52 protein-coding genes (1 of these 52 running past the window's edge) are annotated in these 57,671 nt (G+C 34.2%); 21 read left to right on the top strand and 31 right to left on the bottom strand.

Annotated features, from left to right (window positions below; all coding sequences use genetic code 11):
- Nucleotides 1-362: 362 nt before the first annotated feature.
- From HOG88_RS05075 to raiA, 5 genes are all read left to right on the top strand, one after another.
- On the top strand, nucleotides 363-4,523 hold the full coding sequence (locus tag HOG88_RS05075; RefSeq protein ID WP_295003874.1) for a PKD domain-containing protein: 4,161 nt from the start codon (nucleotides 363-365) through the stop codon (nucleotides 4,521-4,523).
- Nucleotides 4,517-5,152: a type II secretion system protein gene (locus tag HOG88_RS05080; protein WP_295003876.1), complete on the top strand. Its 636-nt coding sequence runs from the start codon at nucleotides 4,517-4,519 to the stop codon at nucleotides 5,150-5,152. Before HOG88_RS05075 ends, HOG88_RS05080 begins: the two co-directional genes overlap by 7 nt.
- On the top strand, nucleotides 5,152-6,054 hold the full coding sequence (locus HOG88_RS05085; RefSeq protein ID WP_295003878.1) for a protein containing prepilin-type N- cleavage/methylation domain protein: 903 nt from the start codon (nucleotides 5,152-5,154) through the stop codon (nucleotides 6,052-6,054). The genes HOG88_RS05080 and HOG88_RS05085 overlap by 1 nt, the downstream gene beginning before the upstream one ends.
- The gene (locus HOG88_RS05090) at nucleotides 6,030-6,497 is read left to right on the top strand and encodes a hypothetical protein (RefSeq protein WP_295003880.1); all 468 of its coding nucleotides are present in this window, start codon (nucleotides 6,030-6,032) and stop codon (nucleotides 6,495-6,497) included. Before HOG88_RS05085 ends, HOG88_RS05090 begins: the two co-directional genes overlap by 25 nt.
- Nucleotides 6,498-6,562: 65 nt before the next feature.
- Nucleotides 6,563-7,096, top strand: a complete 534-nt coding sequence (gene raiA, locus HOG88_RS05095; RefSeq protein WP_295003881.1) for a ribosome-associated translation inhibitor RaiA — start codon at nucleotides 6,563-6,565, stop codon at nucleotides 7,094-7,096.
- Nucleotides 7,097-7,105: 9 nt separating this feature from the next.
- Here the strand turns inward: raiA and recG are convergent, their stop codons facing one another.
- Both recG and glyQ read right to left on the bottom strand, forming a co-directional pair.
- Nucleotides 7,106-8,899, bottom strand: coding sequence for an ATP-dependent DNA helicase RecG (gene recG, locus HOG88_RS05100; protein WP_295003882.1), 1,794 nt, complete (start codon nucleotides 8,897-8,899; stop codon nucleotides 7,106-7,108).
- Nucleotides 8,900-8,981: 82 nt separating this feature from the next.
- Nucleotides 8,982-9,866, bottom strand: coding sequence for a glycine--tRNA ligase subunit alpha (gene glyQ / locus HOG88_RS05105; protein WP_295003884.1), 885 nt, complete (start codon nucleotides 9,864-9,866; stop codon nucleotides 8,982-8,984).
- A 104-nt stretch (nucleotides 9,867-9,970) separates the two neighbouring features.
- Between glyQ and HOG88_RS05110 the strand changes: the two genes are divergently transcribed.
- Together HOG88_RS05110 and HOG88_RS05115 are read left to right on the top strand one after the other, a co-directional pair.
- On the top strand, nucleotides 9,971-11,341 hold the full coding sequence (locus HOG88_RS05110) for a M6 family metalloprotease domain-containing protein (RefSeq protein ID WP_295003886.1): 1,371 nt from the start codon (nucleotides 9,971-9,973) through the stop codon (nucleotides 11,339-11,341).
- 9 nt (nucleotides 11,342-11,350) lie between these two features.
- A complete protein-coding gene (locus HOG88_RS05115) occupies nucleotides 11,351-11,713 on the top strand; it encodes a hypothetical protein (RefSeq protein ID WP_295003888.1) in 363 nt (120 codons plus the stop codon).
- A 4-nt stretch (nucleotides 11,714-11,717) separates the two neighbouring features.
- On the opposite strand, the gene HOG88_RS05120 is transcribed toward HOG88_RS05115, so the two are convergent.
- From HOG88_RS05120 to HOG88_RS05145, 6 genes are read right to left on the bottom strand one after another with little or no spacing between them, the layout of a single operon-like run.
- Nucleotides 11,718-12,545, bottom strand: a complete 828-nt coding sequence (locus tag HOG88_RS05120; RefSeq protein WP_295003890.1) for a hypothetical protein — start codon at nucleotides 12,543-12,545, stop codon at nucleotides 11,718-11,720.
- A complete protein-coding gene (locus HOG88_RS05125; RefSeq protein ID WP_295003892.1) occupies nucleotides 12,542-13,408 on the bottom strand; it encodes a DUF89 domain-containing protein in 867 nt (288 codons plus the stop codon). Before HOG88_RS05125 ends, HOG88_RS05120 begins: the two co-directional genes overlap by 4 nt.
- The gene (locus tag HOG88_RS05130) at nucleotides 13,405-13,881 is read right to left on the bottom strand and encodes a DUF3972 domain-containing protein (RefSeq protein WP_295003894.1); all 477 of its coding nucleotides are present in this window, start codon (nucleotides 13,879-13,881) and stop codon (nucleotides 13,405-13,407) included. The genes HOG88_RS05125 and HOG88_RS05130 overlap by 4 nt, the downstream gene beginning before the upstream one ends.
- 26 nt (nucleotides 13,882-13,907) lie before the next feature.
- Nucleotides 13,908-14,405: a 5-(carboxyamino)imidazole ribonucleotide mutase gene (gene purE, locus HOG88_RS05135; protein WP_295003896.1), complete on the bottom strand. Its 498-nt coding sequence runs from the start codon at nucleotides 14,403-14,405 to the stop codon at nucleotides 13,908-13,910.
- 30 nt (nucleotides 14,406-14,435) lie between these two features.
- On the bottom strand, nucleotides 14,436-15,728 hold the full coding sequence (locus HOG88_RS05140) for a peptidase U32 family protein (RefSeq protein WP_295003898.1): 1,293 nt from the start codon (nucleotides 15,726-15,728) through the stop codon (nucleotides 14,436-14,438).
- Nucleotides 15,728-16,417 (bottom strand): chemotaxis protein, encoded by a 690-nt coding sequence (locus HOG88_RS05145; RefSeq protein WP_295003900.1) that lies wholly within the window; start codon nucleotides 16,415-16,417, stop codon nucleotides 15,728-15,730. The genes HOG88_RS05140 and HOG88_RS05145 overlap by 1 nt, the downstream gene beginning before the upstream one ends.
- An 86-nt stretch (nucleotides 16,418-16,503) precedes the next feature.
- Between HOG88_RS05145 and HOG88_RS05150 the strand changes: the two genes are divergently transcribed.
- From HOG88_RS05150 to dapB, 7 genes are all read left to right on the top strand, one after another.
- Nucleotides 16,504-17,283 carry a histidinol-phosphatase gene (locus HOG88_RS05150; protein WP_295003902.1) on the top strand — a complete coding sequence of 260 codons (780 nt, stop codon included), beginning with the start codon at nucleotides 16,504-16,506 and terminating at the stop codon, nucleotides 17,281-17,283.
- Nucleotides 17,284-17,382: 99 nt separating this feature from the next.
- Nucleotides 17,383-17,703 (top strand): thioredoxin, encoded by a 321-nt coding sequence (gene trxA / locus HOG88_RS05155; protein WP_295003904.1) that lies wholly within the window; start codon nucleotides 17,383-17,385, stop codon nucleotides 17,701-17,703.
- Nucleotides 17,704-17,712: 9 nt separating this feature from the next.
- Nucleotides 17,713-18,204, top strand: a complete 492-nt coding sequence (locus HOG88_RS05160; RefSeq protein WP_295003906.1) for a hypothetical protein — start codon at nucleotides 17,713-17,715, stop codon at nucleotides 18,202-18,204.
- Between the two features lie 25 nt (nucleotides 18,205-18,229).
- On the top strand, nucleotides 18,230-19,168 hold the full coding sequence (gene trxB / locus HOG88_RS05165; protein ID WP_295004002.1) for a thioredoxin-disulfide reductase: 939 nt from the start codon (nucleotides 18,230-18,232) through the stop codon (nucleotides 19,166-19,168).
- A gap of 31 nt (nucleotides 19,169-19,199) precedes the next feature.
- Nucleotides 19,200-20,066, top strand: coding sequence for a sulfurtransferase (locus tag HOG88_RS05170; RefSeq protein ID WP_295003908.1), 867 nt, complete (start codon nucleotides 19,200-19,202; stop codon nucleotides 20,064-20,066).
- A gap of 311 nt (nucleotides 20,067-20,377) precedes the next feature.
- Complete coding sequence (locus tag HOG88_RS05175; protein WP_295003910.1) at nucleotides 20,378-22,516, top strand: cyclic nucleotide-binding domain-containing protein; 2,139 nt, start codon at nucleotides 20,378-20,380, stop codon at nucleotides 22,514-22,516.
- 57 nt (nucleotides 22,517-22,573) lie between these two features.
- Nucleotides 22,574-23,344 carry a 4-hydroxy-tetrahydrodipicolinate reductase gene (gene dapB / locus HOG88_RS05180; protein WP_295003912.1) on the top strand — a complete coding sequence of 257 codons (771 nt, stop codon included), beginning with the start codon at nucleotides 22,574-22,576 and terminating at the stop codon, nucleotides 23,342-23,344.
- Nucleotides 23,345-23,411: 67 nt separating this feature from the next.
- Here dapB and HOG88_RS05185 read toward each other — a convergent pair whose 3' ends face one another.
- The 18 genes from HOG88_RS05185 to HOG88_RS05270 all read right to left on the bottom strand — a co-directional run bounded on the left by HOG88_RS05185 (nucleotide 23,412) and on the right by HOG88_RS05270 (nucleotide 43,729).
- On the bottom strand, nucleotides 23,412-24,428 hold the full coding sequence (locus HOG88_RS05185) for an NAD(P)-binding domain-containing protein (RefSeq protein ID WP_295003914.1): 1,017 nt from the start codon (nucleotides 24,426-24,428) through the stop codon (nucleotides 23,412-23,414).
- Nucleotides 24,429-24,664: 236 nt separating this feature from the next.
- On the bottom strand, nucleotides 24,665-27,019 hold the full coding sequence (locus HOG88_RS05190) for a flagellar protein (RefSeq protein ID WP_295003916.1): 2,355 nt from the start codon (nucleotides 27,017-27,019) through the stop codon (nucleotides 24,665-24,667).
- A gap of 25 nt (nucleotides 27,020-27,044) precedes the next feature.
- On the bottom strand, nucleotides 27,045-28,553 hold the full coding sequence (gene nuoN, locus HOG88_RS05195; RefSeq protein ID WP_295003918.1) for an NADH-quinone oxidoreductase subunit NuoN: 1,509 nt from the start codon (nucleotides 28,551-28,553) through the stop codon (nucleotides 27,045-27,047).
- Entirely contained in the window at nucleotides 28,553-30,103 is a 1,551-nt protein-coding gene (locus tag HOG88_RS05200) for an NADH-quinone oxidoreductase subunit M (protein ID WP_295003920.1), read from the bottom strand. The genes nuoN and HOG88_RS05200 overlap by 1 nt, the downstream gene beginning before the upstream one ends.
- A 3-nt stretch (nucleotides 30,104-30,106) precedes the next feature.
- Nucleotides 30,107-32,032 carry an NADH-quinone oxidoreductase subunit L gene (gene nuoL / locus HOG88_RS05205; protein ID WP_295003922.1) on the bottom strand — a complete coding sequence of 642 codons (1,926 nt, stop codon included), beginning with the start codon at nucleotides 32,030-32,032 and terminating at the stop codon, nucleotides 30,107-30,109.
- 7 nt (nucleotides 32,033-32,039) lie between these two features.
- The gene (gene nuoK / locus HOG88_RS05210; protein WP_295003924.1) at nucleotides 32,040-32,348 is read right to left on the bottom strand and encodes an NADH-quinone oxidoreductase subunit NuoK; all 309 of its coding nucleotides are present in this window, start codon (nucleotides 32,346-32,348) and stop codon (nucleotides 32,040-32,042) included.
- The gene (locus HOG88_RS05215; RefSeq protein WP_295003926.1) at nucleotides 32,345-32,920 is read right to left on the bottom strand and encodes an NADH-quinone oxidoreductase subunit J; all 576 of its coding nucleotides are present in this window, start codon (nucleotides 32,918-32,920) and stop codon (nucleotides 32,345-32,347) included. Before HOG88_RS05215 ends, nuoK begins: the two co-directional genes overlap by 4 nt.
- 12 nt (nucleotides 32,921-32,932) lie before the next feature.
- The gene (gene nuoI / locus HOG88_RS05220; protein ID WP_295003928.1) at nucleotides 32,933-33,550 is read right to left on the bottom strand and encodes an NADH-quinone oxidoreductase subunit NuoI; all 618 of its coding nucleotides are present in this window, start codon (nucleotides 33,548-33,550) and stop codon (nucleotides 32,933-32,935) included.
- 12 nt (nucleotides 33,551-33,562) lie between these two features.
- The gene (gene nuoH / locus HOG88_RS05225) at nucleotides 33,563-34,552 is read right to left on the bottom strand and encodes an NADH-quinone oxidoreductase subunit NuoH (protein ID WP_295003930.1); all 990 of its coding nucleotides are present in this window, start codon (nucleotides 34,550-34,552) and stop codon (nucleotides 33,563-33,565) included.
- Between the two features lie 3 nt (nucleotides 34,553-34,555).
- On the bottom strand, nucleotides 34,556-37,054 hold the full coding sequence (locus HOG88_RS05230; RefSeq protein WP_295003932.1) for an NADH-quinone oxidoreductase subunit G: 2,499 nt from the start codon (nucleotides 37,052-37,054) through the stop codon (nucleotides 34,556-34,558).
- Nucleotides 37,055-37,068: 14 nt separating this feature from the next.
- Nucleotides 37,069-37,293, bottom strand: coding sequence for an NADH-ubiquinone oxidoreductase subunit E family protein (locus HOG88_RS05235; RefSeq protein ID WP_295003934.1), 225 nt, complete (start codon nucleotides 37,291-37,293; stop codon nucleotides 37,069-37,071).
- A gap of 102 nt (nucleotides 37,294-37,395) precedes the next feature.
- Nucleotides 37,396-38,637, bottom strand: a complete 1,242-nt coding sequence (gene nuoD, locus HOG88_RS05240; RefSeq protein ID WP_295003936.1) for an NADH dehydrogenase (quinone) subunit D — start codon at nucleotides 38,635-38,637, stop codon at nucleotides 37,396-37,398.
- A gap of 12 nt (nucleotides 38,638-38,649) precedes the next feature.
- The gene (locus HOG88_RS05245) at nucleotides 38,650-39,456 is read right to left on the bottom strand and encodes an NADH-quinone oxidoreductase subunit C (protein WP_295003938.1); all 807 of its coding nucleotides are present in this window, start codon (nucleotides 39,454-39,456) and stop codon (nucleotides 38,650-38,652) included.
- A gap of 1 nt (nucleotide 39,457) precedes the next feature.
- The gene (locus HOG88_RS05250) at nucleotides 39,458-39,967 is read right to left on the bottom strand and encodes an NADH-quinone oxidoreductase subunit B family protein (RefSeq protein ID WP_295003940.1); all 510 of its coding nucleotides are present in this window, start codon (nucleotides 39,965-39,967) and stop codon (nucleotides 39,458-39,460) included.
- Nucleotides 39,949-40,338, bottom strand: coding sequence for an NAD(P)H-quinone oxidoreductase subunit 3 (locus HOG88_RS05255; RefSeq protein WP_295003942.1), 390 nt, complete (start codon nucleotides 40,336-40,338; stop codon nucleotides 39,949-39,951). Before HOG88_RS05255 ends, HOG88_RS05250 begins: the two co-directional genes overlap by 19 nt.
- 275 nt (nucleotides 40,339-40,613) lie before the next feature.
- Nucleotides 40,614-42,350, bottom strand: coding sequence for an ATP-binding protein (locus HOG88_RS05260; RefSeq protein ID WP_295003944.1), 1,737 nt, complete (start codon nucleotides 42,348-42,350; stop codon nucleotides 40,614-40,616).
- 24 nt (nucleotides 42,351-42,374) lie between these two features.
- Nucleotides 42,375-43,262, bottom strand: a complete 888-nt coding sequence (nfo, locus tag HOG88_RS05265) for a deoxyribonuclease IV (RefSeq protein WP_295003946.1) — start codon at nucleotides 43,260-43,262, stop codon at nucleotides 42,375-42,377.
- On the bottom strand, nucleotides 43,259-43,729 hold the full coding sequence (locus tag HOG88_RS05270; RefSeq protein ID WP_295003948.1) for a hypothetical protein: 471 nt from the start codon (nucleotides 43,727-43,729) through the stop codon (nucleotides 43,259-43,261). The genes nfo and HOG88_RS05270 overlap by 4 nt, the downstream gene beginning before the upstream one ends.
- Before the next feature lie 116 nt (nucleotides 43,730-43,845).
- Between HOG88_RS05270 and rsmG the strand changes: the two genes are divergently transcribed.
- From rsmG to HOG88_RS05285, 3 genes are read left to right on the top strand one after another with little or no spacing between them, the layout of a single operon-like run.
- Nucleotides 43,846-44,427, top strand: a complete 582-nt coding sequence (gene rsmG / locus HOG88_RS05275) for a 16S rRNA (guanine(527)-N(7))-methyltransferase RsmG (RefSeq protein ID WP_295003950.1) — start codon at nucleotides 43,846-43,848, stop codon at nucleotides 44,425-44,427.
- Nucleotides 44,424-44,648, top strand: a complete 225-nt coding sequence (locus tag HOG88_RS05280; RefSeq protein ID WP_295003952.1) for a PP0621 family protein — start codon at nucleotides 44,424-44,426, stop codon at nucleotides 44,646-44,648. Before rsmG ends, HOG88_RS05280 begins: the two co-directional genes overlap by 4 nt.
- Before the next feature lies 1 nt (nucleotide 44,649).
- Nucleotides 44,650-45,042, top strand: coding sequence for a hypothetical protein (locus HOG88_RS05285; protein ID WP_295003954.1), 393 nt, complete (start codon nucleotides 44,650-44,652; stop codon nucleotides 45,040-45,042).
- Here the strand turns inward: HOG88_RS05285 and HOG88_RS05290 are convergent.
- Both HOG88_RS05290 and HOG88_RS05295 read right to left on the bottom strand, forming a co-directional pair.
- Complete coding sequence (locus HOG88_RS05290) at nucleotides 45,039-46,031, bottom strand: alanine racemase (protein ID WP_295003956.1); 993 nt, start codon at nucleotides 46,029-46,031, stop codon at nucleotides 45,039-45,041. The genes HOG88_RS05285 and HOG88_RS05290 overlap by 4 nt on opposite strands.
- The gene (locus tag HOG88_RS05295; RefSeq protein ID WP_295003958.1) at nucleotides 46,031-46,180 is read right to left on the bottom strand and encodes a hypothetical protein; all 150 of its coding nucleotides are present in this window, start codon (nucleotides 46,178-46,180) and stop codon (nucleotides 46,031-46,033) included. Before HOG88_RS05295 ends, HOG88_RS05290 begins: the two co-directional genes overlap by 1 nt.
- Nucleotides 46,181-46,271: 91 nt before the next feature.
- Here HOG88_RS05295 and HOG88_RS05300 point away from each other — a divergent pair, with 91 nt between their 5' ends.
- Nucleotides 46,272-48,293: a TonB-dependent receptor gene (locus tag HOG88_RS05300; protein ID WP_295003960.1), complete on the top strand. Its 2,022-nt coding sequence runs from the start codon at nucleotides 46,272-46,274 to the stop codon at nucleotides 48,291-48,293.
- A gap of 198 nt (nucleotides 48,294-48,491) precedes the next feature.
- Nucleotides 48,492-49,553 (top strand): flavodoxin-dependent (E)-4-hydroxy-3-methylbut-2-enyl-diphosphate synthase, encoded by a 1,062-nt coding sequence (gene ispG, locus HOG88_RS05305; RefSeq protein WP_295003962.1) that lies wholly within the window; start codon nucleotides 48,492-48,494, stop codon nucleotides 49,551-49,553.
- Between the two features lie 18 nt (nucleotides 49,554-49,571).
- Here ispG and HOG88_RS05310 read toward each other — a convergent pair whose 3' ends face one another.
- Nucleotides 49,572-52,775 carry a DEAD/DEAH box helicase gene (locus HOG88_RS05310; RefSeq protein WP_295003964.1) on the bottom strand — a complete coding sequence of 1,068 codons (3,204 nt, stop codon included), beginning with the start codon at nucleotides 52,773-52,775 and terminating at the stop codon, nucleotides 49,572-49,574.
- Nucleotides 52,776-53,027: 252 nt separating this feature from the next.
- On the opposite strand from HOG88_RS05310, the gene HOG88_RS05315 reads away from it, so the two are divergent.
- Nucleotides 53,028-54,473 carry a replicative DNA helicase gene (locus HOG88_RS05315; protein WP_295003966.1) on the top strand — a complete coding sequence of 482 codons (1,446 nt, stop codon included), beginning with the start codon at nucleotides 53,028-53,030 and terminating at the stop codon, nucleotides 54,471-54,473.
- Between the two features lie 12 nt (nucleotides 54,474-54,485).
- On the top strand, nucleotides 54,486-55,763 hold the full coding sequence (locus HOG88_RS05320; protein WP_295003968.1) for a ComEC/Rec2 family competence protein: 1,278 nt from the start codon (nucleotides 54,486-54,488) through the stop codon (nucleotides 55,761-55,763).
- 1 nt (nucleotide 55,764) lies between these two features.
- On the opposite strand, the gene HOG88_RS05325 is transcribed toward HOG88_RS05320, so the two are convergent.
- Together HOG88_RS05325 and HOG88_RS05330 are read right to left on the bottom strand one after the other, a co-directional pair.
- Nucleotides 55,765-57,150: an FAD-linked oxidase C-terminal domain-containing protein gene (locus HOG88_RS05325; RefSeq protein ID WP_295003970.1), complete on the bottom strand. Its 1,386-nt coding sequence runs from the start codon at nucleotides 57,148-57,150 to the stop codon at nucleotides 55,765-55,767.
- Nucleotides 57,147-57,671: the 3' portion of a plasminogen-binding N-terminal domain-containing protein gene (locus tag HOG88_RS05330; protein WP_295003972.1), read on the bottom strand. 210 nt of this gene lie beyond the right edge of the window; 525 of the gene's 735 nt are visible here — the last part of the coding sequence; its start codon lies off the right edge, out of view — the gene reads right to left on this strand; its stop codon occupies nucleotides 57,147-57,149. The genes HOG88_RS05325 and HOG88_RS05330 overlap by 4 nt, the downstream gene beginning before the upstream one ends.

The following is a 57,671-nucleotide window of genomic DNA, read 5'->3' on the forward strand; positions in this document are numbered from 1 at the left end:
AATTCTCCCACAAGTCCTAAATATTTTGACCAGTATACTAAAAAAAGAATAATATTCAAGTTTATATTAATAAAAAGCATTGATAAGTGCCTGACACCTTATTTTGGCATAATTCTCCCACAAGTCCTAAATATTTTGACCAGTATACTAAAAAAAGAATAATATTCAAGTTTATATTAATAAAAAGCATTGATAAGTGCCTGACACCTTATTTTCCTTATTTGTTTTTATATATTTTAAAAATGTATTTACTTTCAGTACATATAAAGCTTAGAAATTAGATAATGTAATCTTATATATGTAAATTGCCGCTGAGTCCAATTTTTGGTGCAGTGATTTTACACTAAACCAAGGGGTCAGTTATGAAATTATTTATAAAACACTTACTTTTACTTATTTTACTAAGTACACAGTCCTTCGGGTTTTCCAATAATCCACCTGTTGCAAATGCAGGTCCTGATATTACAACAACTACCAATACTTACATAGTTATTTCTGGTAGTGCAACAGATGGAGACGGAGATAGTCTTACATACAAATGGGAGAATTCAAGTGGTCAAGTATTAGCCACTTCAAAATCCTTTGTTTATCCCACTAACAATACAGGAACTTATACACTAACATTTATTGCTACCGATCCAGAAGGTGATTATGACACTGATAAAATGTCAATTACCATAAATTTACCCTATGGAGGAACAGCCGACGGTGTATGTTATGACTCGCCCACTACTTCAGATAGAAAAACTACTACTCCTATAAATTCTATAGATAATACACTAGAAAACGTAATTGTCTATTTTGACACTTCCAGTCTAATTTCAATTTTTGGAGGAGGTCCCATAGATGACTGTTCAGTCGATAATGGTGCGAAAAGTGTTAATTGTGAAGAAGATAGCAGTGGAAACAGTATCGGTCCCGTTAGTATGTTTAACAATGAGGGCTGGACATTTAGTTTAGGAGATGTTTCAGAAAATCAAGACCGTTCCATTAGTACATATGACGATCGTTTTGGTTTTGGTTTTTTTGACTTCATTAACAGTTTTTTTAGTATAACTGGTGCGATTCAAGCCACTTACGAAAAAAATGGCTACCTCTATAAAGGTGAAATAAAAGCATGTGCACCACCGCCTAGCAAAGAAGTTGAAGTGACTACTAATTTACGAGATTTTACAATTAGAAATCCTTTAGAGACACGTAACATTAAAGGGAATATACAAGTAATAGGAAATACCGTCTTGTGTGTCAAAAAGAATGGTAGTTGCTATAACTATAAAGGGAATTCCAGTAATGCTAATCTTAACTTACAGTATATTGATACAGATGGAGATCAATATACATATAACTCCTCACAAGCAAAGTTAGAACTTCCAGCAGAGTCAACAATTGTATGGGCTGGTTTTTACTCTCAAGGTTATTTAAAAGGCTTAAACAAAAGTCAAAGTATTAGTAAGGCAAATGAACCTACACGACTAAGTCATCCAGTATTTGGAACACTTTCACTAACACCGGACAATCTTGACCTGTACCCTAATGACAACAATGGATATACTTATAGTACCTTTACTGATGTTCCAGCTCTTGTTGGACTAACGGAGACAGACTTAAATGGCTGGATAACAGGGGCAAACATAAAGTCATATATTGGAACTGACCGCAGTGGTTTAGGTAACTTTGGAGCATGGACATTTGTTGTTATTTATGAAAATGAAAGTGAAACACTTAAAAATATTTCTATTTTTGATGGTTACCGCCGTGTTGCTAAAAATAGAGGTTTCAGTAGTGTAGAAATTCCTATCACTGACTTCTTAACACCTAGTAATGGAGATGTAAAATCTACGATTTCAGTTTTTGCTGGAGAGGGAGATAAAAATATTGGAGGAGATAAATTTTATGTTGATAACATTTCACTTAATGGAAATAATGCATTTAACTCAGCAACGAGTGGTTTCGATGCTAATCCTGACTACATAAACAACCAAGGTATAGATATACAAAACTATAATATTGGTACTGATGGCGATCAAACGCATCCACAAATCATTCAAAATGATCAAACTTCAGCAGTTATTAAACTTACTTCTTCGCAAGATACATATTTTCCAAGTATGGTAGGCTTTACAACAGAGCTTTATATTCCTCGTGTTTGTTACTATATAGACACTATTGTTGGTGCTAGAGGAAATAAAATATTTGATGATGGGGAATTTATAGAAGACATAGAATCTAACACAGAGTACACTTTTAACTTCTGGATTTCAAATATGAAGAAAGAAGAAACTGACACTGAATTAGAAGCAGCAAAATTTGTACAGATATACTTAAATATGCAAGACTTTGACTACACTTCAAACTCTTCAAGCATTTACAATCTTGGTACAAGTGGTTATCAAGATATGTCAGATAGTTACAACTTTGACAACAACTATTCAAAAGCAGCCAATGACTTAGGTGAATATATATCTAATAACTCTACCTGGAGGGTTGGTTACGGGGCAAACACACAACAAGGTGGAATACTAAATGTTGCATCTGGGTTTAATGATACTCCAAATATAGTAAAAGTGAAAATAAATGGTCAAATAACAACTAGCATTGATGCCCAAACACTTGACTTGCTTGACTATTTAGAAGTAAGTGCTTCATTTAAAACTGACACAATCACAATTGATCCCAATAATGCTCTGCGTATCGAACAATGTCAAGACTTAAACACTAGTGCTACTCTAGGACAAAATGGCTTATACAATGCAGTTCAAACAAACTTTACATACAGTAAAGACCCTATAAATGATGGTACAGTTGTTGATCCTAAGAACTACTTAAAAACTCAAGTTGTAAACAAACCTTTTACTCTCGCCATATTATCTCTTGATCGTAGCGATGAAGAAACATTAGTATATTCCACTAAAGATGTAAATGTATCGATTATAGCTACTCCTTCATGGACAGGAGATACCAATACAGATGCACAATTATGCCATAATGCAGTGCCATTAGACACAGAACAAGTTGTTCTTTTAAATGGTCTTCAACAGATAAATGCAACATTCAACTCTCAAGTTGCGACAAAAAATGCAAGTATAAAGATAAAGTATAGTGAATCATCTTCAGCCTGTTCACGTGATGTTTTTGCAATACGTCCTGATAGATTTATCCTCACTGCCCCAGCAGGACAAGATATAGAGTTATTGACATCTGCGAGAAATTATAATCTATCACTCGATGCTGTACAATTCAACACTACTACACCAGTAACTACTTATAATGTTCCCAATGTCAACAACACAGTATTTGATATAAATCAATCTCTGCGCAAACCAGATGGATCTATTGATAATAGTATGAATGGAACAGTCTCATTTTTAGCAACCCAATTTAACATCATTAATGGTAGTGCTCTAAATGCAGTTGGTTTGAATTTTGATGATGTTGGAAATGTCATCATTCAACTTGTAGATAAGACATGGGCTCAAATAGATATAGCTAATAATGACACAACTGCAGATTGTAGTCCTACGGGAGCTTATGTTTGTGGTGACATAAACGCTACTTTTATTCCAGCTAACTTTTTGTTAAACGCTGTTACTTTGCATAACAATAATAACGGTAACTTTACCTATATCTCAAACGATTTAAGTATGTCAGCACATATTCAACTCACAGCAACAGCAGTAAATGATAATGGCAATCCCACAAGAAACTTTACACAAAACGATTGGGAAAATCCTGTTGATATCACAATGAATCTCGCTGCCGTTGCAGGAATGACTTCGCATCAAGATGATGTAAATCAGACACGTAACCTAAATTTTCAAAATGGAGTATTAATGATTCCTTGGAATGAAGCACAAGGTTTTAAACAAATGATGTTCAATTTCCAAAGAGCTAATGATGCCGTTAGGAATCCTCTTATGGTACGTGGTACAGATGTAAATGTAACAGCTTCATCAGTTTACACATCTTCTACAGGTACACCACCAATAACAGTGACTGGTTCTAGTCTTGCAGACCAAAATACAACTTTTGTTTACGGAAGAACAAATGCTCCAAGACAGATGTTTCAGGCAAACATAGGTACTGTACCAATCTCCTATGAAAGTTATTGTTTTGGGGCAGGTTGCGATAAGACAATGCTTCCAGGTGGGGTAAACTCTACAACTACTAATGATCCAAGATGGTTTGTAAATAACGGACATGATCCAATGATATCTGGAAACACTGGAGTAGTCAATCAAAGAAGTGGTGCTGGATTAGTCACAAATCCAGCAGGAGTAACAGATGCACTTGGATTGACGACAGTCCCTTTAATTTACAACGGTGCAAGTTTTCCATATAAAACCACTATGCAAAACAATGCTTCTACTTGGCTAATATATAATCAATACAATGCGGGTGCGGGTGTAAATGAGTTTGAAGTAGAATTTACCAATGCTAATACAACTTGGGCTGGACAACATGAGACAAATTCAACGACCGCCACAACTGCAGCACAAAGAACAAATAGGAGAGCAATGTGGTAAAAAGATCTGCTTTTACTTTAATAGAACTGATTTTTGCCATTGTTATTATAGCAATTAGTGTAGTTTCCTTACCAATGATGAATCAAGCAATTTCAGAAGGTATTGATGAAAACATTAAGCAAGAGGCTATTTTTGCCGCTGCTACAAAGCTTAATGAAGCAGTAACTGCACAGTGGGATGAACAATCCCTAGAGGCAAATCAAATTAATTCCCTTTCAAGAGTAATAGATATAAATGCTAACTGCAACAACAATCCTAATGCAATTACATTTGGACAGATGCCCGGTCATATAAATCAGCCTTTTCACAGAAGATGTCGTACCGCTGCAGCTGGTGCATTAAACCAACGCGGTAATGTAAATATAACCTCACTTGATGACATGGCTGGTACAACGCCTCTTTTTATCGTAACAGGTGCTGGAACTGTTGCCAATCAATCAAGCTACAAAGAAAATTACAACTCAGTTGTTACAGTTACACAAACTCCAAATTTTGACGGAGCTGCTCTTAATGATATGAAAAGAGTTGATGTTAATATAACAGATACAACAAGCGGTGCAACTGTTGTTTCATTAACAACCTATAGTGCAAATATCGGCGCGCCAGATTTCTACAAGAGGCAATACTAATGAGAAATCGTACTGCATTTACTATGATTGAGCTCATTTTTGTAATCGTAGTCATGGGGATTATTGGAAAATTTGGAGTAGAATTTTTAGCACAAGCATATAAAAGTTTTATATTCTCCAGTATTAACAATACTTTACAATCAAATAGTGCAAGCGCCGTGGAGTTCATTGCTAAACGTCTTGAGAGTCGTATAAAAGATTCTGTTGTCGCACGAGTAGCACCTACAACAGGTCACATAGCTTTAGGAAGCGTAAATCCAAATGTTAACTACACTGTTTTAGAATGGATTGGCTCCGATATAGATGGATTTCGAGGAGATATAACTCCAAACTGGAGTGGAATCATAGACTTAGATGTTGGAGCAGGAGCTAATTTACTTATGTCACCTGCCACAGATACAAATACAACGAATACATTAATAGCGACTCTATCTGCCGGTGGTTCTGCTGGTGCAGCTAGTGGCATAAATGATGCAGCCTTATACTTTGTAGGCTCAAACACAGATATTAACATGTATGGATACAATACTGCATCAGGAACATCAATTACTGATCAAAACTCAGTTATGCACCCAATTAACAGGAATGCTATCATTACAAACTTCGTTCCAGCAATAGGAAATTTTGCAGGAATAGATGTATATGAATATTATAAATTGGCATGGACTGCATATGCTATTGTATTTACAACAACTGGAACTAATATTGGGAACTTGACTCTTTATTATGATTATCAACCATGGGATGGAGAAATTATGACAGATGGAGATTCTGCCATAATAATGGAAGATATTAGTACATTTCGGGCTATCTCCATAGGTTCTATTATAAAAATTCAAGTATGTGCTAAAAGCGATGTTGTGGAGGAGTACTCTTTATGCAAAGAAAAAACAATATTTTAAATAGAAGTAGAAGTGGTATGGCTATGATAATGGCTATAGCCGTTATAGTCATTATCGGTACTATTATGGCTCTTTCTTTAGCTATGACTGCACAGACTACTAAAAGAACTGCTGACTTATATCTCTACGAGCAGGCAATGTTACTTTCAAAAAGTGCTACCGAATATGCTCTTTTAAGAATAGCTCGAGACAATAATGCTACCAATCCTTGTAATTTTACAGGTGATAACTTTACTCAAAATGGAATTTATGACATTAACATATCTGTCAGATACATATATAATACAGTAGGAACATGTGCTGGTGCTTTGCAATATGCTACTGTTGTAACCCCCGAACAAAATGGTTCAGTACTAATGGATGTTACAGTAAGTGTACCCCAAGCAGCGAATGTTGCTACAGAACCAATCACATACTTCAAAAGAACTATTCAAAAACTATAACAAAATTATTTTATATAAACTTTTGTGTGATATAATTAATATATATACATACAAAAGGATTTTAAATGAATATTTCACTTACCGGTAGACACCTAGAACTAACAGATGCAATCAAAGCACATATGAATACATCAGTAGAAACACTTAATAAATTTCATCTTGATATAATCTCTGTAAATGTAGTAGCATCAGCACAAACAAAAAAAGGTAAAGAACACTCAGTTGTTGAGTTAGTTATAAACCTTGCACATAAAAACTCTGTTGTTATCAAACAAAACGATGATGATCTTTATGCAGCTATAGACCTAGCAACATCTCGTGCACAAAAAGCTCTTCGTCGTATGCATGACAAAGATGTTGGCCATCATAAAGTTGGGCTAAACGCGGCTAAAGCAGAAAATATAGATGTAAAAGTTGCTACTGAATCTATGGAAGATGAGATAGTTCCTGTTGAGCTAGAACTTTACAAACCTCGTGAAGTTGAAGATGTTTTAAACGACCTCAAAGAAGGTGGTAAAATGTTCGAGATTTTTATAGACCATGATGGTAAAACGCGTGTTTTATACAAACGCCATGATGAGAAGTTCGGACTATACTAGCCCCTAAAGTTAAAGAGATAAACTCTCTTTAACACTCTTTACAATTTCTAAATCTTCCCCAAAATCAAACCAACGAAACTGATTTCCACTCTGAGAACTCCCCTTTAGTAAATCTCCACTTTTTCTATACTTTAAATCAAGGTTCGCTATATCGAATCCACTCGTAGTTTTAACAAAAGAGTCTAAACGCGATGATGCGTCTTGGTTAGTATAAAGAAAGCAATAACCTTTTAATCCCGTTCTGCTTACACGACCACGCAGTTGATGTAAGGTTGAGAGGCCTAATCTTTCAGCACCAACTATAACCACTGTTGTAAGTTTTGGAAGTGAGATGCCCACTTCAACAACTGTTGTACTTATAAGTATATTTCCCTTTTCTCTAAAGTCTATGAGCACCTGCTCTTTTTCTTTATCTTTTCCATGAGTCACATATACATCTGAAAAGTTCTTTTCCCAAAATCCACGAGCTTCTTCTATACTCTGATAGTCTAAAACTTCACTCTGTTCTACGAGTGGATAGACTATTAAAACTTGATTGTTATGAGAGAGTTCTTCTTTTATGTGTTCTATGAGTTCTTTAAAATCACTCTTATGAATCACTTTTGAATCTATGTCTTTTTTAAATGGTGTAGAAGTTATAAGACTGACATCTATGTGTGCTGATTCTATCATCGCTAGGGTTCTAGGTATTGGGGTTGCTGAAAACTGAAGGAAGTGCGGTTTTTTAGCCCCATCACTTACAAGTTTATCAAGCATACTTCTCTGAGCAGTACCAAAACGGTGCTGTTCATCCACCATAACTAAAGCTGCACTTGGTAGTTCTCTATAAAGAAGGGCATGAGTCCCTATGATAAAGTCATACTCAGAGAGGTCTACTTTTTTACTCTTACTCGTTACTAAAACTATTTTGACATTTGGTAAAAATTTTGTAGCTTCTTCAAAAAGTTGGTTTGCGAGTATGGTTGTAGGAGCCATCAATATAGAACGATGAGGAAGCATCATAAGTGCTGCCGCCAAAATAACCATAGTTTTTCCACTTCCTACATCTCCAACTATCATTCTCTTTGACGCCTTGTTTAGTGAGAAATCTTTTTGAATATCTTTTATGGTACTTATTTGTTCATTTGTGAGTTTAAATGGAAGCTGTTGTGCCCATTCTTTATACTCACCTACTTGAGATACCAAAGGTTCAAACTCTCTGCGTTTAGAGGCAAGTAACTTCATGTAAGCATGCAGTTCCATAAACTTTAAAGCATTGAGCGTATGTTCTTCTAGCTCTTGGGCTTGAAGTATCTCAGGATTTACAAAATGTAGACTTAGCACTGCGTTTATAATCTCTTGTGGTATTCCCTCTTTCAGTAAGTTTTCTTCTTTTAACTCTTTTTGAATAAAACGCCACATAACGTCGCTTCTAAGCCCACATTTGTACTTAGGTATGATAGAACCCATGGTAGTGATTTTTTTTGGCATACTCATACTGCACTGCCCTGTCTTACATGTAATCATTCCATAGTAGTAGTCACGACTACCTACACTTAACTGATGCATCATAAATTGTTTAGGACGAAATATTACAGCATTTATAGTATGTCCAAAATTATGTACGTAAAAAGTTATCTGTATGGTGTTTTTAGCCCAAAAGACGGATTCTACCGTTGCATCTATTAGTTGGAAAGTATCTTCACAGAGTTTCTCATGAAGCCGTAAATCTTCATAAGAGTGGGGGATTAAAAGAGCAAGTTCGGTATATGAACTAATTTCGAGTTTATCAAACTTAGTTTTTACATCTTTGGTTAATTTCATTATATGCTCTTTATTTTATAGTTAATAAACTATACATAAAAAGAGTTGTGATTTCTTATAATATGACGAATTGTCATATTTATTAAGAATTTACTCGTTTATTTCTCTCTTCTTCTTGGGATTTATATAACGCGGCACACCCTTTAGTGAGTTCACGAATTTTGAGCATATAGTTCTGGCGTTCTGTTTGAGATATAGCTTTTCTCGCATCTAAAACATTAAACACGTTTGAGATCATCATGCATAAGTCATATGCAGGTAAAGGAAGCTCAGCATCGAGTACTTTTTGGCACTCTATACTTTTAGCTTCAAACTCTGCAAAAAGTATCTCTGTATCGGCTACTTCAAAGTTGTACTTTGAAAATTCTATTTCGCTTTCTTTATGTATATCTTTGTAGTATGTTTTATTTCCGTGCTTATCTTCATTCCAAACTATGTCAAAAATATTGTCTACACCTTGAAGGTACATTGCTAAACGCTCAGTACCGTATGTAATCTCAACGGCAACAGGATTACACTCTATCCCTCCAACTTGTTGAAAGTAAGTAAATTGTGTTACTTCCATTCCATTGAGCCATACTTCCCATCCTAGACCCCATGCGCCAAGTGTTGGTGATTCCCAGTTGTCCTCTATAAAACGAATGTCATGCTGTGACACATCCAAGCCTAAATACTCAAGCGACTTCAGATAAAGCTCTTGAATATTGTCTGGTGATGGTTTTATAAGTGCTTGAAACTGGTAGTATGAACCTAAACGATTTGGATTTTCTCCATAACGACCATCTGTTGGACGACGAGATGGTGCTACATAAGCAGTAGCCCATGGCATTGAGTCAAGAGAACGTAAAAATGTAGCAGGGTGAAATGTTCCTGCACCTGATGGAATATCATAAGGTTGAAGAATATTACATCCCTCATTCATCCAAAATTCTTGTAGTTTTAGTAGCATTGAACTAAAAGTTATCATGTATATTCCTAAACATATTTAATATTCGTTATTCTATCTTTATACGGCTTGTGTATTAATAAATCTCGTAGTATACTTATGTAAAAATAAACGTAGGATTTTTAATGATAAAAATTATTGTCTTAACAATTATATCACTTATTTTTTTAGGTTGCGGAAGTAGCGATGGTTCTGCCACCACAATTACCCTGCCTCAGCAAGAGCCTGAAATCCTACCTCCGCAAGAGCCTGAAATCCTACCTCCGCAAGAGCCTGAAATCCTACCTCCGCAAGAGCCTGTCCCTTTTCCGGTATCAGAATCCTCTATCCCTATGCTTTGCATTTTAGTAAACTATGATGACCAAAAAATTATATCTTCTGATTCTGTCTGGAGTGATAAAATTTTTGGAAAAAACAATCACCAGCTCAACCACTATTATCAGGAAAATAGTAATTTTCAATTTGAATTTGCAAAAGTTTCTGAGAACAGAGGAATACTCAACGATGGTATTGCCTCAGTAAGCCTCAATAAAAACCATCCAAATATTGATATTGATAGTTCCAATTTTTCAAGTTCTTTTTATCCTGATTTAGGAGACGCATTGAGAGAGCTAGATAGCGATGTTGATTTTTCAAACTTTGACAATAATGCCGATGGGTATATATCATCCAATGAATTAGTAATCACTTTCATTATTGCTGGTTATGAAGACGCTTATGAAGGCTTCCATGTCGCTAATGGTATATGGGCGCACCAATCCTGTGTATCATCTACTGTTGATACAGTTACACTAGATTCAGTAACCTTGATGAGTTGCTCGGCCCAAGGTAAATTTTCTCTTTTTGGTGAGAGACATAATCTAAATAATTCTCATGATGCAACAATAGGTATAATCGCTCATGAGTTAGGACACTCTGCCTTTCACCTTCCAGACTTATACAATACCTCAAACTCAAACCGTGGAGGAATTGGAGCATTAGGGTTGATGGGGCTTGGAACATGGGGATATGAAAACAACTTAGACTATCCTGGAAACACACCTTCACATTTTTGCGCATGGAGCAAACAGTACAACAATTGGCTTACCCCATCTCTACAAACTGGCTATAGTAATTTAGATGAAAGTTCTTCTCTTGAGTATAACGTCGTAAAAATACCTATAGATTCAACCAGCTACTACCTTGTAGAAAATAGAAATAACAGTGGCTACGATAAAGGCCTCAATGCACTTAGTGGTATCTTTAATGGGGGAGTTGCTCTGTGGAAGATAGATGAATCAAGACTCACCCAAACATACATAGACAACAACAATGTAAACGCGGACACACAGAACAAAGGTGTTGACTTGGTTGAGGCAATTATGGGTAGCATTGATTCAGCTGGAAGCTATGGAGATGAGAGTGCTCTTTATTATGATTCAAATGTTAACTCATTTGAGAATGTAATTTCAAACGTATCCTCACGGGGAACTCTAATGTCACTCAATATAAACTAAGGATTTTTTATGAAACACTTTACACTCTTACTTTTATCTTTCTCTTTTTTATTTTCCGCTCCAGCATTTAACAAACTGAGAGAATTCAAGAATGCAGATGGTTCAACTTTTATGGCACAAGCAAAAGGTAACCATCACCTACATTGGATTCAAACGCAAGATGCAGAGATACTAAGATACAATCCTAATAGTAGAAATTTTGAATATGCGGTTATAGAAGATGGTTCTATGAGAGCTTCTGGAAGTAAATATCAAAAAAATAACTCCAATAGAGCCAGAGCAATAGCTCATATAAATAAATTGAATATTAATGATGTTCACAAATTATGGTCAAACAGACAAAATAAACATAAAACTCATAAGAAAGAATAGTTATCTAGAACTTAAATACTACACCCAACTTCACATACGAGTTGTGAGCTGTACTAGCAGGCTCGTAAATAGTCTTCTCTACTCCACCTAAAATATACGGTGCAGTGTCTGATTTTTCTATAGTTTGATATTCATATATATACTCAAAAAATAAATCTAAGCTTTTATCGAGTCTAATCTTAAAAGGAATAGAAAGTTGTATGATGTCAGCTGAACCTAAATTCACCGTAATATCTGAATTTTCCGAATTCGCAAGAATTGCCATTTCTGGATGAATACCATATTGATACTCAAGATTTACTCCAAGGCTAAATATTGGGGAACTATAAGTTGTTCCAACTTGAGGACGGATTGACAACCATTTGTAAACTTCTACTTGTGATGGACTCAATTCTCGTCGCCATGCACGATACCCAGTTCCTATACCAAAATTTAAAGAATAACCATGACTTAACACACTTATAAACTGATAATCAACCCCAGTATCAAAAAGAATGTTTTTTGTAACTCCAACATAACTTCCATATCCTTGACTTGAATCTAAAAGAGAACCAACATATTCTGTTTCACCACTCAGCAAGTTGAAATATCCATTAATTTGCGTATAAATTCCATTCCCAAGAACTTCTGTATATGTAAGACCTAAATCCGCACCTCGCATTACTCCCGTCTTCGGTGTGGAGATTTCACTATCTAGAATTATATTATTATCATACTCACGGTAGTCCATACTCATACCAATAAAAGCAACTGAAAGAGAAAGTCCACTCTCTTTTGCAGATAAAATACTGCTCATAAAAACCATCGCTAAAATTATTAAATTTTTCTTCATTTTCCAACCTTCATCTTACAAATAATATCACCAACTTCTTTACCTAAAGAATTAGCAACTACATTACATTTCACCTTGAGTAAAAAGCAGATGTTATCTCTTGGGGCATCATTAAGACACTCATAGTTTCCCATGCCTTTACTTATAACTAAGTCTGCACTGTCAAAGAGTTCTTGTGAGTATTTATTAGCTCTCTTGTATGCAAACCCAGGTGTATTTACTCCGCTATCAACAAGTTCGCAGAGCTCATGGAACTTGGCTTCTCTTGCCTCTTTCATAGTTACATCATTTATAATGGGATTTCCACGCACCATATACGAATACTTCACATCAGGATAAAGTTCTTGGAGTGTTTGGATATAAACATAATCAAAAATATGCTCGCCTACATTATCTCCAATAACTAAAACAGTTTTTGCTTTTTGAAGTTCTTTTTCTAATTTTTTAAAATCATTATATGCAAAATCTGTATAAAAGACTCTATTCAACTCTTCATCTAAATCATACATTATTTTTGCGGCAAGGTCGATGACATTTCCAGCTACTGCAATTTTTGTAGCTGTTAAAAGTTTGTCTTTTGAGACATTAAGTTCTTTTTTTAAACGCGGGACTAATGCTTTAGCTTTTTTGTTTGATTCTTCTTTCTTCTCATCATAAAGGTCATATTTATTAGCGATACTTGCCATTTTCTCATAAACATCGGAAGCTATTTCAGGGGGATTGTTGTTAAAAGAAAAGTCTTTACTCATAGTTTCTATACTAGAGACTAACTCTGTTTTTAGTTCATGACTAGTAGTTATTGCATCTGCTACTCTTACACTTTGGTTAATTATGCAAGAGACACAAGCCTCATCAATTTTCATTGGTTAGTATTATCTTCTATTGCTTTGTTCCACATAAGTTTATATTTGCGTCGCATAAACTCCACTTCTTGTTGAGAAAGTTTTAGTTGCTCTGTCAAAGTCGCTATTGTTTTTCTATCTTCATCATAAAGTTCTTGAAGAGACTCTAGCGCTTCACGTAAAAAAGTATTTTCAACTTTAACCGCCTCAATAGTCTCATCTTTTGCATCGAGAACTTTCTCATGAAGGTTAATAATAGTTCCTATAGTTTTTTCAATAAATTCAGGTTGCACCATCATTTCATGAGTGTTGCGTTTAGATAATTCTGCTAGCTTTATAGGAACTACAGATTCCTTAGCTCCTCTAGATGGATCTATATAACGAATACCATCTTCTTGCTTTACATTTAGTTTTCCAGCACCTATCATATCTTCAACAGAAGAAAGTTCCAAGCCCGTCAGTTCACAGTATTCATCATCACTCATCCACGTCATTTGTGCCCCTTATAATTATCAAAGTCTTACTTGATGATAGTCTCTATTTCTAAAGAATCCATTTCAACTTTTTTAGCCTTTGCAATTCTATCTTCTTGAAGTTTGATAGACAACTCGCTGTTGTCAAGTGCTAAAATTTGCATAGCCAAATAAGCAGAGTTTATTGCCCCTGCTTTTCCTATAGCTACTGTAGCAACTGGCATTCCAGCTGGCATTTGTACAGTTGAGAGAAGTGCATCTATTCCTGCTAGTGCTGATGCTGACATAGGAACACCAATGATTGGTTTGACAGTTTTTGAAGATAAAACACCAGCTAAGTGAGCCGCCATTCCGGCAGCAGCAATATATACTTGTGCACCTTTTTTTTCAGATTCGTGCATATACTCAGTAGTTCTCTCTGGTGCACGGTGAGCAGAAGAGACGATTAACTCATAGTTGACACCAAAAGCTTCAAAGGTATCCGAACATGACTTCATTACTTCATAATCACTTTTAGAGCCCAATACTATTGACACAAATTTCATACTTTTTCCTTGGTTTATATCGTTTTATCTTTATGATTTAGGATTTGTACCCATTGCTAAAGTTGAAGGAATCCTAAAAAATGTAAATGCTGGAAAAGAAGTTGGTAACTCTATTGCGTTTGTATTTCCACTATGAATCTCTTCGTATATTTTGTTGTTTTGTGCTTTTAATCGTTTAAGCTTCAAGTAAAATCTACCGTCTTTTTCATATGTAGTACCGATCTCATTATCGACTAATGCAACATCACTACCAAGTGGAAACACTACTTCCATCTCATCGCCTGGCATAGTTTTAAACTTACATAAAAAGTGAGTACCTTCTGGGTTTACAACGCCACTTACTTGATGTGTTCCTAACTGCATAGAAAAATCAAGACTCTGTGTATCGTTACGTTCAAAAGGACGAGAAATCAGATAAGCATCTGTATACCCACGATTTTGTAGAGATTGAAGTTCATACTGATATTTTTCATGGTTAAACTGGCCATCGTAGTAATCGTTCAGTGCCATTCTATATGCTTTTGCAGTTGTCGCTGCATAATAAGCCGTCTTGGTTCTACCCTCAACTTTTACACTATCTACAACACCACTATCTAGTATTTCTTTCATGTGTGAAGCAAGGTTCAAATCTTTTGCATTCATGATGTAAGTTCCAACACCCTCTTCTTCTTCAAGTCTAAAAAGTGTTCCAGTATCAGGATTTGCAGCATACATTTCGTATTCAAAACGACAATCATTTGCACAGCTTCCACGGTTAGGTACACGACCACTCTGTAAAGTAGAGATCAAACATCGTCCGCTATATGCGAAACACATACTTCCGTGTACAAAAACTTCTAGTTCAAGATTAGGTAAGTCTTTTTTTATTGCAATTAAATCTTTGAGACTAATTTCACGTGCTGTAATAATACGAGTAGCACCCATTTCATGATAAATCTGAGCATCTAAAACATTCATCACATTTGCTTGGGTTGAGAGGTGAAGAGGCATATCTGGAACTAGGTCATGACATAGTTTTAAAACACCAGGAGTTGCTACAATAAATGCATCGGGTTTTAACTCACCCATAGCAATAATATGTTTTCTAAGAAGTGAAAGTTGTGAGTTAAATGGGAAACCGTTTATAGTTGCATAAACTTTTTTGCCTCTTTGGTGAGCATAGTCTATACCCTCTTTAAAGTCTTCCATACTAAATTCTTTTCCAGAACGTATACGAAGAGAGAAATGTGAAACGCCACCATAAACAGCGTCTGCTCCAAAATCAAGAGCGATTTTTAATTTTTCTAATGTTCCCGCGGGGGAGAGGAGTTCTACTTTTTTCATTACTTTCCAAACTGAGCTAAAAGTGATTCAATATCTTCTGTAGAGACGACATCATTATGGGTATCACCTGCTATATGTTGTGCTGATGCAACACGCTTATCATCACCTATACGACCTTCAAAAAGTTTGTTCATATAGTTTGCAAGTGCTCTCATTACATTTATTACACGTTCTATTTTTTGACGGTGAATATCTTGGTATTGCATAATATCCATCGCATTCATAATAGAATCTCCGCTGTTCTGAAGTATTTCTAAAGTTGTTTTAATGCCTTTTAATGCATCAGTATTTGTTTGTAAACTATTTTTAAAAGCTTCTACATCTGGAAATTTTTGTGAAAGAGTCGTAAATAGTTCTATATTTGCGCCTAAAACTTTTATATTTACTTCAATATTTGTCTCTTCTTCCATTAAGTCATTACTTATAATTTCAAGAATGTCAAAAATTTGACTTGCTTTTTCTTCACTTTCTTTTGTTACTTCATCAAGTTGATTTACCATTTGATTTTCGTTTGTTGCAGGAAGTGGCCAGTGATGAGCATTTTCTTCAGAATAACCATAAGGCTCTTTAGGTTTTTTATCAGCAACTTCTGTACTTACTTCTACAGGAACATCATCTTCAAGGTCTTCAATATCTTCAATATCATCCATAGCACTACCCATTAAAGCATCTAGTTCATCTTGATTCATTTAAGTTTCTCCATATCTAATTAGTAAAATTAATTTATTAACACTATAATAACATAAAACATATAAAAATTAAATACGAGAAATAAATGATTGTTGACTTACATAACCATACACCACTTTGTAACCATGCGGAGGGAAGTATTCCTGAGTATATAGACTTTGCAATAAAATCAGGTACTCAATACTTTGGATTTTCTGACCATGCTCCTATGGATTTCGATCCAAAATACCGAATGAAATTCAATGATATGAAGCAGTATGAAAAAGATGTTTTAGATGCCAAAGAACAATATAAAAATAAAATAAATATTCTCTTAGGTTATGAGGTTGATTATCTTAAGGGTCATATGGACGAGAGAGTCTTAAATGCGGATGTTGACTACCTTATAGGTTCTGTTCACTTTTTAGAGGGCTGGGGATTTGATAACCCTGAATTTATAGGTCGTTGGGAAGAACAAGACATAGATGAAATCTGGCAAAAATACTTTGATACTATAGAAGAAATGGCAGAATCAAAACTTTTTGATATTGTAGGGCATTTAGACCTTATAAAAGTTTTCAAATTTATGCCAAATAAGAGCATAAACGAGATGGCAGAAAATGCACTAAACGCCATCAAAAAAGCAGATATGGTTTTAGAATTAAACATCTCCGGATATAGAAAAAAAGTACAAGAACCTTACCCTTCTAAATCACTTTTAAAACAGGCATATGCCTTAGGAATTCCTATTACATTTTCCTCTGACGCACATAATCCCCAACAGATTTCCATGTATGATGAGAGTATAGTCAAAATGGCTAAAGAAGTTGGTTATTTGGAGTGTGCTTATTTTATTAAAAAAATAAGAAAGTTTATAAACTTTTAGTATTTATAATAAAACTGGAATTTTCTTTAATAAAGATGTAATTAATGAAACAACTAGTACAATGCACGCATAAAAATAATAATAATAAAGGATTTACTAATGGGTAAATATATAGAATTAACTAGTTCAGATTTTGAAGTAACACTTTCAGAGGGTGTATCTCTTGTAGACTTTTGGGCTCCATGGTGTGGACCTTGTCGTATGATCGCTCCAGTTATTGAAGAATTAGCGGAAGATTTCGATGGTAAAGCAAAAATTTGTAAAGTAAATACAGATGAAGAACAAGATATTGCTGTTAAATTTGGTATTCGTTCTATCCCTACTATCATGTTCTTTAAAGATGGCGAGATGGTAGATCAAGTTGTTGGAGCACAATCAAAACAAGCTCTAGCAGATAAAATCAACGGTCTTTTAGGCTAAGGTTACACTTTGTCAAAACGAAAGAGTGGGAAAAGTCTTCTCTCTCTTTCCACATTTCTAGCTTCTTTTTTCGGTGCAGCGATGATAGCACTCTCTTTTGCATACTTCAATTACAAATTTTCTGAGTATAAATTTATAAACTTTAATGAATGGATTTTTTACGAAAAAAGTGATATTTTTACACCCAAAAAAGAAAAATATGTTGTTATATTTTATTCTTCCAGAGAAAAAGGCACTATGAATAAACTTGCTAGTCTAGAGTTAAATATTCCAATTTTAGCTATTGACTATTACAATAAAGTACGAGAAAATTCAGAGTATACTACCTATTTAAGAAGTGGCACAAAGAATTCACTAGCCTTTATTCAGCGTTTTAATATTTATGAATCTCCTTCTATCTTTTTTATAAAGAAACACAAAGACTCTCTTTATAAACAAGATAGCATGATACGCAAGCTCGATAATTTAGATGAATTATCTCAAGAAATAAATAAACTATAAAATACAAAAGGAAATAACTATGTCTATTTTAGATTGTGCAATAATTGGGGGAGGACCAGCTGGTCTTACAGCCGGACTTTACACTACTCGTGGTGGTTTAGAAAATGTAACAATGTTTGAAAAAGGAATGCCCGGTGGACAGATCACCAACTCTTCAGAGATAGAAAACTATCCTGGTGCTACGGGTGAAATAACAGGTATGGAGTTAATGAATCCATGGCCTGAACAATGTCAAAGATTTGGCCTTATACATAAAATGTCAAATGTAACTCGGGTTAGTAAGAGTGGTGATGTTTTCACTATTTACAACGAAGATGGATCAACAGACCAAGCATATAGTGTTATCATAGGGACTGGTTCATCACCTCGTCGAGTTGGGTTTAAAGGTGAAGATGAACTTTTTGGAAAAGGTGTGAGTACTTGTGCAACTTGTGATGGCTTTTTCTACAAAGGAAAAGAAGTCGCAGTGATTGGTGGTGGTGACACAGCATTAGAAGAAGCTCTATACCTTGCTAAAATCTGTTCTAAAGTCTATATAATACACCGTCGTGACACTTTCCGTTCAGCTCCAAATACTATAAAACGTATAGAAAATACAGACAATATCGAACTTGTTTTAGACTCGACTCCCGATGAAGTTTATGGTGACAAGATGGGTGTAACAGGCATTCGTGTTAAAAATAAAAATGGTGAAATGAGAGATATTATAGTTCCCGGTGTTTTTACATTTGTTGGAAACGATGTTAATAACGAAACACTTAAGCAAGACGATGGAAGCTTTCTTTGTGAAATGAATGATCAAGGTCAGGTTATAGTAGACATCACGATGAAGACTTCAGTTCCTGGTCTCTTCGCAACAGGAGATATGCGTATATCTGCACCAAAACAAGTTATCAGTGCCGCAGGAGATGGTGCAGTTGCTGCACTACAAGCTATATCTTATATGGATGAACTTTTAAATTAATAATATATTTTAACAAAACTAAGGAAACCTAATGAAAACACTCTTTGTACTTTTATTTTTAACACTTACTCTCTTCTCATCAACTGCCTTTATAAACTCTAATGAGTTAAAAGCACAATTAAATGATGCTAATATTATTATCTTAGATACAACCAATAAAGAAACTTTTGACAAAGGCCATATACCAAATGCAAAGATGGTAAATGTTGCAAAGTTTAGACATCAAGTTGGAAAGTACCAACTCATGAACTCTCCAGAAGAAATAGAAAAAGAGTTACATTCACTTGGCATAAACAATAATTCAAAAGTTGTCATTTATGGACATAACATAGGCAAAGAGTTACTTAAAGCAAGTTACACTGCCTTAGTTCTGCTTACAAACGGTCTCAAAGATGTAAGTATCTTAAATGGTGGATTTCCTGAGTGGGTAAGCGAGTATGAGTTTGATGACTTAGTTTCAAAAACAACCAGCAGTTCAAAAGTAGGAAACTTTACAGCTAAACGCAGAGAGAACATACTAGTCGACCTTGAGTATGTTAAATCAAGGATAGGTATTATTTCAATGGTAGAAGCTCGTCCATTTAAGTTCTTTAATGGTTCACAAAAATCACCTGGTGTTTCGCGTTTAGGTCATATTAAAGGGGCAAAGAGTAGTTATTGGAGAGAAAAATTTAACGATGAATATAAACTAAAATCAGATAAAGCACTCAATTCTCTATACTTAACACAGAATGGACTAAATACAGACAAAGAAGTTATAACTTACTGTACAGGAGGATTAGAAGCTTCAATGAACTGGTACATTTTAACACAGTATCTACACTTTAAAGATGTAAAAATATATGATGCATCTATGAGACAATGGGGTAACCTAGAAAATACTCCAATGGAAAAATAAACTAAAGATTTAAAATGAAAAACTTATTCTATAGCTCGTTAAAAGTAGTTACGTTCATCGTATTTGTATCATTAATTCCTTTGCTATTCTTATTTGAGAATGCCACTTCTATAGTATGGACAATGGTAATTCCAATTTTACCCCTTTTTATAATAATAATCGGCTTTTCAAATTGGAGAAACATCTGTCCTCTCGCTTTTTTTTCCAAAATATCGCAAAGACTCTATTGGATTAAAAAAAGAAAAGTTCCTGTCTGGTTTGAAAATAATTTCTATCTTTTTCAATACTCTATATTATTTGTAGCATTTTCATTGAGACTAGTTACTCTAAATTACAACAACTCTTACCTTGGAGTATTTTTTATTCTTGCAATTATTTCAGCATTTGCTATAAATATTGTGTATACAGGAAAGAGCTGGTGTAACTTCTTTTGTCCTGTTGGAGTAGTCGAGAAGATATACTGTATATCAAATTCGCAAAACTACAGTACTAATTCAGCTTGTTCTCCATGTACTGCATGTAAGAAAAACTGTCCGGATATAGATATGGAAAACAACTACTGGAAAGAGAGTGTAGACAAACAAAAAAGTTTTGTATTTTACTCTTTCCCAGGTCTAGTTTTAGGTTTTTATTTATACTTTTATCTACAATCAGGAAGCTACCAATACTATTTTAACGGAAATTGGACGAAAACTGATATTTCCATCTTTAGTAATGGATTTTTCTTCGCTCCATTCATTCCAACAATAATTGCGGCACCTATCACTCTAGCCCTTTTTTCTTTCTCTAGTCTTTTTGCTTTTAATACCTTAGAGAAATATTTAGGGAATAAAAGAAAGTTTAAAAATGCAACATACGAAACCATGTTACATAAAGTAAAGGTTATAGCATCGTATATCGCTTTTAACACTTTTTATGCATTTGCCGGAGCTCCAACTTACTTAAAATATCCAGATTCTTATGGCCTTTTTTACTTTGTTGTTGTTGCTATTTCTTCAGTATATATGTACAGGGAATTTTATAGAGAGCAGAGTTTTTTCGTTCAAGAGAGATTCGCTCTTAAAATTCTTAAAAAGTGGGATAAAAGCAAGCCGATTCCAACAAACCTCAAAGAAATATACTATACCTACATCAATGAAACTAAAAATCAAAAAGATAGGTTAAATACATATGAAACTACAATCAGAGATTTACTCCAAGAGGGTATTTTACATGAAAATAGCTCAATGTTACTCACTAAATTAAGAGAGCAAATTGGGGTTACTGAAAACGACCATTTGAAAATAATGAAAAAGTTAAAACATGAGGATGAAGATCTTTTTGATCATTCAATTTCACAATCTACGGAAATGAATCGGCAAAAAGAGACCTATAAAAAGCTACTTGAGGATGGTCTCTCTCATAACTTTGAATTAGACAATGAATTAATTAAATCAATGAAATTTCAACTTGGAATAAGTGACAAAGTTCACGATATAATTATGGAAAGCATTGTAAACCCTCATGGTAAAGTGCATTCACAAATTTTAGTTTCGTTACAAGATTTATATACACTTTTAAAAATAAAAAAATCGCTCTACAGTGATGGTTCAAGGCAAATATCATTTTTAAAATACACCATTAAAAATGAGTTTCACGACACATTAGACCACCTTTTCTACAATCTTGAAAGAATATATTCCGACCACAAAAAGACTCTAAACACTTTAAAAGCAATAGCAAAAGAAGATGACATAGATGCAGGTTTTGAGCTTAACCATGAAGCTTTAGCTTTCATGGATAATGAGATTGCTCGTAAAATACTTTTACTAAAAGAAGATTTTGATATGAGTGGGCAAGCTACAAGCGAAAACAATAATAAAGAGATAATCATTGGTTTACTCTCCAGTGAACATGACGAAATCGCCAAAGCAGCATTAACCGCACTCAAATTTATTGATAAATCAATTCTTGTCGCCATTAGCGATAATCAATTTGAATCTAATCTTAGTAACGAAGTCTATTCATTAGCTAACAAAATTGTAAATAACTTGAATGAAATAACAACCTATGAAAGCATGATGTATATCAACAGTGTTCCAATTTTTGACAATATATACTTTCGTGATTTAGAAAAATTTTCTGAGTCCGCAAAACTAAAAGAGTTTTCTCCAAATGAATACATCATTCGAGAGGGAGAACTTGGTGACACACTCTATATAATCATCAAAGGAAAAGCAATAGTGGAAGTTGCTTCGAATCAAGTTACAACTATGGGTGATAACGATTACTTTGGAGAGATTGCTATTCTAGGTGATAGCAAAAGAACTGCTTCAGTAAAAGCTATCGAACCAATGAGTACTTTAACTATATCCAAAGAAAAGGTTAAGGAATTTATATCTGATCAACCAGTAGTTAGTGCAAAGATAATGAAAGAGATTATAAAGAAACTTATACAAAACGGCAGTTAATCAAAAAGATATTAAATCTTTGGTATGATTTTAAAAATAATTTCTAAAGGTAATATTATGATTAAAGTTGGTGTATTTGGTGCTAGTGGACGTGTTGGTAAACTGCTTATTGAAGACTTAAAAGATACAGAAGATATTAGTGTAAGTACTGTTTTTATTCGTCATAACCTAGACTTTTCAGTCGATCCCTCTATCTTAATAACAACAGATTTAAAGTCATTTCTAAATGCTTGTGATCTCGTTATAGATTTCTCTCTACCTGATGCTTGTGAATCACTTCTTGAAGCATCTATTAAAACACCAAAACCTTTAGTTATCGGTACAACCGGTTTAAATACTCATCAACTTAATCTTCTCAAAGATGCTAGTGAAATAATGCCTATCCTCTATGCTACAAATATGTCACTTGGTGTTGCACTTTTAAATAAACTAGTTGAACAAGCTTCAGCTGCTCTAGAAGGTTTTGATATAGAAATAGTTGAAATGCACCATAAACATAAAAAAGATGCTCCTAGTGGTACAGCACTTACTCTTAGTCAGTCTGCTGCACGTGGTCGTGACTTAGATATAGATAAAGTGAGAATAAGTGGTAGAGATGGAAATATTGGGGAACGCACAAAAGATGAAATAGCAGTTATGGCTCTTCGTGGTGGGGATATTGTTGGCCGACATACTGTAGGGTTTTATAATGATGGAGAATTTCTTGAACTAAACCATACAGCAACATCAAGAAATACTTTTAGCAAGGGTGCTATTCGTGCTGGTTCTTGGTTAGTAAATAAACAAGCAGGTCTTTACTCTATAAGTGATTGTTTAGAACTAAATTAGTAAGATTTAAGAAAAAAAGTTAATGAGAGAAGGAGTAAGCCAAATCTGACTTACTCCTATAAAATAATTATTTTAATTTAGAAGCGATACTTTTTACTGCATCACTTGCATGGTTAAATGCTAGTGCAATACTACCTTGATCAGTTACAACATCACCAATTGTATAAAGACCTGCTACATTAGTTTCAAATGTATTTGCATCATATACAGGAACATCCCACTCACCAGTTTTAACACCAGAATTTACAAGTAAATCTTTAGGTGTAGTTCCACCCAGGGCATATACTGCTCTATCATACTCAGCAGTTGTTCCATCTGTAAAGTTTACTTTGATTGCACCATCTTCAGATTGCTCAAGACTCTCAACATCAACACCCATTTTATTAATAAGCTTACCATTATCAAGGTACTTATTACACATCTCAGTGTTAATAGGGTTCATACGAGTAATATCAGCTTTTCTATAGTTAAGTGTAACTACACAATCTTCCATGCCTTCTAGTTCTACAAGGCCATAAGCATACTCACCAGCAGTATCGCCACCACCAACTATCATAACTCTTTCGCCATTTTGTACCTTAGAAAGGTTAAAGTTTAGCATTGGTTTAATTTCTTTTGGAAATTTATACTTAGGTCTATTTGGTTTACCCATACGACCAACTGAAAGAATAACATTTCTAGCTTTTACACTTTCAATACCTTCAGCTACATTATCATGACCAAAAATCATCTCGAAAAGACCGTCTTCACCTTTGAGTACTCTAATGATGTCATGGTTATACTCAAATGTGTCAAGAACACCTGCTTTACTTAGTTTATCTTCCATCTGATCGATGTATTCTTCTTTAGAACACTCTTCAAATGAAACATTACCTGTAAATTCAAACTTGATTCCCATCCAGTCTTTATCTACACGCTTACCTTTTTTGTAAAACTTATGAATCATGTCATTATGATGTGGTGCTTTGTCTATAACTAAGATATTATCAATTCCTGCAAGTTTTGCTTCAATAGCACATGCCATTCCACCAGGTCCTGCACCAATAACTGCGATATCTACTATTTTTCCATTTTCGTGAATCATTTTTTTTCCTTGTTAGTAAGAGTTTAATTATGTATTTCATAGAAGTTTTCGAGAAGAATTTATCTCTTCTCTATACACCCAGATAATTTTCAAAGTCGTAACACACCAATTATGATTATTAAGACTTTAAAAAATATTATACGGAATTATAGTATTTTTTAAAAAATATATCTTCACATATATTGCTATATTTACTATCTATTATTGTTCATAATACTTTCTAATAAATTACTTTTTTAGATTCCCATTGCACTTTGTGCTAACTCTGCCCAAGCAGAACTGCTATCAGCTTGTATTGATTCTTCATATGCAAGTTTAGCCTCATCATCTCGCCACATTTTTGTGTATATGTTTCCTAAAAGATACTTCTGTCTAGCACGAGCTGTTTTAGTAAGAACTACAGAGTCTAAAGATTGGATTACATCTAAAGCTTTTAAGTAGTCTTTTATATCTATATATGCCTGGTAAAGTGTAAACTCAACATAAGGACTCTGTGCACTTGAGTTTGATGATTTTTGTATATCCATTACTTTTGTAGCATAGTTTATTATTATATTGTTATCTTTTCTTTTACTTCCTATTGACATTACAGAAACATACCTCTCAATATCAAGATAATCAAGTCCATAAAAAGTCTCTATCTTGGCTATAGCCTTAATCATACTTTCATTTTTTTCTAATCTCTCATATGTATCAAACATGTATCTATATACATCACGATATGGAGACTTAATATCATCTTCTATTAATGCAATTAAATCTTGTGATGCTTCTAACACATCGCTATAGTTACCTATAGAAAAATCAATTTTCACATATCTATAAAGCCATTTTTTTCTTAATTCTAAATCACTAGAAGTGATATTTTTCAAAGCCATTGCTTTTGAAAGTTGATAGTCACCACCCTTCATGGCACATTCGTATATAGCATCATCCCATTCGTTTGAAATAGTAATATTATACTCATTTGCGATAACAAGTGCATCCTTACACTCTTTAGATGTAAGAGACTCTTTCATAACACCTACTGCTGCACTTGTGATAATTTTATCCACATCTTCGTAGAGTGTACTATCTAAATCTTTTAAACTTTCTTCCATAGATAAAGCACTAGTAAATAGTTGTTCTTTTAATAAAAGTTTTGCTTTTTTATAAGTAGCCTTATTTCCAATAGAATCCTCTTCATATTCTTTAATCAATTTATCATATTCAAGAAGTTTTACAGTTGCATTATCTTCATTAGTTTCAAAAAATATCGCATCCTTACTCATTTCTACTTCACGTATATAATCACCATCAGGAAACTGCTTTATATATTTGTTAAGTGCTAGGAGTGCTTTTTCTTCTTCCTTCGTTTTAGTAAGCCAAAGAGCATTATCTTTTAGAAGTATCTCATAGTCGTCATTTGTTGCATTCATGGTATCTAATAAGGCTGTTGCTATCTTAGCTGCTACAAGATAATTCTCCCTTGCTTCATACGTTAGCACCATCATCTTAGATTTTTCGTATTCTTCTTTAAAATAACTAGGTTTAGCATTTACAATTTTATCTATAAACTCTGCAGAGTCTTTTTGACCTAAACCTAGTTTTATATATGCTAAGTTAAATGCTGCCTTGGCTGCAATATCAATATTAGTAGTTGAGTAAAGAGCTTTTTTATAAAACCTTATCGCTCCCTTACTCCCGCCTTCTTCTTCTAGCATCTGACCTTTATATATATATCCCAACTTTAGAAATTTACTATCTTGGTTTTCCCTAAAAAGTCTATCAAAAAAATAATCAGCATCAGTTTTTAGTCCTGTTTCTGAATATGCCTTTGCTGTATAAGTGATAATTTCTGGTATATTCTCATCACTAGAGTAATCTTTAAAAAAATGTTTCGAGTCTTTAATTACTGCATCATTATCTAAAAGCTTTGAATTAGCCTTTATACGATAGTATAGGAGTTCAGCTTTGAACAGTGTATTGGGGTAATCAATAAGAATTTCATCCACAAGTTCCTTACATCTCTGATAATATCTTTTTTTATAAAGCTTTTTTACTTTTAAATAGTCTGTAACATCTTCTACTTTTTCTATATGTACCACATTGCCTTTAAGATCTAAACTACCAACATATGGAAATTTATCCTTTGACATAAAAAATGGAAAGTTTATACTCTTATCATTTCTTTCTCTATTATTAATCAGAGGAAGCTTATCTTTAAAGCCAATTATCAACCAACTTTTTGCTAAACTCACAGGAACACTATATATACTATTTTCTTCATGCAGTGTAAAAATCTCTGGAATTATTGTAATCTTTTGGTATGGTTTAATACTTATAAAGAATGTATCTTTTTCTATAAATGTATCGATTCTAAAAAAATTATTTTGTAGTATTTGAACAGATCGTAAAGGCTTTTTTGAAAATGCACATATTATTTCAGTAGTTACACGAAAGTCATCTTTCATTTCTTGACATAAAAAATCTGTTTTATCGGATATGTGGAGTGTGGAGTATTTTGAATAATTGTCTTTTGCACTATCCATAGAAATTTCAAGTGCTAAAGCTTCGAAGCAGAGTAAAAAGAAGAGTATTAGTTTGAACAAATTCTCTTCTCCTTTTTATATATTACTAGTATCCGCTGTTATAAACATATGTTGTAACAAACTCTAGTATAGGGTTTAGTGCTACAAAAGCAAATATAGTTCCTATAAGAGAAAAACCAACAATAGCTTTAGTAGCAGTTGTTGCATTCCCAACATATACTTCACCATTGCTATCAACAACTGGTTCTTTCATAAACATAAATACTATTAGTTTAATATAGTAATATCCAGCGATTGCAGAGTTTAATGCCATTATAAGAGCAAGCACAGTGTATCCTCCAGTAACAGCAGAACTAATCATATAAATCTTACCCCAAAAAAGTGCAAATGGTGGTAAACCAGCGAGACTTAACATAAAAATAGCCATCACAACTGCTGCAATTGGAGATGTTTTTATCATGCCTGAGAACTTCTCAAAACTATGGTCACTTTTTTGATACCCTGGTAACTCTTTTTGACGAGACATCCATAACATTGTAAATGAACCTAAGTTAGTGAAACTAAAAAGAATCCAGTAAAGGAAAAGTGCTGAGTTTGATTGTGTAGTTCCTATTAGGATAGCAGCCATTACAAAACCAGCATGAGATATTGAACTATATGCAAGCATACGCTTTACATCTGATTGAACTAAAGCCCAAATATTTGCAGCTGTCATAGTAATCACAACCATCGCATAAAGAACAACTTCTAGCCAAACAACATTACTATGAATCAAGAACTCAAAAAGTCTCATTGCCACTACAAATGCAGCGATTTTAGGAACGATTGACATGTAACCAGCCATTGCAGCTGAAGAGCCCTCGTAAACGTCAGGAGTCCAAGTATGAAATGGTACTAAAGAGAGTTTAAATCCAAATGAAGCAAGCATGAAAACTACAGCTACTAAAACATAGCCTATATCTGCATATTCGTTTGCTGCTAGCACTGTTGCTATTTGATTAATCTCTATGGAACCAGTAAGTGCATAAAATACCATTGAACCAAAACTATAGAGACCAGCAGCTAATGCACCCATTGTAAAGTACTTGACAGCTGCTTCAAATGATTTATCACGGTTATGAAGTGCTATAAGTGTATAAAGAGCTAAAGATGCTGTTTCTAATCCAACAAAGATAAGAATTAGATTATCACTAGCAACCATAAACTGAAAGCCACTAATCATAAATAAGAAAAGTGCAAAGAATTCAGGATATGAATATTCATGAAATATCTTCTTACTAAGAGCAAGTGCAATGAAGAAAATAGAAGCACCAACAATAATATACTGAGAAAGTATAGCAAGACCATCAATAAGCATGACATCAAATACACCAAGCATAATACCGTCTTTAGCGAAAACACCACCTGCGTTTAACAAAGCAATAAAATCTAAAAGTAAGAAAAGTATACTTATCATTACATAAAGAGTCTTATCCAGACCACCTTTGAAGATGTCTATAATTAAAATTAAAAGTGCACCTACTATTGGAATAATCATTGGTGCTAGAGTCATTAAGTTCAAAGACTCTAGAGAAACATTTACAGGACTTAACATTAGTGCCCCTCCTTCATTGAAGTTTTACTAATAACAACACCAGATACATTAGGTATTCTTAGTTTTGCCTCTTCACTTGTAGCTTTGTTGTGCATAAGTTGTACAACTGCTTCAGCTGAGTTATTAATAGGTCCTAAAACAGGCTTAGGATAAATACCTAACCATATAGTAATCATGGCTAATGGGATAAGAGCTAAAAGCTCACGTTTATTTACATCTGGAAGATTTCTATTTTCTTCTATTGTAACTTCACCAAAAAACATCTTTTTATATGCGGCTAGCATATAAATAGCACCAACAATAATTGCAATACCTGCAAGTAGAGTTAATATATGAGATTGCTGATAAAAACCAAGAAGGCTTAAAAATTCCCCAACAAAGTTAATTGTAAGAGGCATACCAACAGAAGCCATCATCATAAGACCAAAAATAGTTGCGTATCTAGGCATAACCTTGGCTAAACCACCAAACTGATCCATCATCTTAGTATGACGTCTTTCATAGATAACACCAACAAGTAAGAATAGAGCACCTGAAACAACACCGTGAGCCAGCATTAAAAATACTGAACCAGAGATACCCTCAACGTTTAAAGCGAAAGTTCCAAGAACGATAACACCCATATGTGAAACTGATGAGTAAGCAACAACTTGTTTAACGTCTTTTTGTGCATATGCAACCATCGCAGTGTAAATAATCATGATAATAGCTATTATTGCTATTGGATACATAAAATAAACAGAAGCATCAGGAAACAGTGGTAAAGAAAAACGGATAAACGCATATGTTCCCATCTTAAGTAAGATGGCCGCTAGTATTACCGAACCAATAGTTGGCGCTTGACCGTGAGCATATGGTAACCATGTATGAAATGGAAACATAGGAACTTTGATGGCAAAACCAACAAAGAAAGCTGCAAATAACCAAAGTTGAAAACTCTCAGGAAGTATAAGTCTATACCAATCAAGAATCGCAAAACTCCAAGTACCTGTTGCTTGATAAAAGAAGTAAGCCATAAAAAGCATACCAACAAGCATAACAAGAGAACCTGTAAAAGTGTACAAAAAGAATTTAATAGAAGCATAGATTCTTCTTGGTCCACCCCAAGCACCAATTATATATAACATCGGTACAAGTGATAACTCCCAAAATACATAAAATACAATCGCATCTAATGCTGCAAATACACCTATCATAGTCATTTGTAAAAATAGAAGTGTAATTATCATGTTCTTTACATCTTTAGTATCAGGTAATGAAGCGATACCAATCATTGTAAAAAATGCTGCTAAGATTATAATGAAAAGAGAAATTCCATCAACACCTAAGATATAATTAATTCCAAAAGCAGGAACTAAAGGAAGGTGTTCCATAAACTGCATACCAGATACATTGTTATCAAACGCGAACCATAACCATAGTGATAATGAAAATTCTATAACACCTACAGCTACACCATATGCTCGCATACTATCTTTATGAACCATAAATCCAAAGATACCCGCAACCATTGGGAAGAAAATTAAAATACTTAAAATATGATCTAACATATACTAAACTCCTAAACCTGATAAGATTGTAGTAATCTCACCAGAATATCTAACTGATAGTCCAAAAACTACAGCTAATGACAGAAGTACGATTGTACCTGCTACCATCCATTTTAACATTGTAGATAAGTTTCCACTCTGCATATCTCTTGTATTTTCACCCGTTGCATGAATTAGACCAGCTATTCCATCAACTGTAGCATCAACAATTTTTTGATCAACTTTTTCCCAAAGAATAGTTGAAAGTTCTCTATAAGGTTTAACTAAATACTCTTCGTAAAAGTAAGGAATGTAGTATTGGTTAATTAATAATTTATATGCAAAACTATTTTCCATTTTACTAGTTCCATCTGGAACTTTAATACTTGGACTCATGTACTTTTTGTAAGCAAAGAAAATAGAAGCAATAACAAAAAGTTGAGTTCCAATAGTCATAATCCAGTAAGCAACTTGTGAATGTACATGGTACTCTGTAGCTGGTAAAAGCTGAGTAACCATTTCAAAGTATGGCATTTTAAATGTAAATCCTGCAATGATTGCTAAGATTAAAAGAGGACTCATAGCAACAAGCATAAACTTATATGCTTCATGAGGATGAAAACCTAATGCAGTATGTCTATCTTCACCATGGAAAATAAGTGCAATGATTCTAAATGAATAAAATGCAGTTAAACCGGCAGTTAAAAGAAGTACTGTATAGATAATAAAATGATGATCAACAAATGCAACTTCTAAAATTAAATCTTTTGAGAAGAAACCAGCAAGTGGGAATATACCAGCAAGTGCAACTGAAGCTAATGTCATCATTATCATCGTTCCCTTCATAGTCTTTCCTAAACCACCCATTTTAAATGGATCCAATTCATTACTCAAAGCATGCATAACATTACCACCACCAAGGAAAAGTAGTGCTTTAAAAAATGCGTGAGCCATTAGGTGAAATAGTGCAACCCAATATGCTCCAAGACCAGCAGCAGCAAACATATAACCAAGCTGTGAAAGTGTAGAGTAAGCGATAACTCTTTTAATATCACGGTTTACAAGTGCCATAGTTGCCGCAAATATTGCTACAAAAGCACCAAGACTTGCGATAAACAGTCCAACATTTGGAATCAGTGCATATAACTCATTTGAACGAACAACTAAATAAACACCAGCCGTTACCATCGTTGCAGCATGAATAAGTGCTGAAACTGGAGTAGGACCTTCCATCGCATCTGCAAGCCAAGTATGAAGTGGAAACTGAGCTGATTTACCCATTGCACCTATGAAAAGGAAAATTCCTATCCATGTAAGTGTCTCAGTATCTAGGTTTGCCATTGCAGCAAAAGCACCATCGTACTGAAGTGTTCCAGTATTCCAAAATACTAAGAAGATACCAATAAGCATACCAAGGTCAGCAACACGGTTCATAATAAATGCTTCGTTAGCAGCCCAAGTTGCGCTCTCCTTGTGATACCAAAAACCAATTAGTAGCCAAGAACAAAGACCAACACCTTCCCAACCTATGAAAAGACCAGCAAAGTTATCACTCATAACAAGAATCATCATTGAAAATACGAAAGCTGAAAGATAAGAGAAAAATCTATTAAAACCAGTGTCGTGATCCATATATCCTATTGAATAGATATGTACAATTGTAGAAACAAGAGTAACAACCATCATCATAGTAATAGAGATTTCATCAACAACAAAACCAAAAGGAATGTAAAGGTTTCCAGTTTCCATCCAAGTCATTAACTCAACATGAACAATTTCTCCGCCACCTAAAACATGCGTTAAAAGAATAGTACTTGCAACGAATGCTGAGAATATTAATAAACTTGCAACAATTCCAACGAATTGCTTCTTTGGAGTAGCTGTAAAAAGTGCTGCAAAAAGAGAACTTACCAGAGGTGCAAAAAGTGCTATATATAAATATTTTTCCATTTTCTAATTATCCTCTCATGCTTGTCATAGTATCTAAGTCTATTGAACCGTGGCGTTTGTGCCATAAAATTAAAAGACCAAGTCCTACAGCTAGTTCAGAGGCAGCGATTGCAATTACAAAGAATGCAAACATCTGACCTGTTAAGTCGCCATAGTAGTGTGAAATCGCAGCAAATGCAACATTAACCGCATTGAGTAATATTTCAGTTGCGAAAAATAATAATAGAAGATTCTTCCTACGCATTACACCTACTAAACCAATAGTAAAGAGTATTGTCGATAGAACAAGATAGTGATTTAAACCTATTTCCATCATGAAAGTACCTTTGTGTTAGCTGATGCATCTAAAAGTTCAATTTCTTCTGCATTCATAAGAGTAAGAGATTTATCCATTTTCTTTCCTGCAAGTACAATTCCTGCAACCATTGCTACTAGAAGCATAACCGCTGCTACTTCAAAAGGAATAAGATACTTCGTAAAAAGAACCATACCTACCTGTTGAGTATTACCAGCATCTTCTACCATTGGATAAAAAGCTGTCATATTTGTTGATACTAAAGGAGCTGCAAAAATAGCAACAATTAAAACTGCTGCAAATGTAGCAAATCCAACAACTATAAATTCATTTCCCTGTTTTTCTTTTACATCTCTTGTTGTATCAAAGAACATCATACCAAAAGCATAAAGAGCCATTACTGCACCAGTGTAAACTATTATCTGAGCTGCACCTAAGAAATCAGCACCTAATATAAAGAAAAATGCTGAGATAAAAATCATCCCTGCCGCTAATGCACTTAGTGCATATAGTGCTTGTGATGTTGTCACAGTTATATAAAACATTGCAATTGTTAAAAATGCAAATAAGTAAAATGCTATCGCTTCAAACATAATCCAAACTCCTTAATATGATAGAGGTGATTTCTTAACACCTGCATCTTCATTTGGTGTAATCGCACCAAAACCTTCAAACTCTTTTTGAGCATTTGCTTTCATCGTATCAATAGGAGTCAACATATGATCATAATCTATAAAACTCGCTCTTTGATCTGCTGCTATCTCATACTCACCACCGTGTGTAATTGCAAGTTCAGGACAAACTTCAGCACAGTAACCACAGAAAATACAACGGCCAAGATTAATAGTGTAAGACGAAACCTCTTTACGAGAGTTTTCATCTATTTTTGTGTCCATACGAATACAATCTGAAATACAGATTTTTTCACATAATCCACAACCAATACATCTCTCAGCGTCAGATTCCCATAGTCTTTTCATTTCGTGTACTCCACGGTAACGAGGACCTATTGGCATCTTTTCAGCTGGATACGAAATTGTATGAATGTCAAATTTTATCATCTCTCTTAAAACTACCCATAGACCAACAAAAAGCTCGCCTCTGAATGTTCTTTTAACTACACGTTGAAATTTACCCCAACCATCAGTTGGATAATCCTCTATATCTAGAAGGAAATAACCGTTTTCACTTACATTTCTATTATTAAATTGTTCATTATTCATTCTCATAATCCCTTAAAACATCATCACTAGACCTGTGATTACAACATTAATCACAGCTATAGGCATAAGTACTTTCCAACACAACCACATAAGTTGGTCAGGTCTAACATCTGGCCATGCAGCTCTTGTCCATAAAAAGAAGAAGAAGAAAAATGACATTTTACCTAGAAGTGCAAAAGCACCTAAAACTGAACCATCTCCAAAACCACCAAGGAAAAGAATAGGAATAACAAAAGAGATAAAGAACATGTTTGCATATTCACCAATGAAGAAAAGACCCCATCTCATACCAGAGTACTCAGTACCAAAACCATCAATAATTTCATGATCATTAGCTATAAGGTGAAACGGTGTACGTCCGGTCTCAGCAAAAGCAGCTATCCAAAATAGGATAAACGCAACAGGCTGTGACCATACTATCCATGAACCAATTCCATCAGCTTGATAATTATTAAAATCAACGAGCGAAAGAGAACCAACCATCATAATAGGAGCAAGTGCAGATAAACCTGACACAACCTCATAAGAGATAAAAACAGCTCCAGCACGTGCAGCTGAAAGAAGTGAAAACTTATTTGCTGATGCCATACCACCAAGTAAAGGACCATAAAGACCTACAGCCATTACACCAAGAACATATAAAATTCCAATATCAATATCTGCAATAATTGGATGCACTGTGTATCCAAAAAGTGTAAATTGTGGTAAAAATGGAATAGCCGCTGCTGCCATAAACGCAGTTGCAGCTGTTATAACAGGTGCAATTTTAAAGATTGGTGCAACAACATTTGCAGGAATAATATCTTCTTTTGTAAAGAGTTTAATACCATCTGCTGCTACTTGAAGAAGTCCATACGGTCCAACATTCATTGGCCCAAGGCGACGTTGCATAAATGCAAGTATCTTGCGTTCAAAGTATGTACCTATCCCTGCTAGTGCGGAAAACACTAGTAAAAGAATAACTACCTTTATAACTGTTTCTATTAAATATGCTGTATCCATAGATTACACCTTCTCTATCGAAGCTGTGTTAAATCGGTAACCACCGAAGAGAGCTTCTGAATTTAATTTAGAATCAAAAGTAGGTAATAATGCTATATTACCTGCAATTTTGTTATCACTTACAATCATAGTAGTCACTTCACCCTGAGCCGTTTTAACCTTAACACTATCACCAGCATTAAAGTCAGAACCCTCAAGACTCTCTGCACTCATATAAAGACCAGCAACTTCATCTACACCAGTTGCCTTATTTGTAAACTCACTAAATTGTCTTACTGGGTTGGCTAAATAAACCAGACCCTCTTCTAAGTTAAGTGTCTCATCTATCTTCGTAACACTTTCATCATTAGAAACCCCAACAGAGTTTGAAACTAGTTCATAACCACGAATCTCTTCACCAGCATTTGTATAGTAGTTAGGTAAAGAGTCAAACTCTAGATTTGAAAAACCTTTTGCTACTGGTAATTGAACTGTATAGTCAATAGTGTTTGTTGCGTTTAAGCCTAATGCGTTTGCTATGTCACTTAAAGTGTATCCGCCATAAGGTAAAGCAGCATTTGTAGGATTCACACGTTTATTAATAGACGTTAAAGTTCCCTCTTGCTGGTTAATTGCAGGCATGTCTAGGTCGCATGCGCTCGCCCCACCAAGTCCAGAGATAGTAAAGTCTGCTTGTGTGTTATAACCTATTGAGTAGCTTCCAGCTTCATCACAAAGTTCATTAATAAGTGCAACACCCAAAGAGTTTGTTAATGTTGGAATCATAACAAGTTCAAATTCAGAATATTTTTCAATTAATGCAACTAAACGAGCACAATTTCTAGAATTTGGATGATTATATAAATCTGCTCCAACGATAAGAGAAAAAGAATCTTTTTTCTTAAGAAGTTTTTCTAAAGTTTCATCAAAATCATCACCCATACCTAAGATAGATACGAGTCTATTATCATCAATTTCAACTTCTTTACTTACTTTCTTAGGAACCATCTTAGATTTTTCTACTTCAACTTCTTCTTCTTCGCCAGTTTCTTCATTTACTTTCATTTCTTTAACGATTTCAATTACTTTTTCTTTAACAGTTTCAGTAACGGTTATAGTTTTTGCAGAATGAAAAGATGCTAGATACTCAACTATGTCAGTTGGTAGTTTTTCTTTGTCTGCAAAAAGGTCAAGGATTAAATAAAGTGCCGTTTCTTCTTGTAAAGGCTTATGGTTAATACTTACAATATTTTTACTCATATCAGAAACAACAGTGTCAGCTACTGGGTGGAAATAAAGTGCCGCACCTTTGTTTACAGTTAACGAGTTGTTAAGCGAGTATCTTGCATTTGGGTTATCACTTTTAATAGCTGTACCAACACTTACTATAAAGTTAGTGTTTGCTACAGTTTTCAAGTCACTTCCATAAAGAGTTGTTCCACTGATTTCTGAGTAATCATTTAAGAAAGTTTGAAATGATTTTGCTTCATCATTAACAAGCTTATATCCGTGTTTGTCTTTAAGTGTTTCTAGTATAAATGCTTCTTCATTTGTAATTGTAGAAGTAAACTTAATCGTATCTGCTTTTTTAAATGCTTCAATTGCCTTATTAAATGCTGTCTCATCTTTAGTAACATTTTCATTTTCATAATCAAAGCCATAACGACCTGCACCACAGAGTGAAACATAGTTCCATTCATTCATTACACGGTAAATTTTATCTTCAGAATTATCTACACTTGTATGTTTAACATCATAAGTTATTTGACATCCCGCAGAACAGTGAGAACATGTAGCTGGAACTTTATTTAATTCCCAAGCATTACTCTCATACATAAAGTCAGTATCTACAAGTGCTCCAACTGGACAAACAGCCGCACATTCTCCACAAGAAGTACAATCAAGAACATCTGTTCCATTAGTAAGACCAATAACAGACTTATTGAGTTTATTCCACATTGCATAAGCATCTTTAGGCATTGTTTCTTTAAATCCACCATCGAGTGCATCAGCACCACGAGCAATAGTTTTTAAAGAGTTATCACCAATCATATCTTTACATACAGTTACACAGCGTTCACAAACGATACAAAGACCCGGATCATAATGTAAGTGTCCCCAGTCATGAGAACTTCTATCAACATCTTTTACTGTATAGCTTTGTGAATCTACACCCATTTCTAAAGTATAGTTTTGTAGTTCACATTCACCAGACTGATCACAAACACCACATTGAAGAGGATGATTTACATCATAAACTTCCATAATTGCACGGCGTTCAGCCTCGATAGTTTCAGTTGTAGTTGTGATATTCATTCCGTCTTTAGACTTAGCATTACAAGCATACACTTGTTTACCATCAGCCTCAACTAAACAAATACGACAAGCTAAAGTAGGACTACAGCGTGTCAAGTAACAAATGGCAGGTATATAGATATCATTTGCTCTGGCTGCATTTAATACAAATTCGCCTTCTTCAGTTTCAATCTCTTTACCATCAATATTTATAATTATTTTACTCATTATATTATTCTCTCTTAATCTTTTTTAACTACGATAGTCCAGTCGACTTCGTTAAACTTTAAAGAGTTCATAAGTTCAAAACCTGACTCTTTTACAATGTCTGCTGACTTTTGAACTGATGTGAAATCACCAATTTCAAAAAGAAAAATACCTACTTCGCCAGCTTTATGAGTAGCTAAAAGCTCTTTTAATCGTGGTTTAAAACCATCTTTTAGGTGTCTTAAATCATATCTTTTCATATTAGTTTACATCCTTACTATCAACTTGGTTTCGCAGTCCAAATTCTAAGCCGAAAGTTACTTCGCTTAAAAAAGCAAAGTCATTTACTTTTCTTAAACTAATCATCTGTCAACCTCACCGAATACAATGTTTGTCGTACCAATAATAGAAACAACATCTGGAATATAGTGACCTGGTAATAGGTCCGTTAAAATACCTGTGTGCCAAAAAGATGGTGCACGAAGTTTGAGTCTATATGGATATGGTCCACCCTGAGAGTTTATATAAAAACCTAATTCACCCTTTGGTGATTCTGTTGGAATATAAACTTCACCTACTGGTGGTCTCATACCTTGTGTTACAAGTACGAAGTGCTGCATTAAAGAATAATTTTGTGTCATGATATCAATCTTTGGAGCTGAAATATACTTAGGTGAATGAGCCATTAAAGCAGTTTCCCCGTTCTCAACACACTTCTCATACATATCCATTGTTTGATAAAGAATCTTAGCAGTCTCTCTCATCTCTTCCATATAAATACGATAACGAGCAAAGTTGTCACCTTTATCAGAGTAAGGAACATTAAACTCTATTTCATCATAAAGCTCATAAGGTTCTTCCTTACGAATATCCCAAGCAACACCAGATGCTCTGAGCATTGGTCCACTACAACCCCATGAAAGAGCCATCTCTTTAGAAATTGTTCCAACTTCTTCCATTCTCATTAACCAGATACGGTTAGTATCAAGTAAATCTTCATAATCTTTAATGTTAGCTGGTAACTTATCTAAAAATGTTTTTAACTGAGAAAGAAAAGTATCTTGGATATCTAGAGGCACTCCACCAATACGAATAGCAGCATGAGTAAGACGAGCACCACAATAACCCTCAATAATATCCATAAGATATTCACGTTCACGGAATGCAAAAAGAAATACTGTCATGGCACCAATGTCTAGAGCTGTCGTTGCTAACCAAAAAAGGTGAGACATTAAACGGTTAATCTCTAAAAGCATCATACGAATAACTTTTGCACGACGAGGTACATCTACATCTATGAGTTTTTCAACTGCAAGTGCAAAACCATAGTTATTTGAAGATGAAGCAATATAGTCCATACGGTCCGTTGTCGGCATAAATTCGTTATAAATCATGTTTTCAGCCATCTTCTCCATACCGCGGTGAAGGTATCCAATATCTGGATGAGCTTTTACAATTTGTTCTTGCTGTAGGTGAAGCATTAAACGTAACTGCCCGTGAGCAGAAGGGTGTTGAGGACCAAAGTTTAGTACTAGTTCGTTGTCATCTCTATCAAAAGTGATATTATCGAAAAACGGTGTTAATCTATTTTTTACCTGTGCCATATTTATACCACCTTATCTTTGCGGATCATCAACAATAACTGATGACTTTTTATCAAATTTCTTTACAAGGAAAACGCCACCTTCTTCTTGGTACGTTTGCTCTACTCTAGGTTCATTACCTGTAATCTTTGTTCCTTTTGGAACTTCATGACCAAGACGTGCAAAACGCTCAGAATCATATCTATCTACTTTAGCAGGATCGCGATTTTCTGGACCGATTACATCACGAGCTTCTTTTCCATATATCTTGTCTACTTCATACCAAGCAGCAAACTCATCACCTTGTAATGGGTAAGTCTTAAGAAGTGGATTTCCTTGCCAATCATAAGGCATAAGGATACGTTTCATAAATGGATGATTGTTTGCTTCTATACCAAACATGTCAAACATTTCACGCTCACTCCAGTCAGCTGAACGAAATAATTTTTCAACACTATCTACAGCTTCACCTTTTTTAATGAAGAATTTGATACGGATACGCTTACGTTTATTCATTGAAAGCATTTGATAAAAAATCTCAAAAGTATTATCTTTTGCCAACCAGTCAATAGCAGACATTTCAGAAAGTTGTGTATATTCTAATTCATCTCTCATTAATTCTAAAACACCATATATATCATTTGCATTGATATAAACTACCATTTGCTTCACTTGAATATATGCTTCTTTTACATCGAATTTTCCTTTTATAGCTGCTAAGTCTGCAGTAAAAACTTCATCAGTCTCAACTTCTTGCTTAGGCACTTGTGGCGCTACATAATATCTATCTGTATAGTAAGCTTTTGCTTGTACATCGTCTTTAGGAGTATAGGCTCTCATATTACATTAACCTTTTTGGTTTTTGTGCATTACTTGCTTTGTTCGCACGAATCTTCTTTTGTAAAAGCATAACACCATACTGAAGTGTCTCAGGACGCGGAGCACATCCTGGTAGGTATAAGTCCACGGGTATAACGCGATCTACACCTTGAACTGTTGCATATGTATTAAACATTCCACCAGTATTTGCACATGAACCCATAGATATAACCCATCTAGGCTCTGTCATTTGATCATATAAACGCTTGATAAATTCAGCATGCTTTTTAGTCAAAGTACCCGCAACTATCATAACATCAGATTGACGTGGAGAAGCACGAAATATCGTACCAAAACGGTCAAAGTCATATCTTGATGCACCTGCAGCCATCATTTCTATACCACAACAAGCAAGACCATAAGTCATTGCCCATAGTGAGTTTGAACGTCCCCAGTTAGCTACCTTATCTATAGTTGTAAGTGCTACTGGTAAACCACCATCTTGTGTATAATTTACTTTATGTTGTGCCATTCTAGGGCTCCTTTTTTCCATGCGTATACAAAACCAATCGCTAATAAAAGTATGAACATTAACATCTCAGCAAAACCGAACCAACCAAGAAGTTTAAAATCAACTGCCCATGGGAACATAAATACTATTTCAACATCAAATAGCAAAAACAATAGTGCAAATAAATAGAATTGTGGAGAAAGTCTATTTGGTTGTTTTGTTACTTCTGGTCCACATTCGTATGCAGAAAGTTTAATTTTTTCGTTGTCTTTCGCCGCTAGAGCACGACTTGCCAAGCGTGCGACTATTGTTGTCATAGTAAATGCACCAAATGTCATAACAAAAAGTACAAATACTCCAAAATATGGATTTGCAGTCACTATATGTTCCATATACCCTACCTTTAAAATCAAGATTTTTATTTTTTTGTTTTCCTATCAAAACTCTCAGGAAAAAACAGTTAATTGCACTATAGCAAAAAGTATATTAAATTTAATTGTATTTTTAATGAAGTAATTGAAGTAATTAAAGATGTCACTTATTGCAACACTGGAAATATTATTGCACTTATCTTATTATTTAGTTATAAATAATGAATAATTCAGAAAACTCTATTGAATACAAAATAGAGCGAAAAAGAAACATAATTCCAGTGTGGCATAAAAGGCTATTTGTTTAAAAAACCCATAGACTTTACTCCATCAAAATTTGCATCTTTTTCTCTGTTAATCTCGTCTATAAAAACCTTTAATGAGAAAACTGGTTCTTCCATAACCGCAACTTTATAAGCAGTATTTTTCACTATAAGATTTATCTGCCCACCAGTGAGTGAATGCTCAGCAAGTTTCTTAGAATCAAATCCTTTCTCATAAGGTGCACCTTCTGGCAGCATTAGTTTCCATAGTCTCTCTCTCTGTTCTTTATCTGGTTTTTTAAACTCTATTTTATAATTAAAGCGGCGAGAAAAGGCTTTGTCTATATTTTCAAGTAAGTTAGTTGTTGCTATAAGCATACCTCTAAAGCTCTCTATCTGCTCTAAAAATATATTTTGCATCTGGTTATGCATTTGATCAGAACCTGTAAGGTTTCCACTGCTTCTTGAACCTAAAAACTGGTCAGCTTCGTTAAGCAGAAGTATTGGCTCTGTTTTTGTTTTTTCACTCAACTCGTAGAATGTATCAAATATTTTACGAACATTTTTTTCACTTTCCCCTACATACATAGAAAGAATTTTAGAACAGTCAAACACAAGAACCTGGCGTTTAAGAGATTTAGCAAGAGAGTATGCTGTCATAGTTTTTCCAGTTCCAGCAGCTCCATAAAAAATTATTCTCGCATCAATACCACTTTTTTTATCTTTTATTCCCCATTCAACCAAACGAGATACTACCTTTTTATCTACCTGTTGCATAAGGTTATCTAGAGTCTCTTCTGTGTTTGTATGAAGGACCACATCTTCTAGGGAAGTCTCACTATCTACAAGTTCAAAGATATCTTGTTCTTCTATGAGAGCATTGAGTTTTAAACGAGTTACTTTTTTAGTTTTTTGAGGATGGATAATACCCTGTAAAACTTCATCTATGATATAAAAAGACCGAGATATTCCTCCAAAAGGGTTTAACATCTCCTCATAATCAATAATGTCATTGTTTAACAAGTTAGAACCCTCCTCTAAAAGTGAACGATTTTTAATACGCTCATAATCATCCAATGAAATCAAATCTATAAGAGTATTCATCTCTCGAAGTGGAGTTTCCGTAGCACTATATTCTTCACGGAGAAGTGCTATGAAGATGACCTGCTCTAAGCTTGACATTTTTTTCTGTTTAAAAAATTTGTCTAGTACAAGATTTTCTGATGTTTGAGCTATTCGTTCATCGATTCTTGCCTCAAGAAGTATAAGTTTAGTTTGAATTCTATCTATACCAAGGGAGTGTTCATGTACATTTTGACGAATAAGACTCATTTTTTGATAAAGCTCAATACGAAAAAATTGATCTTGCAAATATTCAAGATGATCGCCATAAGGCTTTATATCTGGTAAATCTAGGTCCAGTGAGCCATCTTGAAGTAACTTTAAAAATGCAGGGGTAAGTCCAACTGCTGTATTTAAAAGTTCCAAGGGAGTTACATCTGATATTTTAAGAGGTGTAAAACTTTGTTGATGAATCCATCCTAATTCTAAAAGGTTTTTTATATCTTTTAAATACTCAAGATGTGCATAAGTATCACTTTTATAAAGTTCACCTAAAAGCGCTAACACAAGAACATCCTCTTCGCCTTGCATATATTGTCTCGCTAAATATTGGAGAATATTTCCCTCAATGACACTACATTTGAGATGGATAAATATGTCAGATTTTGCTATCTTGTCTGCATTTAAAAAGTTTACTAAAGTATTCAAATATTTTCCTCTTTTATAATTAAATTATTTTTCAAAAGAGTATAAAAGTTCTATCTCTTCTTTCCATATAGTGTCATCTATAGTTTCAAGCACAAGTGGTATATCATTCATTCTCTCATCGTTCATGAGAAATCTAAAAGAATCAAGTCCTATTTCACCCTCACCCAAGGAATGGTGTCTATCTACATGACTTCCTAATGGTGGCTTAGAATCATTTATATGCATTCCCATAAGGTATTTGAAACCTACCACTTTTTCAAACTCATTCCAGGTTGCATCATAAGTTTCACGTGTTCTGATGTCATACCCTGCAGTAAACATATGACAAGTGTCTATACAAACACCAATACGGCTTTTATCTTCTACCTTGTCTATAATGTGAGCTAAATGCTCAAAACGCCATCCAAGGTTACTACCCTGTCCAGCTGTATTCTCCAGTACTGCACTTACACCAGTTGTCTTATCCAGTGCCATGTTTATAGACTCTGCTATTACATCTAAACAAACATCTTCAATAGGTTTCATTATTTCTAAGTTTTCTTTATCTGATTTTTTAATCTTTGCAAGGTGGCTTCCAGGATGAAAATTCAAACGATCGAGTCCTAGTTGCTCACAACGTTGCAACTCATCTATAAATGCCACTCTAGATTTTTCTAACTTTTCAACTTCTGGATGACCTAGGTTTATAAGATACGAATCATGAGGAAGTATATGCTTTGGAAGTATTCCACTTGCATCTAACATACTTTTGAACTTATCTATAGTCTCAGCATCTAAATCTTTTGCTACCCATTGGCGTTGGTTCTTAGTAAAGAGTGCGAAAGCTTTTGCACCTATAGCCTCTGCGTTTGTTATCGCGTTATAAACACCACCACTCGCCGAACAGTGTGCTCCTACAAATTTCTTACTCATTTATTTATATCCTTGATTTTAAATATTATACTGTTTTTTCTATCTTTAAAAAATATTTCTTTTGCACTAACTTTATATTTTATACTTACATAATCATTTTCTATATTTTGCTCAAAACCATCACTATTCTTGTAAATATTTTCTTCATTATATATAGTTTTTCCCAAAAGGATGTTTTGCAACAGCTTATCTGGATAACTCGCGCTTAGATACTCCGCGTTAAAAGTACTACGACTCATACAACCCTCATCTACACAAACTAAATAATTAATAGTAATTGTTTTTATAGATTTTCCTGCCATAAAAAGTTCTAAAGAAAGAGCATCCTCACTATATTGTAAATAACCTACATCTGCAAATTTTATTTTTGGTGTTTTAATGATAATAATCTTTGGTTTATTCTGCTCGTACTTTTGTATACTACAAGCACTAAAGAACAATACAAATGTAATTAAAAGGTATTTCATAAGGTTCCAAATTTTTTTAAAATTATAATCACTTTATGGTTAAAGCCAAGTTATAAAAATATCTTCTATAAACTAACTAAATTTTAGATAAAATATCTTTTAAAAAGGATATTTCATTGGATTTAAAAGCTATGTTAACCGAGGAAAAGATACCACTTCCTGATGATTTTTTCAAGAACATTCAAAAGTATAAAGAGCATCTACAAAAATGGAACAAGGTACACAACCTTACTGGTGCAAAAGATGTCACAACAATAGATGAATTTATTTATGATGCTGTCTATCCTGTAAGTTTTATTCCTAAAGTAAAAACACTTATGGACATAGGAACTGGTGCTGGATTTCCAGGGATGATACTTGCTTTTGCCCTTCCAGACACAGAGGTAACACTCGTAGAACCTCTAGTGAAACGTGCTAGTTTTTTACAGTTTATAAAAGCTGATTTAGGCTTACAAAATGTTACTGTTGTTAAAAAAAGAGTTGAGGACATGACTCCAAAAATATTTGACATGATAACTTCTCGTGCTGTAACAGACACAAAAATGCTTCTAAAACTAAGTGAAAATTTTCGTGATGAGTCATCTAAACTTCTTTTTTACAAGGGTGAGAAAGTTTTTCAAGAAGTAGAAGATATAAAAAATCATAAAATTATAGAAACAAAAAATAGACACTATTTACTTCTAGGAGAAAATATATGATATTAAAAGTCCTGCTCGTCATTGGTGTTATTACTATTGTATATTTTATGTTTTTTAAGAAAAAAAATATTTCTACAAGCTCTAAGAAAAATAAAAAAACAGATAAAACAAATGATATGGTGGAATGTGCCAATTGCTCTGTTTACTGCGATATAGATGAGGCCATACTTAGTAATGCAAACTACTACTGCTCAAAAGAGTGTATAGCGGAGGCTTCATAAAATGTTATTTTTTGGACACAGATTTCTTGAAAATGAAAGTTTTTATCATATTTGCGATATTGACACTATTCTAAAAACACCACCCTCGTCTACTCTTTTTGTAGATTTTAATGAGAGCAACTTAGACATCATAAAACACCTTAATGAAAATGGTATTTCATTCGTTTTAAGTGTGACAAACATCACAGAACTAGTCTATGCTTCAACTCTTGATGCAAAATATATTTGTATTGCAACAGAATTAGCAAAAACAGCTCAAAGCATAGCTGAAGATTATATGTTTGATGCAAAAATTTTAGTAAAGATTGAAGATGAAAAAGAGATTGAAGAACTTGTTTTACTTGGTGTAGATGGTGTTCTTTTCTCAAACGCCATCATAAAGATAAATTCTTAGACTACCTCGCGTTTGATGTAAGACTTCAAAGATGTTAAGATTTCATAGCTTATGGTCTTCGCACACTTTGCAACTTCTCTTGCATCCTTGAAAATAAGTAGCTCTTCTTTATTGCAGAGGAATGAGCTGTTATCCATTGAAATTCTTCCAGCAATTTTAATCTTGTCTGGAGTTTCATAACTGTTTGATAAAACTCTTAAAAAACCATCACTATAACCGATGTCATAATTACTCACACTCTCTTCATTCTTTGATCTATAAGAAGCACTATACCCAACACTTTCACCTTTTTTAAGGGTTCGTGTTGAAATTTTAGTACTGTAGAGTGATAAAACAGGTTTAAAGATTACATCACTTAACTCGTGAGAAAGTTCTAAACAGCCATAAGCCGCTATACCAACTCTTGCCATATCCTCATCAAAGTCATCTTCACGAAAAAGAGCTGCTGAGTTACAAGAGTGAAATTTTAAGCCTTTTGGAGCTTTTTGTTTAAGCTGTAAAAAACTCTTTTTTTGTTCTTCATAAATGCCATCTAGTTCATCAGCACAGGCATGATGTGTAAAAATAGCTTTAAGTTTTAGACCTTGTTTTTCTATACTTTCATAGGCAATATCTAGCTCACTCAAAGAGATGCCATTTCTACCCATTCCCGTATCTACTTTAAGCTCTACGAGAGAACCTATTGGAAATTTATGTATATTATTTATATCATTGATTGTGTAGTGTATTTTTTTACTTACAATTGTAGGTATATCAGACAAGACTAATATGTAATCAAAATACTCCTCAACCTCAGAAGCTTCTTTGTCTGAACGAACTACTGCTTTTTTTACACCATATTCATTTGCCAGTTTAGCTATTTCTATTAGTCCATGCCCATAAGCATTGTCTTTTAAAACAAGAGCAATTTTATTTATGCTTTTTGTCTGTTTCTTTATCTCATCTAGGTTATAAAAGAAGTTTTTCTTTGAGAGTTCTATACGAGGCATTATTTCCCTTGTATAGTGCTATTTTGATCTAGAGTAGTTGCATTATAATCTTGTGAGAGCATTGCACTTCCGCTCATTATCAAGTAAGTTGCAAGTCCAAAGCCTAGTGCTATTAATAGTATTCTTTTTATCTTATCAAATATATTCATACTGAAATTTTATCTAAAAAAGCTAATGACTTAACACTAATGTAACACTTTTTTACTATTCTATGAAAATATAAATTTAAAAGGTCAACTTATGAATAAAATTATTCCCTTATCTCTTGTAGTATTAGCATCACTCTATGCTACAGAAGTAGAACTTGCACCCATAGGTGTTGAGTCTACCCTAATCACAGATGTGGCACAAAATGCTCAAACCTCAGCAGATGTGGCAGCAGCACTTAGTGTTAATGTTCCCAGTATTGACATGTCTAGACGTAGTGGCATCGCTAATGATATTCTCATTCGTGGTCAAAAACGTGACAATATCAATGTAGAAGTAGATGGAACAAAAGCATATGGAGCTTGTCCAAACAGAATGGACCCTCCAGTTTCCCATATTTTAGCAAATCAAATAGACTCTATAGAAGTTACAGAAGGTCCTTATGACGTAACTAGCTTTGGTGTTATGAGTGGTGGAGTTAAGATAAAGACTAAAAAACCCACTAAAGAAGTAAAAGGTGAAATAAATATCGGTGCCGGTTCTTTCAACTATAGAAAGTTTGGAGTAAGTGGAAGTGGTGGAAATGATTTTATCAGAGTTTCCATAGCAGTTTCAACAGAATCAAGTGATCAGTATATAGATGGTAATGGCGATACAATTTCAGATCAAATTGACAACTATGGTGTTACTTCTGCACAACTTCAACCGGAATATAAGGATATGCCAGCTTACACTAAAAAAAGTGTTATGGCTAAAGCTTATATCACAACTGCTGAGGACCAAGAGCTGCGTTTAAGCATAACTGCTAACAGAAGTGACGATATTCTCTATGGTAATTCTAAAATGGATGCACTCTATGATGATTCAAATATTTATAGTGTTGAGTATAATATAAATAATATTAGCGATTCATACAAAAATATCAATCTTCAGTATTTTCACTCAGATGTTGATCATCCAATGGCGACTGACTATAGAATGGCTTCAGCTACAATGCCAACGATGAAGAGTTGGCTAACAACAGATATGGACGGTCTCAAACTTAAAAATAGTTTTGAAGTAGCTAGCTATAAACTTGGTCTTGGACTTGATACAAGTAAAAGAACTTGGGATGGTCAGTACTATATGAATGATGTAATGATTGTTGGTAATGATATAAATACATCTACAAATAGTATGGATAATGCTGTTACAGACAATACTGCAATCTTTGCAACAATTGAAAAAGCCTATGGTAATTTCAATATAAAAGCAGGTGGTAGATATGACTCTACACACATTCAAAGTGATGATATTACTCAGCAAGGCAATGACTACTCTGCCTTAAATGCAAATATATTTACAACATATAACCTTAACAAAGAAAATAAAATCTTTTTTGGTCTTGGTCAAGCTTCACGTGTTCCAGATGCTAGAGAGTTATACTTCAAACAAAATGCAAAAACTCCTAGTGGAACAAAGTTTGTAAAAGTAACTGGTACAGATGATTTAAAACAATCTACAAATCAAGAAATTGATTTAGGATACGAGGTAAACAATGACACTTTAGACTTTAAGATTAAAGCTTTTTACTCAATGGTTCAGGACTATATCTACTACAATAAAAGTTTAGCTAAAAATAATTTTGAAAATATTAATGTTACTGTTTATGGTGCTGAATTAAGTAGCTCTATATATGTAACTGACGATATTTCAATTGACATGGGGGCTTCGTATAAAGTAGGTCAAAAAGATGAGCCACTTACTACTCAGACAGGTACAAATATGGCTGACATAGCACCACTTCGTGCTAATATTGCAGCTAATTATGAGTACATGACTAATTCTATTGCAACTGTTGAAGTGCAAGCTAGCGACAAATGGTCTGAGTTTGACGAGGAAAATGGTGAACAAGAGTTGGCTGCATGGACTATTTTAAATCTAAAAGCGAAACATGCTATTAACAAAAAATTTGACTTTACTCTTGGGGTAAATAATCTTTTGGACACTACATATGCTCATAGCAATACTTATGCAGACCTTATTCTTATAACAAGTAGTGGAGCTGGTGATGATATCATGCTTATGAATGATCCTGGTCGTTATGTTTATGCAAATCTAGATTTCAAATTCTAAAACTTCTCTTTATATAATTCTCTTATATTAAAAGGAGCTAATTCATATCAAGATGCTTTGGAAGTTGGGTATATGGTTGTTGCTCTCTAGGTATTAAAGAACAGCAAAGGGACTCATCAATAAAAAGCTGAAAATTAGCTCTAAAATAATTTTAATTTTTAAAGGGCTTTTTTATCCCAAAGAGGCTAAAATCTATTTATGATAAAAAGAGTCCCAACTAAAAAAATATATGTAGGTGATGTTGCTATTGGTGGTGATGCACCAATAAGCACACAGTCTATGACTTACTCAAACACTCACGATGTTGCAGCAACTGTAGAACAGATAAACCGTTTACACTTTGCAGGTTGCGACATTGTTCGCGTTGCCGTTCCAGATATGCAAGATGCTCTTGCACTCAAATCTATTAAAGAACAAATTTCCCTTCCTCTTGTTGCCGATATTCACTACAACTATAAACTCGCACTTATCGCTGCTGAGTCTGTAGACTGTATACGATTTAATCCTGGAAACATTGGTGACAAGAGTAGAATAAAAGAGATAGTAAAAGCATGTAATGAACGCTCTATTCCTATTCGTATTGGTGTAAATGCAGGCTCACTTGAAAAAGAGTTTGAAAATAAGTACGGACAAACAGCAGAAGGTATGGTTGCCTCTGCCGAGTACAATATAAAATACTTAGAAGATTTAGGCTTTGATGACATTAAAATAAGTCTTAAAGCCTCTGATGTACAAAGAACTGTTGAGGCTTATAGAATGCTTCGCCCTAAAAATCACTACCCTTTCCACTTGGGTGTAACAGAAGCTGGAACGCTTTTTCATGCTACTGTGAAAAGTTCCATTGGTCTTGGAACACTTCTTCTTGAGGGTATTGGCGATACTATGCGTGTAAGTATTACAGGTGAGTTAGAAGAAGAGATAAATGTTGCTCGTGCCATTTTAAAAGATAGTGGAGCTATGCCTGATGGTCTTAACATTATATCTTGCCCAACATGTGGACGCATAGAAGCTGACTTAGTAACAGCAGTTGCAGAAATAGAAAGACGCACAGCTCACATAAAAACTCCACTCAATGTTTCTGTTATGGGATGTGTTGTAAATGCCATCGGTGAAGCAGCGCATGCTGATGTTGCAATTGCTTATGGTAAGGGTAAAGGTCTTGTGATGGTAAATGGTGAAGTTGTCGCCAATCTTGATGAGAGTGAGCTTGTTGATAGGTTTGTTGATGAGGTTGAGAAGATGGCTGGGGAAAGTAAGTAAAAATTATTACACTTCCTCTTACTTCAACAAATCCAACAACTCAATGCCACTAAATTTGATGTCATCTTGTTGCTTATCACTATCATAAATGGCATCCTGAAGAGCCTGTTTCTTTTTTTGCATCTCTAAAATTTTCTGTTCTATAGTGTTTTCTACTATAAGCTTGTAGACAAAAACTGCTTTTTTCTGCCCGATTCTATGTGCTCTGTCAGTTGCTTGATTCTCTACAGCTGGATTCCACCATGGATCATAATGAATTACAGTATCTGCTTCTACAAGATTAAGTCCAACACCACCTGCTTTTAACGAAATCAAAAATATATCTGCTTCACCTCTTGTAAACTTCTCTATCTCCTCTTCTCTTTTTCTCGTTGAACCAGTAAGTAATGTATAGCTAATTTTTTTCGAGACTAATTTTTCTTCTATTATGGCTAGCATTGAAGTGAATTGAGAAAAGACTAAAATCTTTCTATTCTCCTGTAGCAGCTCATCTATCAAATCTAAAAATAGTTCTAGTTTTGCAGACTCTTGAACCTTTTGAGCCTCTTGTATCTTCAAAAGACTTGGGTCACAACAGACTTGTCGTAGTTTTAAAAGTGCATCAAGTATTGTAATATGAGAAGAGCCCAAACCTTTAGTGCTAACTGCATCTTGTACTTTTTTCTCCATTGTTATTCGTATGGATTCATACAATTTTGACTGCTTGTCATTAAACTGTGTATATTTTATTATCTCTGATTTTGCTGGTAGTTCATCGGCTACTATCTCTTTTGTGCGTCGTATCATAAATGGTTTTATTCGTTTATTTAGCAGATTTTGTCTCTGCATGTTATGCTCTTTTTCTATTGGTGTTTGATAATAGTTTTTGAAAAAACTTATCGTATCTAAAAAACCAGGCATTAAAAAACTAAAAATACTCCAGAGTTCACCAAGATGATTTTCTATGGGTGTTCCGCTGAGTGCTAATCTATACTCACTCTTATAAGTTTTAAGAGCAACCGACATTTTTGTCTGATGGTTTTTTATTTTTTGTGCTTCATCTAAGATAATATACATAAAATCAAACTCATCGAACCTTTTTTTATCTCTTACTATTAGAGGGTATGTTGTGAGTAAAATATCATGCTCTTCTATCTTATCGAATTCTTGGAATCTATCACTTCCGTGCAAAGAAAGGACTTTTAAGTTTGGTGTGAATTTTTTTGCCTCATTTTTCCAGTTGGCTATAAGTGATGTTGGCATGACTATAAGTGATGGTTTTACTAGTAGATTCTTCTCTTTTAAACGTGATAAATGTGCTAATGTTTGTATGGTTTTACCAAGTCCCATATCATCAGCTAAAATACCCCCAAATTTAAACTCATATAAAAAGTTAAGCCAGTTAAGCCCATCTTGCTGGTACTCTCTAAGAGTTGCATTTAAACATTTTGGAGGTTCTACTTTCTTAATCCCCTTAAAATCTTTAAGTTTTTGCGATAATGCTAAAATTTCTTGGCTTCCCTTCCAAAGAATATCATCATCCATAAAGTCTAAAAGATGTGCATCAAAGGAAGAGATTTTAAGATTTTCATCCTTATCTTTTTTATCCACGAGTTCTATAATCGTATTTAATATAGGTTTAATCTGCCTAGATTGAACTTCTACAAAATGATTAGGCTCTACCTCTACATGTAATAGTTCAGGCATATTTTCAAAATTATCAAATTCCGTTATTATGCCACTCACTAAGGGGGCTATTGGTTGAGAAACCCCATTAAACTCAAGATTAAAAGAGAGACTAAACCAGTCATTTTTATCTTCGCTCTCTACTACAATTTCACTTGATGGCTCAAACTTCATGTTAAAAGTTTCATCCTCTTCTATAAGCCAGCCTTCAGATTTTAGTTTATCAACTTCACTGTTTAGAAATTCTTTCCAGACTTGTAGCTCTTTTTGGCGATTTGTACCTTTGAACTTTGCAACTAAATTACTATTTATCTCTTCAAGAAAGAACCCAAGAGAGTCGATTTTCTCTTTTGCTAAGAGTTCAAACTCTAAATCTCTCTGTATCTCTACCTTCTCATAATTTACTATTTTATTATCAATATCTTTACGAGGATAAAATTTTACTAAAAAATCTTCATATAAAAAATCGATTAAAAATGAGTTACTACTTAGGTAAATTCTAGCTCGTGGGGTCACCTTTATCTTTTGAACTTTAATGACTTTTGGTGTAATAACGTTTATATCTGGAAGAGTGTCTATTACTCTTGTGTAGACTTTCGCAATATCATCTTTGAAGAACTTAGGTGCCTCACTCATCTGCTTATATGTTTGTATCTCTATATCTAACTCTTGCATTGTATTTTTATCGGTATTGAGCAAAAAGAGGGGTGATGTCTCTATGATTTTGTACTCTTTATTTCTAAGATTAGATTTTAAAGTGTACTCGCCCTTGTAGAGTTTAAACTCAAACTTAACATTAAAAGTTTCATCAACAAGAGTAAGTGGTTCAGGATTGTGGTCGAAGTAGCACCTCTGGGTTGCTAAAACTTCTTTTACTAGAAGATACCCCAACGATCCACTAAGTGCCTCCATAGTTGAGTTATAGTAATTATTTGGAACAAATACATTTGCCATTTTTATAATATTTTCATCATCTTTATTTTTAAGTTCACTATAGGAATAAGTATTAGATATTCTTTCTATATTCAATGCCGCACCACGGCTTATTTTTCCATTTTTTAAAAATTTTGATTTGTAAAACTGAAGTTTTCCTGCCAGTGAAGATTTTACCCCATCGAGTCTATAGGTTAAAAAATTGTCACTCTTTAATTTAGTACTCTCGCTCTTTTGCAGTTGAGTGTTATGCATATCTTGCAACCATTTATCTACTGATGAGACTGAAGCTGCTTTGCCAAGTAAACCCTTATCTGTATCAGCTTTATGTGCAATACAAACTGCAGCCACATGCTTACAGTTGTAAGACACAGGACAACTGCAGGTTCCCTCAACAATATTCTGAAGTTGATACTCATAGTCGAAATATATTTCTATATTTTGAGAATAGATTCTTCCACTTCCACGAACACTAGAGTGTATGTTAAGAATTTCCACATTTTCTTCATCAAGGAAGAGCTCTTTAGTCATGGAAAGAACTCGTTTTTGAGAATTATACTCAACTCCACGTTTATAATATGCACTACCTAAACTATCTTTAATCTCTTGCAAGCTGATAAACATTAAAATTCACTTTTAAAAATATTTATTTTTTTATTTTAACATAAAAGCTACTCTTTTTCACCTATTTTAACTAACTCGCACAAACTCTCATAATTTTCTTTAGCTGGCTCAACTACCTCTTTTCTAGTCCACCTTAAAATAATTATGCTAAAATAAACACTATAAATAAAAGAGGGGCTTCTTGTGACAAAAAAGTATAAAGAAGAGTTCAAAAAGAAGTATCAAGTAAATTACATAGTGAAAGATTAAATAATGCAAGACAACCTATACAACCTAGCGTTTGAACGCTCCGTTTTAAGCTCTATAATTTTTGAGCCAGAGCAGTTTGATGAACTAAGTGTCGCTCTTAAGCGAGATGACTTTTACCTTCCTTCTCATCAAGATATTTATTCGGTAATGACACTACTTTTACAAAAGCAACAGCCTATAGACGAAGAGTTCATCAAAAAAGAACTTCTCAAAATAAAAAAGTTCGATGAGCAAGTACTCTTAGAAATTTTATCTGCTAACCCTATATCTAATACAAAATCTTATGTGGATGAGATAAAAGACAAATCTCTTAAACGCCACCTACTTACACTAACAACAGAAATAAAACGTGTGACAGTTGAAGAAGAACTTCCTTCTGCTGAGGTTATAGATATAGTAGAAAAAAAATTATATGAAATAACGCAAGACAATCAAACAAGTGACTTTAAAGACTCTCCTAAAATGACCCATGATACTATGAAGTACATAGAAGAGATGAAGGCAAGAGGAAACTCTGTCCTTGTTGGTGTAGATACCGGATTTGGTGAACTGAACCGTATGACAACAGGTTTTGGTAAGGGAGATTTAGTTATCATCGCCGCTCGACCTGCTATGGGTAAAACATCATTTGTACTCAACACTGTAAATTCACTTATACTCGATGGTAAAGGTGTTGCTTTCTTTTCTCTAGAAATGCCAGCTGAACAGCTGATGCTGCGTTTACTCTCCATACAAACTTCTATACCTCTTACACAACTTCGCCTTGGAGATATGAATGATGGACAATGGGCTTCCCTTAATGGGGCTATTGACAGAATGAATAGTGCTAAACTTTTTGTGGACGACCAAGGTAGTATAAATATAAACCAACTCCGTTCCAAACTAAGAAAACTCAAAAATCAGCATCCTGAAATTGAGATAGCCGTAATTGATTACCTCCAAATTATGCAGGGCGTTGGGACACAGGATAGACATCTTCAAGTTTCAGAAATCTCTCGTGGACTTAAGATGCTTGCTCGTGAACTAGAAATGCCAATTGTTGCTCTTTCTCAGTTAAACCGTGGTCTAGAGGCTCGTAATGATAAACGTCCAATGCTAAGTGATATTCGTGAATCAGGTTCTATTGAGCAAGATGCCGACATTATCCTTTTTGTGTATCGTGATGATGTTTACCTCTACAAAGAGGAAAAAGAACGTGAAAAAGCTGCTAAATCTGAAGGTAAAGAGTTTGTAAGTGAGTATGTAGAAAAAGAAGAAGAAGATGCAGAAATCATCATAGGAAAACAACGTAATGGTCCAACTGGTCACGTTAAACTTGTGTTCCAAAAGAAACTCACACGCTTTGTCGATGCACCTACATTTTCACATGCGGTTGAGACTGTTTATGAAAACATAGACACAAGTTCAGCAACTATAGACATACCAAACATAGATATGCCAGCCCTCTAAAGAGATATAAATATGCTAGAAAAAGTCTCTCTTTTTAACACAAAAAAAGACTTACTTCTCTTTAGCTCTCTTCTTGCGTTGCTTTCTTTTATAACTCTTTCCTTTGAATACTATAACTATAATAAGTTCATAAAGTTTGACTCTGCTCTTGTAAACGCGACAGTAATTAAACAATACACAAAAACAAAACTTACAAAAACTGGGAAAACAAGAAGTTATCAGGTTTTAAAACTTAAAAGCGAAGATGGCTTTTCATTCTATACGACTGCATCAAAAAAAACTCAAAATATACAAGGGAAAAAACTACAACTAGAACTTTATGCGGGTGATATAAACTTTTATGAGTACCTCAGTGGCTTTTATGGTTTTAGTAAAATACTTCATGTACAGAAGTTGCCAAGTCTAAAAGATAAACTCAACAATTTTATAAGCAAGCAACATACAAATCCACAAAATGCCTCTATTTATCAAGCACTTTTTACTGCTTCCTCTATGGATTACACAATGCAGACTCTGTTTTCTAATCTTGGAATATCACATCTTATTGCTATAAGTGGTTTTCATTTAGGAGTTTTGAGTTCTCTTCTTTATCTTCTTATTCGCTTCCCATACAAGTTCTTACAAAATAGATATTTTCCATATAGCAGTTATAAACGCGACTCATTTATATTTATAAGTCTAACTCTCTTTTCTTATCTTCATTTTTTAGACTACCCACCATCCCTAATTCGTGCATTTTGTATGTTAGTTATTGGATTTTTTCTTTACTCAAGGGGTATTAAAATAGTTTCCATGCAAACTCTCTTCGTCAGTATACTTTTTCTCTTAGCCCTACTTCCTAGACTCTCATTTAGTATAGGTTTTTGGTTGAGTGTTAGTGGTGTATTTTATATATTTTTATTTATGATTCATTTTAAACATCTTAGTAAACTCATGCAGTTTGTCTTACTGCCAGTATGGGTCTATTTAGCTATGCTACCCTTCTCCCTTAGTATCTTTGGAAACTTCAGCCTCTATCATCCACTCTCAATTATATGGACATCACTATTTACTCTTTTTTATCCGATATCCATGTTTTTACATCTCACAAATGCAGGAAGTATGCTTGATTTTTTACTCGATTTTCTGTTAAACCTTGAGACAGATTCTCTAAAAATCTCTCTCTCTGAGACATGGCTTATACTTGAAATGATTCTCTCTATACTGGCTATTTATAAAAAGGAGTCTTTATATATCTTGATTCTTTATAGTATCTCTATTTTTATATATGCGATTGATTATATAATATAATTTATTTAAGTCCCATTTTTGCAGGATTCAAAATATTATTTGGATCAAATGCCATCTTAATAGACTTAAAAAGGTTCATCTCTTCTTCGCTAAACGCCATACTCATATAAGGAGCTTTAGCAAGGCCAATTCCATGTTCACCTGAGAGTGTTCCACCTAAATCAATAGTCGCTTGAAAAACTTCTTCTATTGCTAAATAAGCAATTTTAACTTGTTCGGGGTCTTTTCCATCTACCATTACGTTTGTATGTACATTTCCATCACCAGTGTGACCAAAACATGGAATATTAATGTCATACTTCTCTGCAATTGCGTTAAACTTTTCAAGAAGTTCAGGAAGAGCTGCTCGAGGTACAGTTACATCTTCATTAAGCTTCTTACTTCCGTACACAGTGATAGCTTGTGAAGCGTTACGTCTTGCAAACCAAATATCAGCGGCTTGCTTTTCATCTTTTGCAATTTTAAATTCAGTACAACCATTCTCTTTAAAAACTCTCTGGATTTCTGAGAGCTGGTAGTTTAAGTCATCTTCTAAGTTTCCATCAACATCTGTTACAAGTAAAGCACCAGCATCAACAGGAAGACCTTTGTTATGTATCTGCTCAACTGCACGAATAGTCAGGTTGTCTAAAAACTCCATTGCAACGGGAGTAATTCCACTTGCCATCGTTTTATAAACCGCTTCCATAGCCACTTTAACAGTAGGGAAAATTCCCATCGCCGTTTTAGTCATTTTAGGTTTTGGAATAAGCTTAAGTGTAATTTCTGTTAGAACTGCTAATGTTCCCTCACTTGCTATTAAAATACCAGAAATATTATATCCTGCAACATCTTTAATAGTTCTCTTACCAGCTTTAATGATGTCACCATTTGGTAAAACAGCACGAGTAGCCATCACATAGTCTTTTGTAATGCCATACTTTGCCGCGCGCATACCACCTGCATTTTCACTTACGTTTCCACCTAAAGTCGAGTACTCCTGACTAGCTGGATCTGGCGGATAAAAAAGACCTACTTCTTCTACTGCGCGTTGTAAGTCCATGTTAATAACGCCTGGTTGTACTATTGCTACCATATTTTTCATATCTATCTCTAGGATTTTTGCCATATGCTTCTCAAAGCCTAGAACTATGCCACCAGCACTTGGAAGAGCACCACCAGTAAATCCAGAACCAGCTCCACGCGGTACAATAACTATTTTATGCTCATTACAGTATTTAAGTATTTCACTTACATCTTCTTCATTACGAGGAAATATAACAGCATCCGGCTCAAAATGCTCACGAGTTGCATCGTATGAGTAAGCGATTAAGTGTGCCTTATCACTGTAGATATTTTCACTACCAACAATCGATGTAAAATGTTTTGAATGTTTTGCGTCTATCATTTGAGGTCTCCATTTTTTGGGTTTGATTTTTTAAGTAATTCATAATAGTATGGTTCATAAGTCTCTAGCTCGTTACTTCCCGCACCAAACCAGTTTGCACTTATTTTCTCAAGACGAGAGTAAAAAGGAAGCTTGACACTCTTTTGAGAAAGTTCCGCCTCACTTACATTTAAAATTTTAAAACTGTTGATATCCACTGTAAAAAGTTTCTTATCTAAATAGATAAAAACCAAGCCAACACCAAGAGTATCTCCAAATTCATTAAAATCTTCTTTTAAAGGTGTTGGATGTCCATTTCCTGAAAGTTGTGTAGCAAATATATCAGGATGCACCCATTGTACTTTTACACTTTTAGTAATTCTATGGTATATCTCTTCACTCGGAGCTATCAGGAGTGCTCTTGTGTAAGCATATGCAAGATCAATACTATCCCCTACACCTACTTCCCATGTCCCCGTAGGAAGTGCACTGTTTTGTAAAACAGTAAAATCACTCATGATTAAAGTTGCAGTTCTAGTCTC

Origin of the sequence: Sulfurimonas sp. (assembly GCF_018698455.1) — a bacterium.
Classification (GTDB): Bacteria; Campylobacterota; Campylobacteria; order Campylobacterales; family Sulfurimonadaceae; genus Sulfurimonas.

Excerpts from the sequence above, each read along its gene's own strand:
- nuoN (WP_295003918.1), bottom strand. The coding sequence starts at position 28,553 with ATGTTAAGTCCTGTAAATGTTTCTCTAGAGTCTTTGAACTTAATGACT.
- HOG88_RS05230 (WP_295003932.1), bottom strand. The coding sequence starts at position 37,054 with ATGAGTAAAATAATTATAAATATTGATGGTAAAGAGATTGAAACTGAA.
- HOG88_RS05115 (WP_295003888.1), top strand. The coding sequence starts at position 11,351 with ATGAAACACTTTACACTCTTACTTTTATCTTTCTCTTTTTTATTTTCC.
- nuoD (WP_295003936.1), bottom strand. The coding sequence starts at position 38,637 with ATGGCACAGGTAAAAAATAGATTAACACCGTTTTTCGATAATATCACT.
- HOG88_RS05215 (WP_295003926.1), bottom strand. The coding sequence starts at position 32,920 with ATGTTTGAAGCGATAGCATTTTACTTATTTGCATTTTTAACAATTGCA.
- recG (WP_295003882.1), bottom strand. The coding sequence starts at position 8,899 with ATGAAATTAACCAAAGATGTAAAAACTAAGTTTGATAAACTCGAAATT.
- HOG88_RS05250 (WP_295003940.1), bottom strand. The coding sequence starts at position 39,967 with ATGGCACAACATAAAGTAAATTATACACAAGATGGTGGTTTACCAGTA.
- HOG88_RS05245 (WP_295003938.1), bottom strand. The coding sequence starts at position 39,456 with ATGAGAGCCTATACTCCTAAAGACGATGTACAAGCAAAAGCTTACTAT.
- HOG88_RS05185 (WP_295003914.1), bottom strand. The coding sequence starts at position 24,428 with ATGATTCACGAAAATGGAAAAATAGTAGATATCGCAGTTATTGGTGCA.
- HOG88_RS05140 (WP_295003898.1), bottom strand. The coding sequence starts at position 15,728 with ATGAAAAAAGTAGAACTCCTCTCCCCCGCGGGAACATTAGAAAAATTA.
- HOG88_RS05270 (WP_295003948.1), bottom strand. The coding sequence starts at position 43,729 with ATGAAATACCTTTTAATTACATTTGTATTGTTCTTTAGTGCTTGTAGT.
- HOG88_RS05075 (WP_295003874.1), top strand. The coding sequence starts at position 363 with ATGAAATTATTTATAAAACACTTACTTTTACTTATTTTACTAAGTACA.
- HOG88_RS05290 (WP_295003956.1), bottom strand. The coding sequence starts at position 46,031 with ATGCCTCGTATAGAACTCTCAAAGAAAAACTTCTTTTATAACCTAGAT.
- HOG88_RS05090 (WP_295003880.1), top strand. The coding sequence starts at position 6,030 with ATGCAAAGAAAAAACAATATTTTAAATAGAAGTAGAAGTGGTATGGCT.
- HOG88_RS05285 (WP_295003954.1), top strand. The coding sequence starts at position 44,650 with ATGTTATTTTTTGGACACAGATTTCTTGAAAATGAAAGTTTTTATCAT.
- HOG88_RS05280 (WP_295003952.1), top strand. The coding sequence starts at position 44,424 with ATGATATTAAAAGTCCTGCTCGTCATTGGTGTTATTACTATTGTATAT.
- HOG88_RS05125 (WP_295003892.1), bottom strand. The coding sequence starts at position 13,408 with ATGAAAATTGATGAGGCTTGTGTCTCTTGCATAATTAACCAAAGTGTA.
- nuoI (WP_295003928.1), bottom strand. The coding sequence starts at position 33,550 with ATGAATAATGAACAATTTAATAATAGAAATGTAAGTGAAAACGGTTAT.
- purE (WP_295003896.1), bottom strand. The coding sequence starts at position 14,405 with ATGAAATTTGTGTCAATAGTATTGGGCTCTAAAAGTGATTATGAAGTA.
- HOG88_RS05085 (WP_295003878.1), top strand. The coding sequence starts at position 5,152 with ATGAGAAATCGTACTGCATTTACTATGATTGAGCTCATTTTTGTAATC.
- HOG88_RS05325 (WP_295003970.1), bottom strand. The coding sequence starts at position 57,150 with ATGATAGACGCAAAACATTCAAAACATTTTACATCGATTGTTGGTAGT.
- trxA (WP_295003904.1), top strand. The coding sequence starts at position 17,383 with ATGGGTAAATATATAGAATTAACTAGTTCAGATTTTGAAGTAACACTT.
- raiA (WP_295003881.1), top strand. The coding sequence starts at position 6,563 with ATGAATATTTCACTTACCGGTAGACACCTAGAACTAACAGATGCAATC.
- ispG (WP_295003962.1), top strand. The coding sequence starts at position 48,492 with ATGATAAAAAGAGTCCCAACTAAAAAAATATATGTAGGTGATGTTGCT.
- HOG88_RS05300 (WP_295003960.1), top strand. The coding sequence starts at position 46,272 with ATGAATAAAATTATTCCCTTATCTCTTGTAGTATTAGCATCACTCTAT.
- HOG88_RS05130 (WP_295003894.1), bottom strand. The coding sequence starts at position 13,881 with ATGACGTGGATGAGTGATGATGAATACTGTGAACTGACGGGCTTGGAA.
- HOG88_RS05170 (WP_295003908.1), top strand. The coding sequence starts at position 19,200 with ATGAAAACACTCTTTGTACTTTTATTTTTAACACTTACTCTCTTCTCA.
- nuoK (WP_295003924.1), bottom strand. The coding sequence starts at position 32,348 with ATGATGGAAATAGGTTTAAATCACTATCTTGTTCTATCGACAATACTC.
- HOG88_RS05320 (WP_295003968.1), top strand. The coding sequence starts at position 54,486 with ATGCTAGAAAAAGTCTCTCTTTTTAACACAAAAAAAGACTTACTTCTC.
- nuoL (WP_295003922.1), bottom strand. The coding sequence starts at position 32,032 with ATGGAAAAATATTTATATATAGCACTTTTTGCACCTCTGGTAAGTTCT.
- HOG88_RS05110 (WP_295003886.1), top strand. The coding sequence starts at position 9,971 with ATGATAAAAATTATTGTCTTAACAATTATATCACTTATTTTTTTAGGT.
- HOG88_RS05310 (WP_295003964.1), bottom strand. The coding sequence starts at position 52,775 with ATGTTTATCAGCTTGCAAGAGATTAAAGATAGTTTAGGTAGTGCATAT.
- HOG88_RS05145 (WP_295003900.1), bottom strand. The coding sequence starts at position 16,417 with ATGAATCAAGATGAACTAGATGCTTTAATGGGTAGTGCTATGGATGAT.
- HOG88_RS05150 (WP_295003902.1), top strand. The coding sequence starts at position 16,504 with ATGATTGTTGACTTACATAACCATACACCACTTTGTAACCATGCGGAG.
- glyQ (WP_295003884.1), bottom strand. The coding sequence starts at position 9,866 with ATGATAACTTTTAGTTCAATGCTACTAAAACTACAAGAATTTTGGATG.
- nfo (WP_295003946.1), bottom strand. The coding sequence starts at position 43,262 with ATGAGTAAGAAATTTGTAGGAGCACACTGTTCGGCGAGTGGTGGTGTT.
- HOG88_RS05255 (WP_295003942.1), bottom strand. The coding sequence starts at position 40,338 with ATGGAACATATAGTGACTGCAAATCCATATTTTGGAGTATTTGTACTT.
- dapB (WP_295003912.1), top strand. The coding sequence starts at position 22,574 with ATGATTAAAGTTGGTGTATTTGGTGCTAGTGGACGTGTTGGTAAACTG.
- HOG88_RS05120 (WP_295003890.1), bottom strand. The coding sequence starts at position 12,545 with ATGAAGAAAAATTTAATAATTTTAGCGATGGTTTTTATGAGCAGTATT.
- nuoH (WP_295003930.1), bottom strand. The coding sequence starts at position 34,552 with ATGGATACAGCATATTTAATAGAAACAGTTATAAAGGTAGTTATTCTT.
- HOG88_RS05295 (WP_295003958.1), bottom strand. The coding sequence starts at position 46,180 with ATGAATATATTTGATAAGATAAAAAGAATACTATTAATAGCACTAGGC.
- HOG88_RS05315 (WP_295003966.1), top strand. The coding sequence starts at position 53,028 with ATGCAAGACAACCTATACAACCTAGCGTTTGAACGCTCCGTTTTAAGC.
- HOG88_RS05200 (WP_295003920.1), bottom strand. The coding sequence starts at position 30,103 with ATGTTAGATCATATTTTAAGTATTTTAATTTTCTTCCCAATGGTTGCG.
- HOG88_RS05235 (WP_295003934.1), bottom strand. The coding sequence starts at position 37,293 with ATGAAAAGATATGATTTAAGACACCTAAAAGATGGTTTTAAACCACGA.